At 41.7% G+C, this 49,561-nt stretch carries 53 protein-coding genes (1 of these 53 running past the window's edge); 16 read left to right on the top strand and 37 right to left on the bottom strand.

Going from position 1 to position 49,561, the window contains the following annotated elements:
• Nucleotides 1–129: 129 nt before the first annotated feature.
• From ACI35L_RS10515 to ACI35L_RS10505, 3 genes are all read right to left on the bottom strand, one after another.
• Nucleotides 130–399 carry a UPF0223 family protein gene (locus ACI35L_RS10515; protein ID WP_049671552.1) on the bottom strand — a complete coding sequence of 90 codons (270 nt, stop codon included), beginning with the start codon at nucleotides 397–399 and terminating at the stop codon, nucleotides 130–132.
• A gap of 33 nt (nucleotides 400–432) precedes the next feature.
• The gene (locus ACI35L_RS10510; RefSeq protein ID WP_049671553.1) at nucleotides 433–1,392 is read right to left on the bottom strand and encodes an NAD(P)H-dependent flavin oxidoreductase; all 960 of its coding nucleotides are present in this window, start codon (nucleotides 1,390–1,392) and stop codon (nucleotides 433–435) included.
• A 246-nt stretch (nucleotides 1,393–1,638) separates the two neighbouring features.
• Nucleotides 1,639–1,752 carry a GapA-binding peptide SR1P gene (locus tag ACI35L_RS10505; RefSeq protein WP_082197143.1) on the bottom strand — a complete coding sequence of 38 codons (114 nt, stop codon included), beginning with the start codon at nucleotides 1,750–1,752 and terminating at the stop codon, nucleotides 1,639–1,641.
• A gap of 229 nt (nucleotides 1,753–1,981) precedes the next feature.
• On the opposite strand from ACI35L_RS10505, the gene ACI35L_RS10500 reads away from it, so the two are divergent.
• The gene (locus tag ACI35L_RS10500; RefSeq protein ID WP_049671554.1) at nucleotides 1,982–2,395 is read left to right on the top strand and encodes a DUF1885 family protein; all 414 of its coding nucleotides are present in this window, start codon (nucleotides 1,982–1,984) and stop codon (nucleotides 2,393–2,395) included.
• A 40-nt stretch (nucleotides 2,396–2,435) separates the two neighbouring features.
• Here ACI35L_RS10500 and ACI35L_RS10495 read toward each other — a convergent pair whose 3' ends face one another.
• The 7 genes from ACI35L_RS10495 to ACI35L_RS10465 all read right to left on the bottom strand — a co-directional run bounded on the left by ACI35L_RS10495 (nucleotide 2,436) and on the right by ACI35L_RS10465 (nucleotide 10,274).
• A complete protein-coding gene (locus ACI35L_RS10495) occupies nucleotides 2,436–2,867 on the bottom strand; it encodes a VOC family protein (protein ID WP_049671555.1) in 432 nt (143 codons plus the stop codon).
• A gap of 142 nt (nucleotides 2,868–3,009) precedes the next feature.
• Nucleotides 3,010–3,822 (bottom strand): polysaccharide deacetylase family protein, encoded by an 813-nt coding sequence (locus tag ACI35L_RS10490; RefSeq protein ID WP_331456712.1) that lies wholly within the window; start codon nucleotides 3,820–3,822, stop codon nucleotides 3,010–3,012.
• A 127-nt stretch (nucleotides 3,823–3,949) separates the two neighbouring features.
• Nucleotides 3,950–5,359 (bottom strand): dihydrolipoyl dehydrogenase, encoded by a 1,410-nt coding sequence (gene lpdA / locus ACI35L_RS10485; RefSeq protein WP_049671557.1) that lies wholly within the window; start codon nucleotides 5,357–5,359, stop codon nucleotides 3,950–3,952.
• A gap of 3 nt (nucleotides 5,360–5,362) precedes the next feature.
• Nucleotides 5,363–6,688 carry a dihydrolipoamide acetyltransferase family protein gene (locus ACI35L_RS10480; protein ID WP_049671558.1) on the bottom strand — a complete coding sequence of 442 codons (1,326 nt, stop codon included), beginning with the start codon at nucleotides 6,686–6,688 and terminating at the stop codon, nucleotides 5,363–5,365.
• Between the two features lie 269 nt (nucleotides 6,689–6,957).
• Nucleotides 6,958–7,935, bottom strand: coding sequence for an alpha-ketoacid dehydrogenase subunit beta (locus ACI35L_RS10475; protein WP_049671559.1), 978 nt, complete (start codon nucleotides 7,933–7,935; stop codon nucleotides 6,958–6,960).
• 3 nt (nucleotides 7,936–7,938) lie between these two features.
• Nucleotides 7,939–9,054 carry a pyruvate dehydrogenase (acetyl-transferring) E1 component subunit alpha gene (gene pdhA / locus ACI35L_RS10470; protein WP_439802854.1) on the bottom strand — a complete coding sequence of 372 codons (1,116 nt, stop codon included), beginning with the start codon at nucleotides 9,052–9,054 and terminating at the stop codon, nucleotides 7,939–7,941.
• Nucleotides 9,055–9,605: 551 nt separating this feature from the next.
• On the bottom strand, nucleotides 9,606–10,274 hold the full coding sequence (locus tag ACI35L_RS10465; RefSeq protein WP_439802853.1) for a YkyA family protein: 669 nt from the start codon (nucleotides 10,272–10,274) through the stop codon (nucleotides 9,606–9,608).
• 470 nt (nucleotides 10,275–10,744) lie between these two features.
• On the opposite strand from ACI35L_RS10465, the gene def reads away from it, so the two are divergent.
• On the top strand, nucleotides 10,745–11,299 hold the full coding sequence (gene def / locus ACI35L_RS10460) for a peptide deformylase (RefSeq protein ID WP_049671562.1): 555 nt from the start codon (nucleotides 10,745–10,747) through the stop codon (nucleotides 11,297–11,299).
• Between the two features lie 219 nt (nucleotides 11,300–11,518).
• On the opposite strand, the gene ACI35L_RS10455 is transcribed toward def, so the two are convergent.
• Complete coding sequence (locus ACI35L_RS10455; RefSeq protein WP_049671563.1) at nucleotides 11,519–12,289, bottom strand: Cof-type HAD-IIB family hydrolase; 771 nt, start codon at nucleotides 12,287–12,289, stop codon at nucleotides 11,519–11,521.
• Between the two features lie 578 nt (nucleotides 12,290–12,867).
• Between ACI35L_RS10455 and ACI35L_RS10450 the strand changes: the two genes are divergently transcribed.
• Nucleotides 12,868–13,080, top strand: coding sequence for a DNA-dependent RNA polymerase subunit epsilon (locus tag ACI35L_RS10450; protein WP_049671564.1), 213 nt, complete (start codon nucleotides 12,868–12,870; stop codon nucleotides 13,078–13,080).
• 3 nt (nucleotides 13,081–13,083) lie between these two features.
• Nucleotides 13,084–14,751, top strand: coding sequence for a ribonuclease J1 (rnjA, locus tag ACI35L_RS10445; RefSeq protein ID WP_049671565.1), 1,668 nt, complete (start codon nucleotides 13,084–13,086; stop codon nucleotides 14,749–14,751).
• A 54-nt stretch (nucleotides 14,752–14,805) separates the two neighbouring features.
• Here rnjA and ACI35L_RS10440 read toward each other — a convergent pair whose 3' ends face one another.
• A complete protein-coding gene (locus ACI35L_RS10440) occupies nucleotides 14,806–15,795 on the bottom strand; it encodes a cytochrome d ubiquinol oxidase subunit II (protein ID WP_439802852.1) in 990 nt (329 codons plus the stop codon).
• A 265-nt stretch (nucleotides 15,796–16,060) separates the two neighbouring features.
• Between ACI35L_RS10440 and ACI35L_RS10435 the strand changes: the two genes are divergently transcribed.
• Complete coding sequence (locus ACI35L_RS10435; RefSeq protein ID WP_053103763.1) at nucleotides 16,061–16,924, top strand: mechanosensitive ion channel family protein; 864 nt, start codon at nucleotides 16,061–16,063, stop codon at nucleotides 16,922–16,924.
• Nucleotides 16,925–16,976: 52 nt separating this feature from the next.
• Here the strand turns inward: ACI35L_RS10435 and ACI35L_RS10430 are convergent, their stop codons facing one another.
• The 6 genes from ACI35L_RS10430 to ACI35L_RS10405 all read right to left on the bottom strand — a co-directional run bounded on the left by ACI35L_RS10430 (nucleotide 16,977) and on the right by ACI35L_RS10405 (nucleotide 22,329).
• Nucleotides 16,977–18,095, bottom strand: a complete 1,119-nt coding sequence (locus tag ACI35L_RS10430; RefSeq protein WP_439802851.1) for an N-acetyldiaminopimelate deacetylase — start codon at nucleotides 18,093–18,095, stop codon at nucleotides 16,977–16,979.
• A gap of 69 nt (nucleotides 18,096–18,164) precedes the next feature.
• Nucleotides 18,165–18,875 (bottom strand): 2,3,4,5-tetrahydropyridine-2,6-dicarboxylate N-acetyltransferase, encoded by a 711-nt coding sequence (dapD, locus tag ACI35L_RS10425; RefSeq protein WP_049671568.1) that lies wholly within the window; start codon nucleotides 18,873–18,875, stop codon nucleotides 18,165–18,167.
• Nucleotides 18,876–18,940: 65 nt separating this feature from the next.
• Entirely contained in the window at nucleotides 18,941–19,831 is an 891-nt protein-coding gene (locus tag ACI35L_RS10420; protein ID WP_049671569.1) for a LysR family transcriptional regulator, read from the bottom strand.
• Between the two features lie 78 nt (nucleotides 19,832–19,909).
• Complete coding sequence (locus ACI35L_RS10415) at nucleotides 19,910–21,421, bottom strand: MDR family MFS transporter (protein WP_049671570.1); 1,512 nt, start codon at nucleotides 21,419–21,421, stop codon at nucleotides 19,910–19,912.
• 114 nt (nucleotides 21,422–21,535) lie between these two features.
• The gene (cbpB, locus tag ACI35L_RS10410; protein WP_049671571.1) at nucleotides 21,536–21,982 is read right to left on the bottom strand and encodes a cyclic-di-AMP-binding protein CbpB; all 447 of its coding nucleotides are present in this window, start codon (nucleotides 21,980–21,982) and stop codon (nucleotides 21,536–21,538) included.
• A 107-nt stretch (nucleotides 21,983–22,089) separates the two neighbouring features.
• Entirely contained in the window at nucleotides 22,090–22,329 is a 240-nt protein-coding gene (locus tag ACI35L_RS10405; RefSeq protein ID WP_049671572.1) for a YkuJ family protein, read from the bottom strand.
• A 311-nt stretch (nucleotides 22,330–22,640) separates the two neighbouring features.
• Here ACI35L_RS10405 and ACI35L_RS10400 point away from each other — a divergent pair, with 311 nt between their 5' ends.
• Nucleotides 22,641–22,871, top strand: a complete 231-nt coding sequence (locus ACI35L_RS10400; RefSeq protein ID WP_049671573.1) for a glutaredoxin family protein — start codon at nucleotides 22,641–22,643, stop codon at nucleotides 22,869–22,871.
• Between the two features lie 52 nt (nucleotides 22,872–22,923).
• Here ACI35L_RS10400 and ACI35L_RS10395 read toward each other — a convergent pair whose 3' ends face one another.
• From ACI35L_RS10395 to ACI35L_RS10385, 3 genes are all read right to left on the bottom strand, one after another.
• Nucleotides 22,924–23,568, bottom strand: coding sequence for a DUF3993 domain-containing protein (locus ACI35L_RS10395; RefSeq protein WP_439802850.1), 645 nt, complete (start codon nucleotides 23,566–23,568; stop codon nucleotides 22,924–22,926).
• Nucleotides 23,569–23,682: 114 nt separating this feature from the next.
• Nucleotides 23,683–24,447 carry a 2,4-dienoyl-CoA reductase gene (gene fadH / locus ACI35L_RS10390; RefSeq protein ID WP_439802849.1) on the bottom strand — a complete coding sequence of 255 codons (765 nt, stop codon included), beginning with the start codon at nucleotides 24,445–24,447 and terminating at the stop codon, nucleotides 23,683–23,685.
• 205 nt (nucleotides 24,448–24,652) lie between these two features.
• Nucleotides 24,653–24,868 carry a hypothetical protein gene (locus ACI35L_RS10385; protein ID WP_049671576.1) on the bottom strand — a complete coding sequence of 72 codons (216 nt, stop codon included), beginning with the start codon at nucleotides 24,866–24,868 and terminating at the stop codon, nucleotides 24,653–24,655.
• 314 nt (nucleotides 24,869–25,182) lie between these two features.
• Between ACI35L_RS10385 and ACI35L_RS10380 the strand changes: the two genes are divergently transcribed.
• Nucleotides 25,183–25,977: a metallophosphoesterase gene (locus ACI35L_RS10380; RefSeq protein WP_231589534.1), complete on the top strand. Its 795-nt coding sequence runs from the start codon at nucleotides 25,183–25,185 to the stop codon at nucleotides 25,975–25,977.
• A gap of 30 nt (nucleotides 25,978–26,007) precedes the next feature.
• Here ACI35L_RS10380 and crcB (ACI35L_RS10375) read toward each other — a convergent pair whose 3' ends face one another.
• Nucleotides 26,008–26,364, bottom strand: a complete 357-nt coding sequence (crcB, locus tag ACI35L_RS10375; RefSeq protein WP_439802848.1) for a fluoride efflux transporter CrcB — start codon at nucleotides 26,362–26,364, stop codon at nucleotides 26,008–26,010.
• Nucleotides 26,361–26,744 carry a fluoride efflux transporter CrcB gene (gene crcB / locus ACI35L_RS10370; protein WP_439802855.1) on the bottom strand — a complete coding sequence of 128 codons (384 nt, stop codon included), beginning with the start codon at nucleotides 26,742–26,744 and terminating at the stop codon, nucleotides 26,361–26,363. The genes crcB (ACI35L_RS10375) and crcB (ACI35L_RS10370) overlap by 4 nt, the downstream gene beginning before the upstream one ends.
• A 205-nt stretch (nucleotides 26,745–26,949) precedes the next feature.
• Here crcB (ACI35L_RS10370) and ACI35L_RS10365 point away from each other — a divergent pair, with 205 nt between their 5' ends.
• A complete protein-coding gene (locus ACI35L_RS10365; RefSeq protein ID WP_439802847.1) occupies nucleotides 26,950–27,447 on the top strand; it encodes a YkyB family protein in 498 nt (165 codons plus the stop codon).
• 29 nt (nucleotides 27,448–27,476) lie between these two features.
• Here the strand turns inward: ACI35L_RS10365 and corA are convergent, their stop codons facing one another.
• On the bottom strand, nucleotides 27,477–28,460 hold the full coding sequence (gene corA, locus ACI35L_RS10360) for a magnesium/cobalt transporter CorA (RefSeq protein WP_439802846.1): 984 nt from the start codon (nucleotides 28,458–28,460) through the stop codon (nucleotides 27,477–27,479).
• 153 nt (nucleotides 28,461–28,613) lie between these two features.
• On the opposite strand from corA, the gene ACI35L_RS10355 reads away from it, so the two are divergent.
• The gene (locus tag ACI35L_RS10355; protein WP_439802845.1) at nucleotides 28,614–29,762 is read left to right on the top strand and encodes an aminotransferase A; all 1,149 of its coding nucleotides are present in this window, start codon (nucleotides 28,614–28,616) and stop codon (nucleotides 29,760–29,762) included.
• Between the two features lie 44 nt (nucleotides 29,763–29,806).
• Here the strand turns inward: ACI35L_RS10355 and ACI35L_RS10350 are convergent, their stop codons facing one another.
• From ACI35L_RS10350 to ACI35L_RS10335, 4 genes are all read right to left on the bottom strand, one after another.
• Nucleotides 29,807–30,673 carry an NAD(P)-dependent oxidoreductase gene (locus ACI35L_RS10350; RefSeq protein ID WP_439802844.1) on the bottom strand — a complete coding sequence of 289 codons (867 nt, stop codon included), beginning with the start codon at nucleotides 30,671–30,673 and terminating at the stop codon, nucleotides 29,807–29,809.
• Nucleotides 30,674–30,897: 224 nt separating this feature from the next.
• Nucleotides 30,898–32,619, bottom strand: coding sequence for a phosphoenolpyruvate--protein phosphotransferase (ptsP, locus tag ACI35L_RS10345; protein ID WP_049671583.1), 1,722 nt, complete (start codon nucleotides 32,617–32,619; stop codon nucleotides 30,898–30,900).
• Nucleotides 32,619–32,885: a phosphocarrier protein HPr gene (locus ACI35L_RS10340; RefSeq protein WP_049671584.1), complete on the bottom strand. Its 267-nt coding sequence runs from the start codon at nucleotides 32,883–32,885 to the stop codon at nucleotides 32,619–32,621. Before ACI35L_RS10340 ends, ptsP begins: the two co-directional genes overlap by 1 nt.
• Nucleotides 32,886–33,359: 474 nt before the next feature.
• Complete coding sequence (locus tag ACI35L_RS10335; RefSeq protein ID WP_049672973.1) at nucleotides 33,360–34,100, bottom strand: SDR family NAD(P)-dependent oxidoreductase; 741 nt, start codon at nucleotides 34,098–34,100, stop codon at nucleotides 33,360–33,362.
• Nucleotides 34,101–34,326: 226 nt separating this feature from the next.
• Between ACI35L_RS10335 and ACI35L_RS10330 the strand changes: the two genes are divergently transcribed.
• Nucleotides 34,327–34,824 carry a sigma-70 family RNA polymerase sigma factor gene (locus ACI35L_RS10330; protein WP_049671585.1) on the top strand — a complete coding sequence of 166 codons (498 nt, stop codon included), beginning with the start codon at nucleotides 34,327–34,329 and terminating at the stop codon, nucleotides 34,822–34,824.
• Nucleotides 34,825–34,873: 49 nt separating this feature from the next.
• Here the strand turns inward: ACI35L_RS10330 and ACI35L_RS10325 are convergent, their stop codons facing one another.
• Nucleotides 34,874–35,068: a hypothetical protein gene (locus tag ACI35L_RS10325; RefSeq protein WP_049671586.1), complete on the bottom strand. Its 195-nt coding sequence runs from the start codon at nucleotides 35,066–35,068 to the stop codon at nucleotides 34,874–34,876.
• Between the two features lie 245 nt (nucleotides 35,069–35,313).
• Here ACI35L_RS10325 and ACI35L_RS10320 point away from each other — a divergent pair, with 245 nt between their 5' ends.
• The 3 genes from ACI35L_RS10320 to ACI35L_RS10310 all read left to right on the top strand — a co-directional run bounded on the left by ACI35L_RS10320 (nucleotide 35,314) and on the right by ACI35L_RS10310 (nucleotide 37,082).
• Complete coding sequence (locus ACI35L_RS10320; RefSeq protein ID WP_049671587.1) at nucleotides 35,314–35,496, top strand: YkvS family protein; 183 nt, start codon at nucleotides 35,314–35,316, stop codon at nucleotides 35,494–35,496.
• Between the two features lie 149 nt (nucleotides 35,497–35,645).
• Entirely contained in the window at nucleotides 35,646–36,389 is a 744-nt protein-coding gene (gene map, locus ACI35L_RS10315; RefSeq protein ID WP_439802843.1) for a type I methionyl aminopeptidase, read from the top strand.
• Between the two features lie 78 nt (nucleotides 36,390–36,467).
• Nucleotides 36,468–37,082 (top strand): lysostaphin resistance A-like protein, encoded by a 615-nt coding sequence (locus ACI35L_RS10310; protein ID WP_439802842.1) that lies wholly within the window; start codon nucleotides 36,468–36,470, stop codon nucleotides 37,080–37,082.
• 2 nt (nucleotides 37,083–37,084) lie between these two features.
• Here ACI35L_RS10310 and ACI35L_RS10305 read toward each other — a convergent pair whose 3' ends face one another.
• The 6 genes from ACI35L_RS10305 to ACI35L_RS10280 form a co-directional block, all read right to left on the bottom strand.
• Nucleotides 37,085–38,113 (bottom strand): YkvI family membrane protein, encoded by a 1,029-nt coding sequence (locus ACI35L_RS10305; protein WP_231589535.1) that lies wholly within the window; start codon nucleotides 38,111–38,113, stop codon nucleotides 37,085–37,087.
• A 150-nt stretch (nucleotides 38,114–38,263) separates the two neighbouring features.
• Nucleotides 38,264–38,698: a MarR family winged helix-turn-helix transcriptional regulator gene (locus ACI35L_RS10300; protein WP_049671590.1), complete on the bottom strand. Its 435-nt coding sequence runs from the start codon at nucleotides 38,696–38,698 to the stop codon at nucleotides 38,264–38,266.
• Between the two features lie 233 nt (nucleotides 38,699–38,931).
• Nucleotides 38,932–39,102, bottom strand: a complete 171-nt coding sequence (locus ACI35L_RS10295; protein WP_082197145.1) for an aspartyl-phosphate phosphatase Spo0E family protein — start codon at nucleotides 39,100–39,102, stop codon at nucleotides 38,932–38,934.
• Nucleotides 39,103–39,249: 147 nt separating this feature from the next.
• Entirely contained in the window at nucleotides 39,250–41,427 is a 2,178-nt protein-coding gene (locus ACI35L_RS10290; protein ID WP_049671591.1) for a PAS domain-containing sensor histidine kinase, read from the bottom strand.
• Nucleotides 41,428–41,676: 249 nt separating this feature from the next.
• Nucleotides 41,677–43,977: a thiamine pyrophosphate-dependent enzyme gene (locus ACI35L_RS10285; RefSeq protein ID WP_439802841.1), complete on the bottom strand. Its 2,301-nt coding sequence runs from the start codon at nucleotides 43,975–43,977 to the stop codon at nucleotides 41,677–41,679.
• Complete coding sequence (locus tag ACI35L_RS10280; protein WP_049671593.1) at nucleotides 43,977–44,990, bottom strand: 2-oxoacid:acceptor oxidoreductase family protein; 1,014 nt, start codon at nucleotides 44,988–44,990, stop codon at nucleotides 43,977–43,979. The genes ACI35L_RS10285 and ACI35L_RS10280 overlap by 1 nt, the downstream gene beginning before the upstream one ends.
• Before the next feature lie 247 nt (nucleotides 44,991–45,237).
• Between ACI35L_RS10280 and ACI35L_RS10275 the strand changes: the two genes are divergently transcribed.
• A complete protein-coding gene (locus tag ACI35L_RS10275) occupies nucleotides 45,238–46,293 on the top strand; it encodes an acyltransferase family protein (protein ID WP_439802840.1) in 1,056 nt (351 codons plus the stop codon).
• 422 nt (nucleotides 46,294–46,715) lie between these two features.
• Nucleotides 46,716–48,473, top strand: a complete 1,758-nt coding sequence (locus tag ACI35L_RS10270; protein WP_439802839.1) for a B12-binding domain-containing radical SAM protein — start codon at nucleotides 46,716–46,718, stop codon at nucleotides 48,471–48,473.
• 66 nt (nucleotides 48,474–48,539) lie between these two features.
• Here ACI35L_RS10270 and ACI35L_RS10265 read toward each other — a convergent pair whose 3' ends face one another.
• Nucleotides 48,540–48,713, bottom strand: coding sequence for a hypothetical protein (locus tag ACI35L_RS10265; RefSeq protein ID WP_197089939.1), 174 nt, complete (start codon nucleotides 48,711–48,713; stop codon nucleotides 48,540–48,542).
• Between the two features lie 187 nt (nucleotides 48,714–48,900).
• On the opposite strand from ACI35L_RS10265, the gene ACI35L_RS10260 reads away from it, so the two are divergent.
• Nucleotides 48,901–49,095 carry an alpha/beta-type small acid-soluble spore protein gene (locus tag ACI35L_RS10260; protein ID WP_049671596.1) on the top strand — a complete coding sequence of 65 codons (195 nt, stop codon included), beginning with the start codon at nucleotides 48,901–48,903 and terminating at the stop codon, nucleotides 49,093–49,095.
• Nucleotides 49,096–49,143: 48 nt separating this feature from the next.
• Here the strand turns inward: ACI35L_RS10260 and ACI35L_RS10255 are convergent, their stop codons facing one another.
• On the bottom strand, nucleotides 49,144–49,561 hold the 3' end of the coding sequence (locus ACI35L_RS10255) for an anti-sigma-I factor RsgI family protein (RefSeq protein ID WP_439802838.1). It continues 827 nt past the right edge of the window; the window shows 418 of its 1,245 coding nt (coding positions 828–1,245); its start codon lies beyond the right edge, outside the window; its stop codon occupies nucleotides 49,144–49,146.

Genomic DNA, 49,561 nt, shown 5'->3' with positions numbered 1-49,561 from the left:
TGTGTTTGTACATTTATTACCCCTCTATAATGTCGAATAAACTCAAAAAACATGGAGGGACTGTTTAGAAAAACAGTCCCTCCATGTTTATATTTTCATTTGTGTGCTTCTTTTGAAAGAAGGCGCCATTTACATTCTGACAAGCTCTCCATCCTGGCTTTTCTTGGCTTTCTGCATAGCTCGATAGCTTGAGTAACCGCTCACTTCCTCAAACTCGCCGCACACTTTCTTCTCCTCCGCTATGGAAGGAACAATCTGCTTAAAATCCTTATAAAGCATCATTAACTCTTCACGTGGAATGCCTTTCTCATAGGCTTTTTCAATTCCTTGAAAGTATGAAATTACCTTAACGATTTCATCTGTTTTCCACGTATAATCGATTGGATATTGATAATCCATGCTATACACCTCTTCTGTCATATTCTTCGTTTGTCAGCTGTATTGCCATCGGGTTCGGATTACCTTGGCTTGGCTCAGCATTTGGTCAAACAACTCCTCGACGGTCGGCTCATCAGATATAAGCCCAATCGCCTGTCCAGCCCAGCCAAAGCCTGCCTCATGGTTCCCTTCATAAATAAATTTCTTATTCGTCTCCCCACTAATATAATCCTTCAGATCTTCATATGTACAGCTTTTACTCTCCATTGAAAGAATGGAGGCCGTGTGTGCATTGGAAATAGCTCTGCCAGGAGTTCCAAGGGTTTTCTTGATCACGACAGTGTCCTTCTCTGTCCCGTGGATAATCGCTTCTTTATAGGCAGGATGAGCGTGGACACATTCCTTCACTGCAATAAAACGGGTACCCATTTCAATCCCTTCCGCTCCAAGTGCTAGAGCAGCCATCATTCCCCTTCCATCTGCGATACCTCCTGAAGCAACAACTGGAATCGAAACGGCATCCACCACTTTAGGTACAAGAACCATCGTGCTCAGCTCATCTCTTCCAAGATGTCCCCCGCCCTCATTTCCAACGACCATTACGGCATCTGCCCCAAGCTCCTCTGCTTTGACAGCTTGTCTGACTCCAGCCGTCAAAACAAGCTTCTTCACGGAAGTCCCTTTTAGCATATTTAGAAAGGCAGCTGGATTACCGCCAGTTACGGACATGGCTTCAATACCTTTATCTACAGCAATTTGAACAAACCTTTCATAATGCCTTCCATGTGTCCCAATCGCAAAGTTAACCCCAACCGGCTTATCTGTCAATATCCGTACTTTATCAATCTCCTCAGCCAGCTCCTCTGGACTGCCTAATGATAAGGCCGTAATTTGACCTAGCCCGCCAGCATTTGATACAGCTGCCGCTAAATCAGAATAGGCCAAATAGGCAAGTCCCCCCTGAATGATTGGCAGTTTAATTCCGAGTAAATCCGTTAATCTCGTTTCCCACATACCATTCCCTCCCCGCAATGATTGTATCCCCTTGAAATCCTTCTTGTACACACCTATTATACAATACTTTCCATATCCATTTTCATCCATTATGAACTCAGGACGAAACAAAAAGGGCAGCCTGCAATAAGCAGCGGCTGCCTTAGCTCTTAACATAGATGATTTCTTAGTCAGATTGGTAACTAACTAGATTCATCGTTAAATAAGATTATTTAGCAAGAAATGAACCGGTCCAGCGACAAATGATTACTTTTCGTGGCAATTATGGCAATCAGCGCAATTAGCGTATAATACAGTCACTTTCTCGTCTTCAAAATGATCAATGGTTGTATTACATCCTGTACATACGATTGTACCCATTCATTTCACTCCTTCAATTAATTTAATCGCTTTATAAAGAAAGCGCTTTACTACTATATACACCATAATAATATAACACATTTAAAAAAACAAGCCTAAATTGTATGTAATATTTAAAAATAATATATCCTTTTACCCATAACCCTTTTGTTAAGAATTCCCTTCTGAACCTCTAACTCTCATGGTAAACTATTTTACAAGGATTACCATTCAAATAAAGGAGGCTTATATGTCACTTCGATCCTATATCAGACTGCAAAATCAAACCATCTCAATTGAAGAAGTACAGAAAATGATTGATGACTATCGTCAATCCGTCCAAAAAACTGGTAAGCAATTAGACTATTCCTATGAAGAGAAAGCTTTTCCCTATTCCATCTTCACCCCTGAAAATCAAGGCAGTGGCGAATGTCTCTATCTCTCTTCAAAAGATCCTGACTATCACCTGATTAGAATAGGGATTGGCGAAGAGCCAATACCCGGTATGAAGGGTGATTTATCCCCTTATATCGAAATTAGCCTTGAGAGAAACTCGACATTCGCAGATAAAGGAAAAGCAAATGAACTGGCCAAATATATGGCTAAAAAGAAGCAAGGGGACCTTCAGCTCTTTAACGGCAGAATCATGCACTTCCACAAATAATAAAGGGGACCAGCCCTTTCACGGGCTGGTCCTCTTTAATTTAATCCATATGATGACTTAATGTGTTTAATTGCCAATAAACGCCGTACTGATCAATCAATTGACCATACAAGGAGCTCCAAGGGGTCTCCTGCAAGGGCATGATGATTTTTCCGCTTTCTTTCAACCGATCAAAAAGCCGTCTTGTCTCCTCTGCATCATCTGACTGTATGGCTAACGTAATATGGTTACCTAAATGAAATGGATGACCAGGCTGATTGTCCGACAGCATGAATTCAGCTTCACCAGCCTTAACCAATGCATTCAGGACCAATTTCTTGTTCGCCTCAGGCATTGGATTTTCAGGGTTATCTGGTAAATCGCCAAATGTCTGGAGATTGTGAATCTCCGCCCCTAATGCTTGTTCATAAAATGATAAAACCTCTTGACCATTGCCATTTGTGACTAAATAGGGAGTCAGTGCCTTAATCAACTTAAAACCACCTTTCCTCATATCAGAGTTACAAATCACTTAAAGACAATCACTTCCTTTAGGTAAATTATACCAACAGGAACATAGAATTGTCCATCGCTGATCGTCATACTCTTGGTCTGCTGCCCAGTCAAAGTGTTGATCATGATTTTATTCTATTCGGATCGATAACTTCATATCCTTTATCTTTCAAGCCTTGCACGATTTCAGCAAGGGCCTCACTCGTCCACTTCCGATCATGCATGAGAATATTTGCTCCATCAAATAAGTATTCACTATTCAGCGTTACATCTATAAGGGCATCTTTCGTTTGATACCCTTTCTCCCAATCATAGCCCATCGTCCAGTTCATTAATTGCATATGTTCTTCTTCGACTATATTCTTGGAAAAATCCGTATTCTGACCAAATGGCGCACGGAAGAATCGAGGCTTTGAGCCAGTTATTTCTTCAACCAAACTGTTAACCCGGCGAATTTCTTCTACCTGCTCCTGTTCGGTTAAATCTGGCAAAGAGGCATGGCTATATGTATGGTTGCCAATTTCAAAGCCCATATCTGCAATTTGCTTAAGGATATCCTTCTTATCATCAGACTCTAATAAATGCCCATTAACAAAAAAGACTGCCGATACATTTAATTCCTTTAATGTTTTGGCCATCTCTAAAGCATGTTCATCAGGAGCGTCATCAATCGTGAGCAGCGCGACCTTTTTATTTTCATCACCCACCGGCTCGATCTTCCAATTCGCCGTATTCACTTCATAATCCTGTTTGATTTGCTGCACGGCGACTTCCTGCTCCTCCTTTTCCTCCGGCTTCACTTTTTCTTTCGTTTCTTCTTCATTTTGAATTGGTGCTGTTTCATTTTTCTGCGAATGATCCTCTGCTTGATCCTTTTCAGAGCAGCCAGAAAGAATCAGGAAGGATACAGCTAAGATGGCGGAAATATATTTCACGTAAACCAAGCCTTTCTCTAGTTAGAATGAACAACTAAATTTTACCATTCCAATCCTCGTGATGCGAGCTTTAGACAATAAAAAGCGCTGAAAACCAGCAGGTCTCCAGCGCTTGAATAAAACGAATTTATTTAATGATATGGATTGGGCTTCCTAATGCTACTTCAGCCGCTTCCATAGTGATTTCACCTAATGTAGGGTGAGCATGGATTGTCATAGCAATATCTTCAGCAGTCATACCTGCTTCAATCGCAAGTCCAAGCTCAGCAATCATATCAGAAGCTCCTGGTCCGGCAATTTGCGCACCAATCACAAGGCCGTCTTCTTTACGAGTGATCAACTTCATGAAGCCTTCAGCCGCATTAAGCGCAAGTGCACGACCATTTGCTGCGAATGGGAATTTCGCTGCAACGATATCCAATCCTTCTTCTTTCGCTTGAGCTTCTGTATAACCTACAGTTGCTAGTTCAGGCTCAGAGAATACAACGGCTGGAATACCGAGGTAATCAATTTCAGAAGAATGTCCTGCAATCGCTTCAGCAGCAATTTTGCCTTCATAAGAAGCTTTATGAGCCAATTGCGGTCCAGTGATAATATCACCAATCGCAAAGATATTGCCTACAGATGTACGGCATTGTTTGTCTGTTTTGATGAAGCCTCTTTCATCAAGCTCAACACCAACTTGTTCCAAGCCGATTTCATCTGTATTTGGTTTTCTTCCGACAGTCACTAATAGATACTCAGCTTCAAGTTTTTTCTCTTCGCCTTTTTCTTCATAAGTGACGATGACGCCATTTTCTGTTTCTTCAACGCCTTGAGCTTTCACTTTTGTAAAGATATCAACATTTTTCTTCTTCAAGTTACGCTTAACGATAGAAGACATTTGTTTTTCGAAAGCAGCAAGGATTTCATCCATTCCTTCTAGAATGGTTACTTTTGTACCAAAGTTAGCATATACAGATCCCAACTCAATTCCGATTACACCGCCGCCGATGATGGCCATGCTCTCAGGAATATGGTCAAGATTCAAAGCACCAGTTGAATGAATAACGCGTTTAGAATATTTGAACGCAGGTAATTCAATCGGACGAGAGCCCGTTGCGATAATCGCATTTTTGAATGTGTATGTTTGGGCACTGGTTTCAGTCATAACACGAATATTGTTCGCATCAACGAAATAAGCCTCGCCTTTGACAATTTCAACCTTGTTGCCTTTTAACAGGCCGCCGACACCGCTTGTCAATTTTTCAACAACAGTGCCTTTCCATTTTTGAACCTTTGAGAAATCTACTTTTACGTTTTCCGCAGAAATTCCCAGGTCCGCTGAATTTTTCGCATCATGATAGCGATGTCCAGCTGTAATAAGCGCTTTAGAAGGAATACATCCTACGTTTAAGCAAACGCCGCCTAGTTCCCCTTTTTCTACGATGGTTACTTTTTGTCCAAGCTGTGCAGCACGGATAGCTGCTACATATCCTCCAGGACCGGCACCAATTACTATAGTATCTGTTTCAATCGGAAAATCACCTACAACCATGTCTTACCCCTCCATCAATAGTAGTTCTGGATCATTTAATAAGCGTTTGATATGATTTAATGCATTTTGGCCAGTAGCTCCATCAATCATACGGTGGTCAAAGCTTAAAGATAATGCTAATACCGGAGCTGCAACAATTTCACCATCACGAACGATTGGTTTTTCTGCAATACGGCCAATACCTAAGATAGCTACCTCAGGGTGGTTAATAACAGGTGTGAACCATTGTCCGCCAGCAGAACCGATATTGGAAATTGTGCAAGAAGCACCTTTCATTTCGTTTGGAGCCAATTTGCCATCACGTGCTTTTCCAGCAAGTTCATTAATTTCATTAGAGATTGCGAACATTGATTTACGATCGGCATCCTTCACGACAGGAACGAGCAAGCCTCTTTCTGTATCAGCAGCGATACCGATATTGTAATAATGCTTATGAATAATCTCAGATGTAGCATCATCTAGAGATGTATTAAGTGCAGGATATTCACGAAGAGCACTTGTCAAAGCTTTTACGACATACGGAAGGAATGTAAGCTTGATTCCTTTTTCTGCTGCTACCTCTTTGAATTTCTTTCTGTGAGCAACAAGTTTCGTTACATCCACTTCATCCATCAAGGTTACGTGAGGAGCTGTATGTTTAGAATTAACCATAGCTTTAGAAATGGCTTTACGGATACCGCTCATTTTCTCGCGTGTTTCAGGATATTCACCTGCAGGGATTGGCTGAGGAGCCGCTTTTTGTTCTGCAGCTTTTTCCTCTGTTTGTGCTGGCGCTGCTTCTTGTTGGCTTTCGCCGTTCATGAACGCTTCAATATCTTCTTTCAGCACACGGCCATTTTTGCCTGAGCCAGAAACCTTCTGAATGTTCACGCCGTTCTCTCTAGCAAATTTACGGACAGATGGCATAGCAATGATGCGTTTATCAGATGCGTCATCTACTTGATCTTGAGCACCGGCTCCGGTTTGGGAGTCTTGTTTTTCAGAAGGTGCAGCTTGTTTTTCAACATCTTGGCCGCTTTCAAGTGTTGATTGCACTTGAGCTTCTGTTTTTTCTTCCCCATGCTCCCCTTTAAATTGTACATCTTCATATCCAGGAGCATCAAATGATACGAGTACATCACCTACAACAGCTACTGTACCTTCTTCTACAAAAATCTTTTCAACCGTACCTTCAACCGGTGATGGGATTTCTACAACTGCCTTGTCATTTTGCACTTCACAAAGCACGTCATCCTCTTGTACCTTATCACCTGGTTTGATGAACCACTTAACGATTTCCCCTTCATGTATACCTTCGCCGATGTCCGGAAGTTTAAATTCAAAAGCCACGGCTATCATCCTCCTAAGATCTTATTTCTTTCTATTAGGGAGAGGAAATGCTTGCGCATCTCCCCCCTATCTATCAATAACACCTCGGCGTTTTGCGGCGAAAAGTTGTTCGGGCCCTTGCCCGAAAGCCATTCATTCAACTCAACTTTTCTGCCATCCGCCGAAGGCTTCACTTTATTCAGCAGGAGTTTGCACTCATCAATAAAGTCTATTGTTTAACTTGCATCAATCTCACCAGTTTATTTAAGCGGGAGACTTTTGCAAAAAAGTTAAAACTCTAGAACTTTTTTCGCTGTTTCAAGTACGTCTTTATAGTTTGGAAGCCAGATTGGCTCTGCTTGTGAGAACGCAAATACTGTATCAGGCGCTGTTACGCGAAGAACTGGAGCCTCCAAGCTAAGAATCGCACGGTCATTAATTTCTGCCACTACTTGTGCAGCAATACCAGCTTGTTTTTGTGCTTCTTGAACAACAATTACTCTTCCTGTTTTTTCAACAGAGGCGATGATTGTGTCAATATCAAGCGGGCTGATTGTCCGCAAGTCGATTACTTCAGCAGAAACTCCTTCTTTTTCAAGTTGTTCAGCTGCTTTAATAGATTCCTGCACCATTGCACCGTAAGTGACAATTGTAAGGTCTGTACCTTCTCTTTTCACATCCGCTTTTCCAAGTGGAATCGTGTATTCCTCTTCAGGCACTTCTTGGCGGAATGAACGATATAGTTTCATATGCTCCAAGAAAATGACTGGGTCGTTGTCACGAATAGATGAGATAAGCAACCCTTTCGCATCATATGGAGTAGATGGAATAACGACTTTAACACCAGGTGTTTGAGCCATCAAACCTTCAAGGCTGTCTGCGTGCATTTCTGGTGTATGAACCCCGCCTCCAAATGGTGAGCGAATCGTAACTGGAGAATGATATCTTCCGCCGGAACGATAGCGCATACGCGCCATTTGTCCTGCGATGGAATCCATAACTTCGAATAAGAATCCAAAGAATTGAATTTCAGGAACAGGACGGAAACCTTGCAAGCCGAGTCCAATTGCCAAACCGCCGATTCCGGACTCTGCTAAAGGAGTATCGAATACACGATCTTCACCGAATTCCTTTTGTAATCCTTCAGTTGCACGGAAAACCCCGCCGTTAACCCCGACGTCCTCACCGAATACGAGAACTTTTGGGTCATTGCGCATTTCTGTGCGCAATGCATCTGTGATGGCTTGAATCATTGTCATTTGGGCCATGGCTTACTTCGACTCCTTTTCTGCATAAATTTCGTATTGTTCCTCTAAGTTAGGAGGAAGTGTTTCAAACATGTTTGTGATCAAGTCTGTTACTTTTTGTTTTGGTGTATTGTCAGCCTCTTTAATGGCTTGTTTAATATCTTCTTTTGCTTGTTCAATGATTTCGTTTTCCTTCTCTTCGCTCCATAGTCCTTTACCTTCCAAGAACTTACGGAAACGAACAAGCGGATCTTTTTTCTCCCACTCATTGTCAAGATCAGCTGTACGGTAACGAGTTGGGTCGTCGCCGGCCATTGTATGCGGACCATAACGATAAGTAAGCGTTTCAATTAAAGTAGGACCTTCACCGTTGATTGCTCTTTCACGCGCTTCTTTAACGACAGCGTATACAGCAAGCGGATCCATACCATCAACTTGAACACCCGGGATTCCAGCGGCAACCGCTTTTTGAGCTAGTGTGCGAGAAGCTGATTGAACCTCAACTGGTGTAGAGATGGCAAAACGGTTATTTTGGACGATAAAGATTGCTGGAGCTTTGAAAGCACCCGCAAAGTTAATTCCTTCATAGAAGTCCCCTTGGGACGTACCGCCGTCACCTGTATACGTAACAGCAACCGCTTTCGAATTGTTTTTCTTCATGCCTAGAGCTACTCCGGCACATTGAACGTATTGAGCACCAATGATGATTTGTGGAGAAATTACATTAACGCCCTCTGGAATCTGGTTCCCGGCAAAATGTCCGCGAGAGAATAAAAAGGCTTGGCTTAATGGAAGACCGTGCCAAATCATTTGCGGAACATCACGATAGCCAGGAAGAATGAAATCTTCTTTTTCAAGCGCAAATTGTGATGCAAGCTGAGAAGCCTCTTGACCAGCAGTAGGTGCATAGAAGCCTAATCTTCCTTGTCTATTCAAGGAAATGGAACGTTGGTCCAAAATACGTGTATAAACCATACGTTTCATCAATTCTTGAAGCTGTTCGTCAGTTAGGTCAGGCATCGCTGATTCGTTTACGACTTCCCCCTCTTCATTCAAAATCTGTAACGTTTTGAATTGCTCGTTGACGATGTCCAATTGCTTCTCTGCCTCAAACAGGACTTTTTGTTGTTTAGAAGCCATAAGATTCCACATCTCCCTTTCTCAATATAGTAAATTGTGAAATTATTAAGTATACAACTACTAGTTTTCCACAGGAAAACTAAAAGGTTATTTCTAACAGGTCATCTGTATCAATATTTCCTCTGGCAAAAATAGTACAATTGTATGAACAGTTAAAGTTTACCTAACAACACGAACCTAGTCAACTAATATGTTTTTGTCCGATATTTTCCATCTATATCCTCTATTGCCATTCGCCGCTGTTATATATTATAACGAATTTATACTAGTACAGATTGGATAGAGACTTTTATCCTAAGGGTTTGTCTATCATTATTGTCCCCTATATCAACCTGACCAAAACACCTATAAACGTATAATTTCCGCACAAACATTGGTAATCATTGGTTGTGTTTCCATAAGATTCATTGAAATCGCATTAAAATCCATCGGACATCGAATAAGATTTTTCTCCCTATCATTCATAGAATTACACATCCGCACATGATTATTGACCCTCAAACACCCTAAGATTTACAGACAAAAGAAAACCGCCTGCATTTGTGCGGCGGTCATGGTTGTTCACTATCTACTTCAATTCCTGCAAGATTATAGAAGCTTATTTTTTTATTATTATACTTTTCTGTTTGTTCATTGAATTGAGCATTAGCCTCTGATAGCTCTGTATAGGTCTTATTCACACTCTCAATCTGTGTTTCGAATTGATCCTTCGTTGCCTTCTCATCCTTAAAAAGCTCATAAAGCTTTTTCTCTTCAGCCAGGCTTGCTAGATATAAATCATACAATTGATCATAATCGTCATATCGCTGCTTCATAATCTTTTGCAGCTCGGCAGCCTCTGTTTGAGCCTTCTTATCTGACAGCTCTTCGATAAGACCATCAAAATCTCCAAATCGCTCACGAGATTCGTTGATGCTTTCTTTCTCTTTCTTCATTAATTCTTCTCTTTCCTCTATTCCGGTGATTGCCTCGTCAGAAAGAGTCTTAATCTCATCCATCTCTTTCATGCCCAATTCAATGATTTGAGCATAAATCTCATTGTCTTCTGCTTCAAGCTTTTGAAGCGGCTCATGCTGTTCTTCATACCCCTGTTCAATGGAGGCCAGCTCCTCAAGAAGATCATAACTCTCCTCTTCCGGAGTCTTGCTGCTGCAGCCGGCAATAGCAACTGCAAGCACACTTCCGAGCAGGACAATCCGTAACTTTTTTAATCCTGTCATTGTTCTACACTCCTATCACTATTACTATATCTAACCAGTCATATTTTGACAACTTATATCATATATACCAATAAGCAGATCTTTATCATAAAGTGAAACTTCCTTCAGCGGAGTGTTCCTCCTCTCCACTGATGGTTAGTTGAACCAATCGGGCTTTTATGGACAATTGACCTCCCACCTATACTTCTCGACTTTCTTACATTCTTTTAGGCGGGAGTCTTACTGTCCGTTAATGCGGGATTAAGTGAAACTTCCAACAGCGGAGTGTCCCTCCTCTCCGCTGATAGTTAGTTGAACCAATCGGGCTTTTATGGACAGTTGTTCACACGCCTATTCATCTTGGTTTCTCATGTTCTTTTAGACGGGATGCTTCCTGTCCGTTAAAGCTAAATTAACAAGCTAATTAACATTTATCAATTGATTTGATACACTAGAAGGTATTAATGCAGATGTTCATGAGGTGAAACACAATGATTACAATGGCAGATATCATCAAGGAAGGCCATCCGACACTGCGTCAAAGGGCCGCAGAAGTGACAATTCCTCCAACAGAGGAGGACAAAGCAACACTGAAAAGTATGCTTGAGTACTTAAAGAACAGCCAGAATCCAGAGATAGCAGGCAAATTCGGGCTTAGAGCCGGAGTTGGATTAGCCGCTCCGCAAATCAATGTTTCAAAACGGATGCTTGCCATTTATGGAACTGATGAGAAGGATAAGCTTCATTCCTATACCCTGTTCAATCCAAAGATTGTCAGTCATTCAGTCCAAAAAGCTTATTTATCCTCAGGGGAAGGCTGCTTATCAGTCGACCGCCCTGTTCCGGGATATGTACCTCGTTATCATAAAGTAAAGGTTCAGGCCTTCAATATGGATGGCGAGCCGATTACCATCCGTTTAACGGGATTAATGGCCATCATTATCCAACACGAAATCGACCATTTAAATGGCGTCATGTTCTATGATCATATCAATGCAGAACAACCATTTGCCGAAGTAGACAATGCCGTGATCATCGAACGGTAATCAAACAAAAAATCCCTGCATTCCTCTCTAGAAATGATAGGAATGCAGGGATTTTAACTTTGGCTCTGTTTGTTGATTGCAGCGGAAGGTGTGGTTGACTCCTGCGGAATCAGCGGATAGGAAGACACCAACTGATGCGCCCAAACACTCGAATAGGCACACCGACCGCCCTTGGTTTCACCGCCCGCAATCAACACTTAAGATTAACAAAGCTTATCTTTAAATAAGCTTCAATTGTTTTAAGGCATAATAGATTCCATCATCATCCACGCTCTTTGTAACAAAATCAGCATGCTCCTTCACCTGCTGTACACCATTGCCCATGACAACTCCGCATCCAGCTGCTTGGATCATCTCCATATCATTCAGAGCATCCCCAAAGGCATACACATCATCCATCGTGAAGCCCTTGCGCTTAATAACCTGTTCAATCCCCTTCGCCTTTGAACCTCCTAATGGAACGACATCCATTGAATAAGGATGCCAGCGAATGAATTGAATATCTGGATATTTACCCTCATAAAGCGCGGTTTCATGCTCCTCACAGAAAAGAAGCCCTTGATAGATATCCTGCTCCTTATAATAAACCGGGTCCAGTTCCGGATGAGGGAAGTGCAGGGTTCCCAAACTTTCTTCAATATACGGGTCATGCTTGACATTTGCTTTCATCGTCACATCATTCATAAATACCATTGAATGGCCATGCTGCCCGCTGTCCATTTCAAGTCTTGTTAATTGTTCTCTAGATAAAGGATTTCTATAAATCACTTCACCTTCAAAGACAACATATTGCCCATTAAAGGACACATATGAATCAATCTCCAGCTCCTTCAATAAGCCCTTGATCATAAATGGCGCTCTGCCAGTTGCAATGGCAATATAAGTACCATTTTTCTTTAATAAACGCAAAGCTTCCTTTGTCGACTGTGGAATCTTCTTCTCTGAATCCAGCAGTGTACCATCAATATCAAAAAAACAAATCTTTCCCATGACCTTCCTCCAGCCTGCATGTAAATACGTTTGATTTTTCCCATCTTCATACTATCACTAATATAATGACCCTTCCACTCCGTCACTTAAACATGACCATCCATAAAACACTGTCAATATATAACAAACTAAACAGCACCTGCCCGACATATACTATGAATATTCAAACGAGATAAGAAATTAATGAAAAGCATGCATATAAATCTGCAGATGTATTTACTTTCATTAAATAACCATTAAAATAAGAAGTAAAGGAGATGGTCAACCATGTTAAAAAAGCTCAGAAAAAAGCTTCTTAAACAATGGAAGGACCTGATGGGCAGGAAATCAATTGCATAATTTTTTGAAAAGCCCTTCAAATATCCTTGCGGAGGGCTTATTCTTTCGGTAAAGTAGATAACAGTCCACGCATTAATGGTTTAAACATGCAATGGTTAGGATATTTTCTTATAATAGTGACTAAAGGAACAAACCAAAAAAGGAAAACACTTTGAATAGATAAGGTGGCCTGGTTGTTGCTCCATGCCGCCTCTTTATTTATAAATTTTATTAGAGTTTAGTTAGGAGAGATTTTTATTATGATTTTTAAAGTTTTTTTTCAGGAAAATGCCGCTGAGGTACCTGTACGCGAAAAAACAAAAACTGCTTATGTTGAAGGAACATCTGAACGTGATGTTCGTCAAAAGTTAAAAAGCCTTCCTTTTAACATTGAATTTGTACAAGTACTTGATGCGGAATACTTGGAGTTTGAAAAGCAAAACCCAGATTTCCGCATCATGGAGATTGAGTAATATATGAAGTTCGTTAAAAATGACCAAACAGCTGTTTTCGCCCTTGGAGGGCTTGGCGAAATCGGCAAAAATACGTATGCGGTACAATTCCAAGATGAAATCGTCTTGATTGATGCCGGCATCAAATTCCCTGAGGATGAATTATTGGGTATCGATTATGTGATTCCTGACTATTCCTATCTTGTCAAAAACGTTGATAAGATTAAAGGACTATTCATCACACATGGCCATGAAGATCATATCGGCGGGATCCCTTATTTGCTCAAACAAATCAATATCCCTATATACGGCGGTAAGCTTGCCATCGGCCTGGTTAAGAAAAAGTTAGAAGAGCACGGACTGCTACGTCAAGCAACAATCCACGAAATTAAAGAGGATGACATTATCAAGTTCCGTAAAACTTCTGTTACTTTCTATCGGACAACCCATAGTATCCCTGATTCCTACGGGATTGTCGTAAAGACACCTCAAGGAAACATCGTTCATACAGGGGACTTCAAATTCGACTTCACACCGGTAGGAGAGCCTGCAAACTTAACAAAGATGGCTGAAATCGGAAAAGAAGGCGTCCTATGCCTTTTGTCTGACAGCACGAACAGTGAAATTCCTAATTTCACCATGTCTGAGCGTAAAGTGGGCGAAAGCATCCAGGATATCTTCCGTAAAGTGGATGGGCGGATTATTTTTGCAACATTTGCCTCTAATATTCATCGCCTGCAGCAAGTAACAGAAGCAGCCGTTGAAAACGGACGCAAGATTGCCGTATTTGGCCGCAGCATGGAAAATGCCATTGAAATTGGTCTTGAACTCGGATACATCAATGCACCGAAGGAAACATTCATTGATACCCAGACATTGAATCGGACACCAGCAAATGAAGTAACCATTCTTTGTACTGGATCACAGGGTGAGCCAATGGCAGCGTTATCAAGGATTGCCAACGGAACACATAGACAAATTCAAATCATCCCAGGAGATACGGTTGTCTTTTCTTCTTCCCCTATCCCTGGAAACACCATCAGCGTTTCACGGACAATCAACATGCTGTACCGCGCAGGAGCTGACGTTATTCACGGGCCGCTCAGCAATATTCACACATCCGGTCACGGCGGACAAGAAGAACAAAAGCTTATGCTTCGCTTAATGAAGCCGAAATTCTTCATGCCGATTCACGGGGAATACCGCATGCAGCGCACACATGTCCAGCTTGCTGTTGATTGTGGTGTAAAGGAAGAGAATTGCTTCATCATGGATAATGGCGAAGTACTCGCTCTTACACAGGACAGCGCATCCGTAGCCGGAAAGGTACCTTCTGGAAATGTCTATATTGACGGAAGCGGTATAGGTGATATCGGGAATATTGTGCTGCGTGACCGACGCATCCTTTCAGAGGAAGGATTGGTAATCGTTGTTGTAAGCATCAATATGAAGGAATTCAAGATTGCAGCCGGACCAGATATCATCTCAAGAGGCTTTGTCTACATGAGAGAATCCGGTGACTTAATCAATGATGCTCAAAACTTGATTACCCAGCATTTGAACAAAACGATGGCCAAGAAAACAACTCAATGGTCTGAAATTAAGAATCAAGTAACTGATACACTAGGACCATTCTTATATGAGCGGACAAAGCGCCGCCCAATGATCCTTCCAATTATCATGGAAGTATAATCGACAACGCAAAAGCGCAAGGCCCTTTCTAAAGGTGCCTTGCGCTTTTTATTATTATTCTTTTTTATCATCAAGCAGTTTCCTGACCATTCGTCCAAAAGGGACAATCAAGAGCACTCCGATTATTAACAGTGCCGCAAGCGCCGCCCAGCCTCTCTCCCCCTTAAAAGACTGAATCGTAATAAACGGGTCCAAAATAAAGGGAAGATGTGAAATTCCATATCCAAAAAAGGCCGTCAAGAATTGCAATAGAACAAACAGGAAGGCCAGACCCTGCCTCTTCCTCGTATAAATCAGATAAACAGCCCCAAAGTAAAAGATAAGAGATAGGGCGAACAGCCACCATACATCCAGACCGCTCTCAAAATGGCGAATATTATGCCCTCTCAGCGAGACAATAACCAGGATAGAGGCAAAGATAGCCGGCACGCTCCAAAACAAAGCATACCCCCTTGTCGTCTCACTGGCGGCTATGTCTCCCATTCTTTGTTTATAGAAATACAAAAATGATGCGCTGATAAACAAAACACTCACAACCGCAAGGAAAACAACACTCCATGAATAAGGACTTAAAAACAGCTTCCAGCTTAAAAGCTCCACCACTTCGTTCTCTCTGCGGATAAAACCTCCCTCAGAGATGGTCAGGCCGATAGAAAGGGCCGCCGGAATCAATAAGCCGGTTGAACCATATACGAAGAGAAACCAGCCTGTGTTCTTTTCTTTCTTATATAGCAGGTGGGCTAAAAAACGAATCAAAATCAAGATGACGACAACTATACCGGGAATGATCAAAGCCCTCCCATAATATTCGAGCGTATCTGGAAAAAAGCCAATCAACCCTACTACAAATAGAACAAAGAAGATAATCGTTATATGCCATAGGCGTGGATCATAAGCGTTCTCAAGTTTATGTACACTTGGTTTTTTGCTGACAAATCTGCCATAATAGGCGAAAAAACCGATTCCAAATTCAATGGAGGCAATGATGATATAAATATATAAGTAGCACCATAGTATCCCCATTGTGACTAATTCAACACTCATGACTCTTAGCCTCTTCTTTCCGTTATGTTTTCTCCATTTGACCATTATAATGTTTTTAAGCCAATGATTCATATGGATAAATTGTGACAAAATAGCCTACTTTAAATAATACCGAAGAAAATTTATCATGCACAGCAGAAAAGTTAAAAATACCATCTTTTACATTAAATAGTAGCAGATATCATAGAGAAATTTCATTTATTATTATAGGAAACTATTGTTTTTCAATCAATTTTTCCTTTATTCTATTAGAGGAGATGTTTTATTGGAGAAAGAGAAAGGAAATGGTCACATGAATTTATACATGTCGGCTGCATTCAATTGGGCTAATATCCAATGGGAGCAACTGCTTATTGACATAGGAGAGGTATTATTAAGGGTCCTTTTCTTCTATGTCATCTACAAATTAATCAAGATTTTCACAAACAAGGTCGTTGAAACGATCTTTGCCCGTCTGCAAGCGAAAAGCAAAGGAACAGATAACCGCACAAAAACACTTGAATCATTGACGAAAAATATTATCAGCTATATTTATTCATTCATATTAATCGTCACTATTCTGGAATTATTCGATATTAAGGTAACTGCCATCCTTGCCGGTGCTGGAATTGTCGGCCTTGCTGTCGGTTTCGGGGCACAAGGCCTTGTCAGTGATGTCGTTACAGGTTTCTTCATCCTTCTTGAAAGACAAATTGATGTCGGTGATGAGGTGACAATCGGACTTATAAAGGGAACCGTTGAAGTTGTCGGTCTTAAGACCCTTCAAATAAGGGATTATGACGGAAGCCTTCATTTTATCCCCAATAGACAGATTGCCACAGTAAGCAATCATTCACGAGGCACAATGAGAGCGATGGTTGAGATCAAGTTAAGCGAGAATGACCATTTCGATCTCATTACCATGGTCATTCAGGATATTTGCAGAAAAATGGCGGAGGAAAATGACGATATCGTCCTTGGTCCAGACATTCTCGGTATTCAAGAGCTTGGCATTTCGGATTTCACGATTCGGATTGTTGCAAGAACAACCAATGGGCAGCAGGCATATGTTGAGCGTGTACTGCGCCAGCAAATCAAGCTTGCCATTGATGAGATTAGAAAACAAGAAGCAGCAAAAGCGGCAGAATAGGACAGAGAATAGGCCAGGTCCATATAACGGACCTGGCCCTTTTTTCTCAAGATTATGCCTTATGCAGGTAATCGCTGATAAGATTAACGGCAAATTCAATTGCTGCTTCATCAGGGTTCATTTTCGCATGATGAAGACCATACGGGGAATTAACACCAAGCCAGAACATAAAGCCTGGGATATCCTTGATCATATACCCAAAGTCCTCCCCTGTCATGGCCTCCTTGCACTGGGTCAAGGAAGCTTCTTTATGCTCATGTACAAATGACATGAACTCCTTCGTGACGTTTTCTTCATTATAGACTTGATAATAAGATGCCCCAAAATCTATTTTGACCTGGCAATTGAAGGTAACCTCAGCACCCTTCGCCATTTGCTTAATCCTATCCCTGACTAATACCATCGCATCCTCTGACAAGGTTCGGATTGTTCCCTCAATACGGGAGGTTTCTGCAATGATATTCTGGACCGTTCCTCCCGTAATCTTCCCAATGGTTACAACAGCCGAATCCATCGGATTAATGTTTCGAGAGACAATCGTTTGAAGCTGATTAACAAACTGACAAGAAGCTACTACCATATCATTCGTCAAATGCGGATAAGCGGCATGACCGCCTTTACCGATAAAATCAAGATATAATTCTGATGTATTGGCAAAAAGCAGCCCAGGCTTCGTCGCGATTGTCCCAACTGGATATTCAGGCGCCACATGAAGCCCAAAGATCATCTCAGGCTTCCATCGTTTGAAGATATCCGTCTGAATCATTTCCTGCGCACCGCCAGGTCCTTCTTCAGCTGGCTGGAACATAAAAAGGACATGATCATTAATAGGATTTTTTACAAGTTGGGTTAACACTCCTAGAGCAATGGTCATATGGAAATCGTGCCCGCAAGCATGCATCCTTCCTTCATGAAGAGAGGTGCAGGACAGACCTGTTTCCTCTTTAATCGGCAGCCCGTCTATGTCTGCTCGATAACCAATTGTCCTTTTCGGGCTAAGTCCCTTGACGCGAACAAAGATACCTGTTTTCCACGTTTCCCATTCGACACTTTCCTGCGGAAGGCTTTTTATGTAATCCAGTAAATAGGCCTGTGTTTTGAATTCCTGGAAGCCAAGTTCAGGTATTTGATGCAGGTCCCTCCGGATTTTAATCAGCTTATCCTTATCCACTCTTTCTCCACCTCGACTTTCATCTGAAAACAGGCGCGGAAAGTCATTTCCGCGCCCTCTCATTCAGGATTAGAGCTGTCGAAGCTCGTCCTTGATTTCAATTTTTGATTTTTCAACATCGTTGATATGTTTGATGACTTTCGCAGGAACACCTGCTACCACCGTATGGGCAGGTACATCCTCTACAACGATTGCACCAGCTGCGACAACGGCTCCTTCGCCAACTCGAACACCTTCTAGAATGACAGCATTTGCCCCAACGAGAACATTATCCTCAATCACAACTGGGTTCGCAGAAGGCGGCTCGATTACACCAGCTAAGACAGAGCCTGCACCAATATGACAGTTCTTCCCTACTGTTGCACGTCCTCCAAGCACAGCGTTCATATCAATCATCGTTTTTTCGCCAATGCTGGCTCCGATATTGATGGAGGCACCCATCATGATAACAGCATTATCACCGATATGCACTTGGTCACGGATAATAGCACCAGGTTCAATACGGGCATTGATTCCTTTAAGATCTAAAAGAGGAATAGCAGAGTTGCGTCGGTCGTTCTCTACAACATAATCTTCAATCTTCTCTTTATTCTCTTCAAGTACTGGCTGGATTACAGACCATTCTCCGAAGACAACTCCAGTACTGCCGTTAATAAAGGCAGAAGCTTCGGGACCGAAATCAAGTCCTTCCAGCTGTCCTTTTATGTATACTTTCACCGGGGTTTTCTTCACACTATTTCCGATAAAAGAAATAATCTCATTAGCGTCCATCATTTTCATGCTGATTCCTCATCTCCCACTACATAATTTTCTTAACTTTAACAAACAAAAAAATGAAATTCAAGTCAATCCTTACATTTTGATTCAGCGGTCATCATCTGAAGCGCAAGGTCAACAAATGCCTTTACCTGTCTAAGTTCTAATGACGCTTCACTGCAGACAATCCATGTTTTCCGGTCAACCGCCTGCCCGTCTTTATCAAACAAAGGAAGCTTATAATAGGAAGCATCCTCTTCCCTTAAGGAGATTCCCGGCAAGATGGCATATCCAATTCCATTCATCACCATCTGTTTACAGGTTTCGATTTGGTCGACTAAGATTGTCCGCGTCGGCGGAATACTATAATGACGAATCCACCAATTCTGGATTTCCCTATAATAGTTTGAATCACTCTTAAATAGAATAAAAGGTTTCTCCGTATCCATCGCGTCTGAAAGCTGGCTCAATTCTGTATCAACCAAAAATAAAGGATCATTAAATAACAGCTTCTTATATCCGCTCCAGTCTGGGCTCCCTCGCAAAATACCAATATGAGCATTCCCATTGTATAAATTCTCGATCATTTCGCTGCTCCAACCGGTTACAAGCGAGATTTTAACATTGGGATAGGCTGCTACATATTTCTTCAAAACCGAGGGAAGCCAGTACTGACCGGCGATAGAAGCGCTCGCAATCTTTAAGGTCCCTTGAACATCATGTGTAAGGGCATCCACTCTTTCGCGCGCCTTACTCTTTAACTTCAATGAATCCCGCGCATATTGAACGACAATCTCTCCCGCCTCTGTCAGCATCATTCCCTTTGGAGAACGGATAAAAAGAGCGGTACCCCACTCTCTTTCAATCGATTGAAGGCGCTGAGACAAAGCCGGCTGGGAGACAAACATTCTTTCAGCCGTCCTTCTCAAATTCAATTCTTCTGCCAATGTGTCCAATAGTTCAAAATCGGTTATCATCATTCGGTTCCCTCACTGCTCTATATCCTTTAATCGAACGCACAGTTTATTGTACCTTCTAACCTCAGGTAACCGCAAACATTAACCACGTGATTCTTCGACTTCTTTTCTTGGCATGAAAAGGATAAGAATGAGCGCACAAAGCGCAAGGATAAAGACTCCTGTATAAACGTATCCCAAGGCATGCGTCAGTCCGCTTTGCAGCTGGCTCAATTTTTCCGGAGCCAATGTACTGCGTACTTCAGCACTTAACAATTCATTTACGGAATTGAGATCAAGCTTCTCACCCGAATAATCGTGACTTAGAAAATATGCCTGAAGGCGATTGTTAAGAATTCCTCCCAGCACGGCCGCTCCAACAGTATTACCAAGATTCCTCATAAACATATTGGCCGCTGTTGCCGCACCGCGGCTCTCCCATTCCACCGTGGACTGAATGGAAACGATGAAGGCTGTACTTGTCAAGCCCATTCCAGCGCCAGTCAAGAACGATCCAAATGCTGCTAAGAAAGGATTTGGAAGAGAGGGAAGAAGCATAAATATCGTTCCTCCAAACACAAGAAAGACACCGCCAAGGATACACGTTTTTCTGTACCCAATCTTTAAAAGCAGGTAACCAGATGCCGTAGAGGCAATTGGCCATCCGATTGACATGACTGTCAATGTAAACCCTGCAATCGTGGGTGAAAGCCCCATTACACCTTGAACAAAGGCAGGCAGATAGCTTGAGATTCCGATTAAAATCATCCCAGTCAAAAGAGAGGTTAAATTAGCAATGAGAATGGGACGGATTCTCCAAACAGCAAACGGCATCACCGGCTCCTCAAATCGATTCTCATGTCTAACGAACAAATAAAACAACAGAGCGATAATCCCTATGTACAGAAAACTTTGCGAAGACAGCCAGTCAAAGCGGATGCCACCTTCCACAAACACATACATAGAAAGCGTAATAGAGCCTGTAATCAGCGCTGCACCCAAATAATCAATTTTATGCTTTTTCCGCTTTACTTCCTCATGGAAGAAGAAGACTAAACCGCATACGGCCAGAAGTCCAAGGGGAATATTGATCCAGAAAATCCAGCTCCAAGAGGAATACTGAACAAAAAAGCCACCAAGGGCAGGTCCTAGAATCGCGGAGATTCCCCATACGCTTGATAAATATCCTTGAATCTTTGCCCGCTCTTCTCGCGAGTAAATATCACCTACCACTGTCATGGCAATGGGCGTAACCGCTCCAGCTCCAAACCCTTGAATGAGCCTGAAGAAAATCAGACTTTGCATTGACCAGGCAAAACCGGCAAAGAGAGACCCAATCATAAAGACAGAGATTCCAAACAACAATACAGGCTTACGGCCAAATAAGTCAGCCAGTTTTCCATAGATGAGCACTGTTACCGTATTCATGAGCAGATAGGCTGAAAATACCCAGCTGTATAGTGAAAATCCCCCTAGCTCGCCGACAATCTCCGGTAAGGCCGTTGAAACGATTGTTCCCTCAACAGCACTCATAAAGGTTGCCAGAATAATGGAAATAAGAACGAGCGGGCGGTTCGTTTTTCTTTTCTTACTATTCGTTTTTTTCGTCTCCAAAACAGAACCCCCTTAAAAACCATTGTATCCAAAACGAGGAATCCAAGAAAGTCCCTTCCCTGTATATTCCTTCAGAAAGATAAGAAAAAGCCTCCTAACGATGGAGGCTCTTCATTAATTGTATTTCATTTTCTTCACCAATCGGTTTACTTGCTTTAAAATCTGTCTTCGCGTTAGAATTCCTGCAAATGTCCCTTTATTCTCCACCACACATATAAACGGATGATCGATTAACAATTCCAATGCTTCCTCAATGGCATCGTTCACATCAAGACATGGAATGTCACCGTTCATCACATCCTCAACCTTAATCTGGTCAAGCTTCTCAAACTCAATTCGCTCAAGTCCCATTATGACATCCATAATTTTGGGTGTACTAATCAAGCCCTGAAGCTTAAATGTATGGTCGAGAACAGGTATGGCCGTATACCCGCTTCTTGTCAGGACAAGAAGGGCATGTTCGAGATTATTACCCTTTTGGACATGTGCCACACGTTCAGACGATATCATCAAATCTTTGACAGCCAGTTCAAACCCATCTAATTTTTGTATTTCCAACATGGAAAAGAACCCCTTTATCTAGTCATCCATCATTAGCAGATGCTATTCTTGGCGGTGTTTTTTATGATTTTAGTGGCAGCATCCTTTTATGATGTTCATCGATCTAATTAGCTGTAGATTAACTCAAAAATCTCAATAGCGATCATATCAATATTATCAAATTGATATTTCAAAGTCTTCCCTTTGTCTTGGAAAATTTCCAACTCAAATGTTTCTGTTTTATCAAAGAAAGTGACTTGGCATTTCACCTGGCCTTCAACTTCAAACACACGTTGTGCTGTATCAGATACTTTCGCTTGCTCTTGCAAATTTTTTAATCGTGTAAGAATTCCTTGTAAACGTGACATATTTAATATATGCTCCTTTCGTGACTACCAACAAATAGTTTCTCTTAGGTATCCATCATTTATAGGATAGTGGAATAAGCCTTAATTGTACACCAAAAGTCTTTACTTATTCTTTGCCATTTATGTCAATGTGTTACCCAATTTAAGAGACTTACCCATTTTAACATAAAAACAATGGGATAAAAATTCCACTCACCTATTTTTTCATCCGGAATTTTTTGGTCAGATTCTTTCATATACCCCAAAGCCCTCTTTTCCATGTTACGATAAGCAAAGAGTAAAACGATGATTATAGAAAGGGGTTGAGCGTAGTGGAACCCATCCTATTCTTTACACAGCCCGGATGCCCGCCATGCGCCTTTGCAAAAAATTATTTTGATGAACACGGCATTGCCTATACATTACTTGATATCAAGAAGGATGCCAAAGCTCGAAAGACATTAATGAATCAATATGATTCCTATTCGACGCCTACCTTCGTCATTAATGGAGAAGTCATCATCGGCTTCGATCAAGAGCGGATTACCAAGGCGCTCGGTTAATTGGAAAAGCCACTCTGATCTTAGAGTGGCTTTCATGGTCATACCTTAGCAATTATTCGACTGATATCCATCCTAAGGAAGCAAATGGTGTAATGGATGCGTATTTGATGAATCCAAGCACGGTTCCCCAGATTCCGTCATCAGATTTAGTAACTTCTGATTGGTCGTTTTCACTCTTTTCAACCGTAGGATTATCACTTAATCCCTCGGGATCAAAGCTGATTTGATAGTCATCAATGGCCCATTCATTGTCTTCAAACGTCAGCCCAACGGCCTCATAATGTCCATCATAGCTTACAGGTCCTTCACTTGATTCTTCAAACCATTCATACACATACCATTTATCCCGCTCTATGTCATAGCCAAGCTTTGTGTTTTCATCATATGTAAAGAAAGGGATATAATAAAGGGCAAAATCAGTCCCGTAGGCAAGATATCCTTCCCCATCCATATTCTCCTTCACATTCATCTCAATAAAATCCTTTGTGTATTCCTTCGTAAAGTAACGCCCAAGGGATTCTTCTATCTCTTCCATGCTTCTTGGGTTTTCAGTTATGGCTAATTGGGCATCAAAAGCTTCCTGCAGGAAACGAAAGGCTTCCTCCTCACTTAATGGCCTGTCCGCTTTTACATTCAAAAGAGGAAAGACGATGAATATGGCTAAAGACGCAAGAAACGTTCGCAAAAGATGCTTCATTCTTCATCCTCCTATAGTGTAGGAATTTGTTCGTATAATTAGGCTATTCCCCATTTATGAAGGCCTTACACTTTTCATTAGAAAAAGATAGAGAACCCTTTCCTGCACCCTAAATCAGAAAGTATATTGCCGCAAATGTGATCCCCCATCCATCGAAATGCACTCTCCATTTATATATTGCGCCTGGTCCATAAAAAGGAAACAGGCAAGTTCAGCAATCTCTTCAGGTGTTCCAAGACGGCCAAGCGGGACATGCTCAATCGTCCTTTTTTCCGCCTCTTCAGATTGAAACAGTTTCCCCGCTCCTCCTGTACGCTCGATCGGACCCGGTGCAATGGCGTTAACTCTTATACCATATTTCCGCCCCCATTCTACAGCCAGTGTTCTTGTCATAGCGAGTACACCTGCTTTAGCCGAAGCAGAATGAACGACATGCGGTGCTGCATCCCAAGCATAAGTCGCAATCATATTCGTGATAGATCCTTTTATCTGATGGTCAATCCAGTATCTTCCGACAGCACTGCTGCAATAAAAGGTCCCATTTAACACAATATCAATAACAGCCTTCCACCCATTAGGAGATAAATCCTCTGATGGACAGATAAAATTCCCCGCTGCGTTATTGATCAGGAAATCCACAGTCCCAAAGGTACGCACGGTCTCTTCTACCATTTCGTTTACATCCTCCACCAGGCGGACGTCCATTTGAATGGTCAAGAGTTCTCCTTCTTTAGCGGCGATTTCTGCCTTTGCTGACTCCAGTCTTTCACGGTTTCTTCCCGTGATGACCACCTTCGCCCCTTCCGAGATGAATTTCTTTGCCATGGCTAAACCCATCCCGCTTGAACCACCGGTAATGATAACTACCTTCCCCTTCATCCTATCCCTCCATTATTGAGAATATTCAATTAATTTTACCACATTTTCATCCAAAAAATGTAAGTTAATAAAATCCTAAATTCCGGCATAGATGAGCAATAGCTCTATTTATCTATTGACCTTCAAGGAAACAAAAAAACAGACGAATAACCAAATGGTCATCCGTCTGTTGGACTAATCGTATTTAAGGGAATTTCCCAATCACCTAAGAAGCTTTAATCATCTCATTAAATTTTGATAATGTGCTGATCAATGTCTGCTTCTTATGAATCCCTTTCCCGTTAACCTTTATACCATTTAACACAATAAATACTCGGCCTGTCTTGCCGTTCTGTTTAAAACCATAAATGTATACTTTAATCATCCCGAATTTTGAAGGAATATACAACATTTCATATTGCTTGCTTTTGCTTTTATTCATTTTCAACATCCTCATCTTTTAGACTTCGGGAAATGTACGTTGATGGTTAGCCTTCCACATGAAAAGCATAAGGGTTATTATTATAGTTTACCTTAAACCATCCTAATTTACCATAGATTGAGAGAAAGTCCTTCCTGCATTCGAATTACTTAACAAACCAAAGCCCTGCATGATAGGATGGGAAAGAATATAAAAAGCAAAATTGCGAAGAAAAGGGAAATGCCATGAAAACACTTTCAAGACGTTCTTTTCTAAAAAAAGGGGCGCTATATGGAGTTACCCTGCTCACTTCATTAGCGGGGGGAAGATACTATATGAAGGAAGTAGAACCTGATTGGGTTGAAATCAACCAGTATACATATTCGCATCTTCTGATTCCTCCTTCATTTAACCAAACCCGTATCGTCCAATTTAATGACACCCACATCGGATTTCAATATGACTTGACTGATCTAAAAAAGACCGTTCAAACTATTAACGATTTCAAGCCAGATTTAATTTGCTTTGCAGGGGATTTACTTGACAATCCGGATGAATATAGTGTCCCCTCAGAATTATATAGCCTTCTAAACTCTTTGAAAGCTCCTCTCGGAAAATACGCTGTCTACGGGAATCATGACCATGGAGGTTATGGAACAGAGCTTTATGAACAAACGATGGACAAATGCGGCTTTAAAGTACTAAAGAATGCTTCTGATATCGTTCAAAAGAACGGGGAAAGCATGCTGATTGCCGGTGTAGACGATTCTAGTCTTGGTGCACCAGATATCGCCCAAGCACTCTCTGGGAAACCAAGAAACCTGTTTACCCTTCTTTTATCCCATGCCCCAGATTATGCGAACGAAGCCGCTCGCTACCCCGTTCATTTGCAATTGAGCGGTCACAGCCACGGGGGACAAGTACAGATTCCCTTGGTAGGTCCATTGATTACACCGCCGCACGCTAAGGAATACAATGAAGGATTATACGAATTAAGCGATTCCTTCTCCCTCTATGTTAACCGAGGGTTAGGAACTACCAGGATTCCTTACCGTCTGCTATGCAGGCCTGAGATTACTGTCTTTGACCTTTATCATGGCGAAGCCGGCATGCAGCCCTCCGAAACATGAAACAGCAGGCGTTTCTAAAACGCCTGCCTATTATTTGAATGCTTGGCCCAGCCAATAGGCGGTCAAACACAGCATCACCGACCCTAGCAAGGACAAGAGAAGATAAACAGTAAGCGTGCTTAGCCTCTTCTCCTTCCAAAGCTGAACTGTTTCCACACTAAAGGTTGAGAAGGTTGTGAATGCACCTAAACATCCGGTAAAGATCAATCTGCCTTCTGGAGATGCTGCATTCAACCCAATCCCGGCCATGAGTCCAATTAAGAAGGAACCGGCTAAATTAATGAACAGCACTGCTGAAGGAAAGATAGAGGTTCTCCCTTTCATCCCTTCTGTTATTGCATATCGTATGAACGTGCCAATGAATCCTCCTAACATAACTGAAATCATTTGACTCCCCCCCTGCCTTTACGAAGTAAGGCAGCCGCCGCCAGCCCGCATAAGGCCATGCCGACCCCAATGAATAAGGTTAGCATCATATATAGAAGTGCAGCTGCAGGATCTGTATCCAAAAGTCTGACCGTCTCCAGGGCATATGTACTCATTGTGGTGAATCCGCCGCATAATCCGGTTCCCAGGAAAAGTTTTAAATTCGAAAATCTCTCGTCCCTAAATAAGGAAAAGGTCAAAAAGGCTAAAATAAAAGAGCCGATACTATTAATCAGAAATGTCGCCAAGGGGAAAACTGTATAAGGGATGATCTCATTCATTCCGTACCGAAGGCATGCGCCTATCGCTCCGCCCAGAGACGCTAGTAGACCATTCTTCATCATTTTATTCACTCACTTATGTATAAGATATGCATTTAGAATACTCATCCCTCATCAAAAAAGCAATAACCCTTCATTCATTAAGCAATTGGTGATAACTCGAGCGATGTTTTCCCTTTCATCCATTTGCTAGACACGGTATAATTATTAGTATCAAACTTAGTATTCACCGCTAAAATACACGAAAGAATAGAAAGGACAATTTATGAAAGAAACGAGAGGGAACAACCGAAATCAAAAATCCTACTCGGCAGATGATTTGGCCGAAGCCATTTATTCTGTAAACAGGCATGCTAAAACAGCCTCAAATCCAAAATTTCTTTATCACTTAAAAAAGTGTTCATTAACCAAAATGCTGGAAGAAGGAAAAGCGAAGAAGCTTGGGCTTCAATTCTCCGATCACCCTCATCTCAGTTTCCAGCAGTCTGATGTGCTGATTGAATGCGGAAAGTATACCTTTCATATCCCCCCATGCAAAGGGGACTTTACGAATTTGCCACATTTAGGCCATCTATCAAAAAACATTCGTAATCCATCCTCAAAAATTCCTCTCTCTAAAGCCAAGCAGCGATTGATGATTTACACTGGCATTAAAGAGGAAAGCGAAGATACTGGAAGAAAACAGCACTCACCGCGTAAATACTATAAACCAACATTTGCACGGCTTGGAGAAAGCTATCCTTATACAGAGTGGAAAAAATAAGAACTGCTGATTTAATTGTTTCAGCAGTTCTATCCACCATGCTCTTTATTCCTTCCTCTCTTATATACTCTTGCCCGGAAAACCCACCCTTTCGCCTTAAAGAAAACCACCATTACAACAGCACTAATTCCCATTACGAGCATCACATACCAAAAACCGTGTTTCCATCCGGCCATTGGCATAAAAGAGAAATTCATACCGTATAGACCAGCGATAAAGCTGAGCGGCATAAAGATCGTCGTAATGATGGTGAGCGCCATGATTGTTTCATTCATATTATTGGAATTTACACTCATGTAATTATCGCGCAGGTCTGCTGAAAAATCCCGGTATCCCTCAATCATCTCCCGTAATTTCAAAAGATGGTCATACACATCATTAAAATAATATTGTTTCTCAGAAACAAGGGTCATTTTTTCCGTATGTGTAATGCGGTAAAGTAAATCATTCATTGGAAGTATGACCCTTCTAATTCTGAAAATAATCATCCTAAGATCATATAAATGATTCATCAATTCCTTAATGGAGAGCAAATCTGCATTTTCCTCCAGAGCATTCAGCCTTTCCTCGATATCATAGGCCTTTGGAAAATATTCATCGACTACCCTGTCTATCAATTGGTGCAGGATATCAATCGGGGTATCCAGCGATTGACCGAGAGCCGTTTCCCACACCTCATGTATTGCGTTAATTGTCATTTGATGATAGGTAATAATAAATTGCTCACTAACAAACAAATCTAGCTCGGCCATTAAATAATCCTCTTTAAGTGCATAGATGACAAGAAACATATAATCCTCAAAAAAATCGACTTTAGGCCGTTGATTGATAGCATCTAAGCAATCCTCCACTGCCAAGGGATGAAACTGATATTGGCTAAACAGTCTTGCTGCTTCCTCTTTTGTCGGAGACGAAAGATCCACCCAAACCCATTCATATTCGCCTAATTTCGAAAGGGAATAATCTGCCTCCTCGACCTTGCCGGATGGTGTCTTCCCCAGCATGCGATACATCTTAATTCCTCCAGACATCATCTGTTAGTTACTAGCGTCCCCAATCAAGCTGGATTTATTTTCATATAGAATCATGAATCAAATTCTGGATGGTGTACACGTAAATGAAGCAAATATATAATAGAAGGATACATACTAGAGAGGAGAACCAAAATGGAACACCTGATCAATCCAAAAGTTAAACAAATCGAAATTTCGGGCATCCGGAAGTTTTATAATCTTGTCTCAGAGATAGACGGGGTTCTGTCTTTCACGATTGGATTGCCGGATTTTCCTACCCCTTTGCATATTAAAGAGCAAGCGATAGAGGCAATCGAGAATGACATGACTACCTACACACATAACGCAGGCATGCTCGCACTACGCGAGGCTGCTGCTGCCTTTATGTCTGAGAAATATTCATTGGCCTATAATCCAAACAATGAGATTATCGTGACCGTAGGAGCAAGCCAGGCGATTGATATTGCTTTTCGCACCATTTTGAAAGAAGGGGATGAGGTCATCCTTCCAGGCCCTGTCTATCCTGGATATGAGCCGCTTATTAAGCTTGCAGGCGCAGTACCTGTTTATGCCGACACAACGGGTACATCCTTTAAAATGACCAAAGACGTAATTGCCCCTCTCTTAACAGAGAAGACAAAATGCGTTGTTCTCCCCTACCCTTCTAACCCGACCGGTGTTTCCTTGACCAAGGAAGAATTAACTGAAATTGCCGACCTGCTGAGAGGCCGGAATACCTTTGTTCTTGCAGATGAGATCTACAGCGAGCTTACTCTTGACCGAAAGCATATATCCATTGGTACAATCTTGAGAGAACAAACGATTATCATTAATGGGGTTTCCAAATCACATGCCATGACAGGCTGGAGAATTGGCTTTTTAATGGCTCCCGAAAGTATCGCCAAGCATATGCTTAAGGTTCATCAATACAACGTATCATGCGCTTCTTCCATATCACAAATGGCCGCACTTGAGGCGATGAAAAACGGCAAGAATGATGCTGTCATGATGAAAGAAGAATATCGAAATAGACGGGATTATGTTTATGGTCGCTTGGAGAAGATGGGATTAAGAACCGTCATGCCTGACGGAGCGTTCTACTTCTTTGTAGAGATCCCAGATGGTTTCAGCACCTCTCTTGATTTTGCGCTGGAATTAGTCCGCAAGAAGAAGGTTGCCGTTGTCCCAGGATCAGCTTTTTCTGAATATGGCGAGGGTTATTTCCGTTTTTCCTACGCTGTATCCATGGAGTCCCTTATAATAGGACTGGACCGGCTGGAACTATTTCTTGAAGGAAAATGAAAAAGGGGAGGAGCGTCTAAACGCTCCTCCCTTTCCTTATTCCTTTACTTCCAGTATTTATATAGAGCCTGTGTCCCTTTTTCTCCCAGACCTTCTTCTGCCAGCTCCTCATACAAGGATTTAGCGAGTGACACGCCTGGAAAATCAAGACCAAGCGCTTCACTTTCATCTAGGACAATCTTTAAATCTTTTATAAAATGCTTTATGTAAAATCCAGGCTCAAAATCGCCCTTTAAGATGCGCGGAGCAAGATTCGTCAACGAAAAGCTTCCTGCGGCACCCCCAGAAATACTCTTCAGCACTGTCTCAGGGTCCAAACCTGCCCTTTTAGCATAGACAAGTGATTCGCATACGCCAATCATCGTACCTGCAATGGCCATTTGGTTGCAAAGCTTTGTATGCTGGCCTGAGCCCGCAGACCCTTGATACTCAATATTCGTTCCCATTGTACGGAACAAAGGCGTAATCATGTCGAAATCTTTCTTCTCCCCTCCAACCATAATGGCGAGAGCACCATTTCTTGCACCGATATCTCCTCCAGATACAGGAGCATCAAGCACATGAATCCCCTTCTCCTTCCCGGCCGCAAATAGCTTCTTGGCAAGCTGTGGAGCAGAGGTAGTCATATCAATTAAATATGTACCAGCCTTAGCCTGATTAATTAATCCGTGTTCACCTAAATAGACTTCTTCCACATCTTTTGGGAACCCGACCATTGTGAGGATGATCTCTGCATTAACAGCCACATCTTGAACCGTATCTGCCCATCTCATTCCCTCTGTAATTAAATCTGCGCACTTTTCTTTTGTTCGTGAATAACCAATCAACGGGTAGCCAGCCTTCATAATATTCCTGGCCATGCTTTTGCCCATTACACCCAAACCTATAAAGCCAATTGTTTGTTTCTGCATCAATAAGCCCTCCAAAAGTACATCATCTTTCTTCTTCATTCTATCATATAGGGATAGAAATCAGCCGGCAAATAACCTTTATCCTTTAGGAAAACAAAAAAAATCAACTGGTTTCCCAGTTGATTAAGAAAGGGGGGTCACTAAAAGCATGTTGCTGTTGTGTCCATACTTAAGTTACCCCTATTTTTCTTTTATCAAACACAAAAAGATCTTTTTACTAAAAATTATTTTTGTGCTGTTGCTTCCTTAACTAGTTCTACAGCTTGGGAAGCTGTTTGCATTTGTAAAGCTTTTGCTGCTAATTCTTGCATGTCTGTTAATGACAATGTTTTGATTTGAGAACGAGCACGAAGAATAGAAGTAGCACTCATTGAGAACTCATCTAATCCTAAGCCGACAAGAAGTGGAATCGCAAGCTCATCGCCCGCCATTTCTCCACACATGCCTGCCCATTTACCTTCTTTGTGTGCTGCATCAATAACCATCTTAACAAGACGAAGGATTGCAGGGTTATAAGGCTGGTATAAGTAAGAAACGCGTTCGTTCATACGGTCTGCAGCCATTGTGTATTGAATCAAGTCATTTGTTCCAATGCTGAAGAAGTCAACTTCTTTAGCGAATTGATCAGCGATAACAGCTGTGGAAGGAATTTCAACCATAATTCCAAGTTGGATGGAATCAGATACTTGAACACCTTCTTGAATCAATTTTGCTTTTTCTTCTTCAAGGAGTGCTTTCGCTTCACGGAATTCATCCAATGTAGCGATCATTGGGAACATGATACGCAAGTTTCCGTATACAGAGGCTCTCAAAAGCGCTCTCAATTGCGTTCTGAAAATACCTTTTTCTTCAAGGCATAGACGAATCGCACGGAAACCAAGGAATGGATTCATTTCTTTCGGAAGATCCAAGTATGGAAGCTCCTTATCGCCGCCGATGTCAAGTGTACGAACGACAACAGGTTTGCCCTCCATGCCTTCTAGAACAGCTTTGTAAGATTCAAATTGTTCGTCTTCAGAAGGAAGGTTTTCACGGCCCATGTATAAGAACTCAGTTCTGTATAAGCCTACAGCTTCCCCGCCGTTTGAGATAACGCCGGATAAATCATTCGGTGTACCGATGTTAGCTGCAAGCTCAACATGATGGCCATCAGCTGTAACAGTTTTCTCATTGACAAGTTTAGCCCATTCAAGCTTTTGCTGAGCATATGCATCAGCAGCTTTCTTGTATTCTTCAATCAATTCAGGCGTCGGATTGATGTGAACCTCACCTTTCAGACCATCAAGGATGATCATATCGCCATTTTGAATAGATTCAGTCGCTTGTTTTGTTCCAACAACCGCTGGAATTTCAAGGGAACGAGCCATGATAGCAGAGTGAGAAGTACGTCCGCCGATATCAGTTGTAAACCCTTTTACGAAATCTCTGTTAAGTTGAGCTGTATCAGAAGGTGTTAAATCCTCTGCCACAACGATTACTTCTTCAGAAATCATGCTTGGGTTAGGGATTTGAACGCCTAATAAGTGGCTGATTACACGCTTCGTAACGTCACGGATATCAGCTGCTCTTTCTTTCATATATTCATTATCCATTTGTTCGAACATCATAATGAACATGTCTGCCATTTCGCGCATCGCAAATTCAGCATTGATTTTTTCTGATTTTACTTTTTCTTTAACAGCACCAAGCAATTCAGGGTCATTTAAAACAAGGATGTGAGCGTCAAAGATAGCTGCTTTGTCTGCACCTTGTTCTACTTTTACCTTCTCGCGAATTGATTCCAATTCAGATTGGGCTTTATTTACAGCGCTATCAAGACGCTCCATTTCAGCCTTCTCATCTGTGATGGATTTCTTGCTAACAGTTAAATCAGGTTCAATTAAACGATAAGCTTTTGCTATGACAATCCCATTTGATGCCGCTATTCCGTTTAACATCGTTGTCATTACTTAGCCAAACCTTCTTTAACTAAAGTTTCTTCGATTGCGTTTAATGCATCTTGCTCATCGCTGCCTTCTGCAGAGATTGTGATGTCAGCGCCAGCGCCGATACCTAGAGACATAACACCCATGATAGACTTCAAGTTAACTTTCTTTTCTTTATATTCTAAGTTAATGTCAGAGTTGAATTTACCTGCAGTTTGAACAAGCAAAGTTGCTGGACGTGCATGAATTCCTGTTTCGTCGATTACGTGAAAAGATTTTTGTACCAAAATAATCAAGCTCCTTTATTAATTAATTTCATTTCAGGCCAATATAATTTCTAGCTGCTACATCTTTATGTGATTTTACCCAAATTCTACGGGTTCTATGTACAAAGCGTCTAGCAGTCGAAAATTTCGTCCCTTTTATGTGATAGGAGAGGTTGTATCCCATCACATAAAATGTACCGAAAATCGACAAAGAGTTCAACGCTTTTATTTATGGAGGAAAAAATTTCTTCCACCATGCTGCTTATCATTGGGATTGAGTTTTCTATCGATGTTCATAATCGGAGACATACATAAAACATCCAATTAAGCATGTCACACGTTTCCCGCGAAATGGTATGTCATTCATATTTATAGCGAACAAGGAAATCAGTCACATGGCAAGTAGCCGTGCGGCCTTTTTAATTTTACACTAGATGAACAGAATAAAACAACTAGGAGAAATGCACTTTTAATCCTATTTGCGCAAAAATCCACTTATCGTTCATAAATCATTTTCTTTGTCATCCCGCCGTCAACGATTATATTTTCTCCATTAATGAAATCATTGCTGGAATCACTTAGAAATAGACATAATCTGGCTATATCTTCAGGTTTCCCGACCCTTTTAGAGAAATGCTGTTCATGATCGATGTCTCGTAAATGATCATACTCCTTTGTCTCTATCCAGCCTGGACTAATAGAATTAACCCGGATTTGTCTTTCGGCCAAGGAGGCGCTTAAAGCATGCGTCAAGGCAATGATTCCTCCTTTCGTTGCCGCATAGGCTTCTGAATCAGGTTCAGATTGGAACGCTCTTGTCGATGCAATGTTGATTATGCATCCTTTCTCGTTCATCAATTTTGCCCCCTCCCGTGCGAACAAAAATACAGACCGCAAATTAGACTGAATGATTCGGTCCCACTGCTCCGTTGTCATTTCAAGCAAGGGAACAAATGTGGATACACCTGCATTATTAATTAGCACATCCAGCCGTCCGTACTGCTTCCGAATATATTCCATTACCTCAAGCACCGTATCCTCTTCACCAACATCCCCGGCAATGAAATGCGCATCCAAATGAGCCTCCTTCATTGAGTCAATTGCTGCTTCACCGCCTTTTTGGTCACGATCCACCAAAACGACACTCGCTCCAGTTCTACCATACTGAATCGCAATCTCTCTTCCGATTCCATTGGCCGCTCCTGTAACCAATACAACTACATCTTTATTCTCCATTTCTTCACCTCTGAACAATAATTGTTTCAATTTCTCCAATAATTCATATTTGAAGGCCTTTTTGCGCATAAACAACTTATTTATCTGTTTAAATGATTCAATTTCATCAATAACGCTGTCTTATTTCATCATTTCCCCTTTTTACACGTATTCAAATCCTCTGTACCTTAATAGATACCCGGGAATAAATCGAGGTCGCTCCTCAGGACAGGCTGGTTTTCTAATAATGGAGGAATTCGAAAAAATTGCAGAGCAGTACACCCCGCTCATCCATCACATGATTAAACGGTTAAATATCTATAGAGATAAAGATGAATTTATACAAATAGGATTGATTGCTCTATGGGAGGCAAGTAAGGCCTATGATTCCGCAAAAGGGCAATTCATGTCCTACGCATTCATGACCATAAAGGGAAGAATGCTGTCTCATATGCAAAAATCAAACAAAATTCAAATGCGCGAACAGTTGAAGGAAGCTGGAATGGATCATCTTATTCAAGACGAAGAAATGATGCACATGCTCGATTGGCTCATTCCTAAGGCCTTTCTCGAGACCTTAACATCAAATCAAAGCTGCTGGCTTATCCATCACATTCAATATGGTAAAACTACCCGTGAAATCGCAGCAGACTGTCAAACGACAACCGCCTCCGTCAAATCATGGAAACGAATAACCATCAAAAAGTTACAAGCCTACTATAGGCAGCATCCTGAGGCATTTTAACCCGCAAAAATGGCCAATGATGATTCCTTTCATCATTGGCCTGTTGCTGCTAGCTCCTCGGTTCCTCCAAATATTCATACGTAACACTGCCCCCAAGATGAGCAATCCCTCGAAAATGCTTAAAATCATTCCGTTTCACCAAGACCGATCGAAAGGCAAGAAAATCCTCCTTGCTTACATCCAACTGGGTTAATTCCCCACTCTTCAATTGCTCGAAAAGACGTTCAATTTCTTCTTGATTCATTCCTCTGACAACTCCTTTTATGTGATTCCATCATACATTTTTTTAAATAGGGGGTTCAAGTTGTTTTAACTTTTGAATAATTATCAAAAAATTCCTTTTAATGACTTACAATTTTTGAATTTTATACTATAATGACAATAATAATCCGCTTAACGGTAAAAACAAGCATATAAAGTAAAGAAATGACGGATTAGACTTCATGCTTTAATGATTTCCATATAAACTCTAGAAAAGGTGTGAATAGAATGAATAAAGCCAATGTAGGAAATATCATTGAATTCCGTGATGGCTTGCGCGGAATTGTCGAAAAAGTGAATGAAAATTCCGTTATTGTCGATTTAACCTTAATGGAGAACTACCGGGACCTTGAGCTTGAAGAAAAAACGGTCGTTAACCATAAAAACTATACGATTGTAAACGAGCTGTAAAACGGGACGTTATGTCTCGTTTTTTTCGTACATGCCGCTCTCTTTCTATTTAAAGAAAACTTCGCTATAATTAAAACCGATTCCTTTTTGGAACCTTTCAATAAGCTCCTCCTCTGGCAGAGAGCAGAACAGAAAGCAGGTTTAGTATTATGATAGTAAAAAGTGATAAAGATTTAGAAGGCCTAAAGGCAATCGGTGCGATTGTATCCCGCGTCAGGGAAACAATGAAAAGCGCAACCGTACCTGGCATAACGACCCTTGAACTGGATCAGCTCGCCAAACAATTATTTGATGAAACCGGGGCTATTTCCGCTCCTAAAAACGAGTATGACTTCCCCGGCTATACATGCATCAGCGTAAATGAGGAAGTTGCCCATGGAATACCTGGAAAGCGCGTCATTAATGAAGGCGACTTAGTCAATATTGACGTATCAGCCGTCTTAGATGGATACTACGCGGATACAGGCATCTCGTTCATGGTAGGTCAATCTGATGAACAGATTGACAAACTATGCCAATGTGCCGTTGAAGCTTTTAACAACGGAATCTCAAAGGCAAAAGCAGGCTCTAAGAAAAATCTGATAGGCAAGGCCGTTTTCAACACCGCTCGTGCCAATGGCTTCAATGTCATTAAAAACCTGACTGGCCATGGCATCGGCAGAAGCTTGCATGAAAGCCCTGATCATATCCTTAACTATTTTGATCCTTGGGACAGCGAATTGCTGCATGAGGGGACAGTCCTTGCGGTAGAACCCTTCATCTCCACGAAAGCATCCATGGTAACAGAGCTTGGAGATGGATGGACCTATGTCACAAAGGATAAAAGCTTGGTCGCACAATGCGAGCACACCATTGTTGTCACGAAAAACGAACCAATCATCCTAACTTTATAATAAACAGCGAAAAGAGAAGGAATTCCTTCTCTTTTCTTTCTGTCATATAATCATGATTCAATGAACAGGAGGAAAAGCATGAAGAATGCAGCCAAGGACCATCCACTTCTGCTTTGCTTATGTCTTGCTTATTTGCTTTTATTCATTTCTTATCTAGATTTATCGAAATTCTGGTTTACCTATACGGCAGCCATGACCCTGTTAATGACACTTTCCTTCCTTATCGAACACCCGGACAGTCAAAAGCAGCCCTTAAGAAATAGCCTTCTATACGGCAGCCTTTCTGGCGCTCTTATGTATGGCATTACATGGACAGCAAGTAAATGGCTCCCGTTGCTCTATCCTCCGCTTCAGATTCAGCTGGAGGATTTATATCGCCTTCTTTCTCCGGCTTCAGCATGGCAATACGCTGTCTTGATTTTGCTGATTATTCCGGGTGAGGAGATTTTCTGGAGAGGGTTTGTCCAGAGGAAGATTCACGGTCATATAACGACCATCCCTTCTGTCCTGCTCGCCGCCCTTCTTTATACATTGCCTCTTGCTTTCTCAGGCAATCTGCTCCTCGTACTCGCCGGCATTGGCGGCGGATTATTATGGGGTACCCTGTATGCCTGGAAGAAGAACCTCCAAATGGTCATTATCTCTCACCTACTATTTGACCTGCTTCTTCTAGCTGTCTTTCCGCTTCAATAATCTCATTCCTTCTTTACCGTCAACAGAACTAAGAAGGATAAACTTATATAACCAAACAATGGATATAGGTAAGAAATTAACGGGCCATAATCGAATTGGCCAATCAGGAGGCAGAAACTTAATACGAAGACATAAAGTGACCATGAGGGCAGCCCGGTCACTTTCTTTAATTGCCGCTCAAGCCCAAAGGCATTGCCAATAAGCGAGGTAAAGATCTCACCGAAGATAATGAACAAATATAATCCGTACAAATAGGGGGCAATGGACTTCATGACATAGGCCGTGGGGATATTAATCTCTCCAATCCCACTGACAGATGATAAGGAAATATGACAGCTTAGAAGAACGAGCGCTAACAGGACTCCCCCTAGATTGGCCCCTCTTCTAATCAGTTTCTCATCCCCAATCTCTGTCGCCAACGGAACAAGTACAGCTTGTGTCAAAGCAAGATTGAAGGCCGTATAGGAAAACGGGGACAAGAAAGCCTTCATGCTCACAAAGTCAGGGATATGCACTAAATGGGCAGCCCCCTTTAATGTAAAAAGGGAAACCACCATCAAAATGATATTAAACATGACCATAGCCGGCACAACAAATGTATTAATGGAGAGGAGTCCATGTACACCCCAGCTCATAACAACCACTGCCAAAAAGGCTGTAAACACCATTCCGCCCATTTTGGAGAACCCAAGCTGTTCCTCAAAAAGGCCTCCCGCTCCAGCCATCATGACTCCTGTCACCCCAATGAGCATAAACATAACAATTACATTAATAAAAAGGGCCAAACGTTTCCCGAATAGCCACGCATTGAATTCCATATAATTTTTCAAATCATACTTGAGGGCAATCACCATCATCTTTCTGCCCAGACTGATAAATATATATCCAGCTAAAATAATGCCAAGCAGCCCGTAAGATCCGTATTTCGTAAAGAATTCATAAATTTCCTTACCGGTGGCAAAGCCTGCCCCTATTACCGTCCCAACATATACGGCAGCTACCTGGAATACGCTCATCCATTGTTTTTTCAAACTTGTCCCTCCTCTGCCTATAGACACTTTATGCTGGAGAAGGACTGTTATGTATAGAACTGGAAAATAATCAATCATACCCCTGAGAGCTAAGCTATTAGATGAAAAAAAGGACTGAATCTTTTCCATTCAATCCTTTTTCGTGAACGATTATTTAGCTGGTGCAGCTTGGCCAATTTTTTTCATGCACTCAATGGCAATCGCTTTTTCTTCATCTGATAAGACGCTCATAATCTCTTCAATCCGCTCTTGATGAGCTGGGAAGATTCCTTCGAGGAATTCCGTCCCCTCTTCAGTGATTTGTGCATAGGTCACCCTTCTGTCATTAGGGCAGGCAACCCTTTTCAGAAGTCCCTTCTTCTCCAGCTTATCGACCACATAGGTGATGCTGCCGCTTGCCAGGAGAATTTTATCCCCGATGTGCTGTAAGGGCTGCTCACCTTTATGATAGAGAAGCTCAAGTACAGCAAATTCAGTTGGGTTGACCCCTTCTTTTTGAATATATTTATTCGTGTAATCATTAATCGCTCTGTAGGCTTTAGACATCACCACAAAGAGTTTTAGTGATTGATTTGGTTCGACCATTTCCTCTTACCCTCCGAATTCGTTTTTCTTCAAGAATCTCGATTTGCGTTATTATACTTCTAAACTAAACAAAAGTAAATTATTTATCGGTAAAAAGGATGAGGAAAGTAAATGCGGCCCACCTGTCACGTTTATGACGGCCAGCCTGTTTTGAGGTTCATTTCGAGGCGGAATGCCTTAACGCAAAAGCCGATTAGCAGTCAGGTCCAGCAAAGTATGGACTCAAGGCTGCATTACGTACGCTTATATTTCATTCTTGTATATTGATTGATTAACTGGTCAAGCTGTCTGCTTAATTGGATTGTCCCTTGATCTAAATACCCATATTCAGAAGCATAGCTGATCATCTTCTCTCTCGCGATGTTAATATCTGCTTCTAGAGTAACAAAGTTCGCTTGTTTCACGACGTTTCCTCCTATGCAATCTTTCTGTATGGATTATGCCAAAATTCCAAATAAATGTAAATCAATAACCATGATAATTCATTAAATTGTAATTTCTTAAGATAAAGGACATGAAATGAACCTCCTTGTCGAAAGAAGGTTCTCACGTTATTCATGGAAGATTGGAAGATAGATTTGAAAGAGGGTCCCCTCCCCTTCCTTACTCGTCACTTCTATCCAGCCTTCGTGCTCTTCAATAATTTTATAGGTAACCATTAACCCAAGGCCGGTTCCTTTTTCCTTCGTCGTATAAAAGGGTTCGCCCAGTTTCTTTAAGACTGACTTCGGTATGCCGATGCCATGATCCTGGATGGATATTAAGATATGGTTATCAAAAAAAGGTTCTGTGGAAACATCAATCGTTCCACCGCCAGGCATCGCTTCGATAGCATTTTTCAGGAGATTAATAAAGACCTGCTTCAATTGATTGGCTTCACAATGCACCAGTGGCAGCTCACCATAGTTCGTCTGAAACTGGATATTCAGCATCGCTGCCTGAGCACTCAATAATTCAAGTGTTTCGCTTAATACGGTATTTACTTGTTTAATTTGATAGGATACAGCTTGAGGCTTAGCTAATATCAGAAAATCGGTAATAATGGTTTCAATCCGCTGTAATTCAGATGTGATAACCTGAAAATAACTGGCATAATCGCCCTTCAAACTGCCCTCAAGCAATTGAATAAAGCCCTTCAGCGCTGTCATTGGGTTTCTAATTTCATGAGCAATCCCTGCGGCTAGCTCTCCCACTACATTTAATGTATCAGATTTCTTTAATTGTTCCTCCATCTTAAGCTTATCCGTTATATCACGAAAAACGGTCAAATGCATTCCCTTCATAATATCCGGGCGGGAGAGAAAATCCAATTGCTTCGTCTGACCATCCTTACAGGTCAACTCACAAACAAAATTATGCTGTGTATTCTTAGCCATTAAAGAAAGATGACGCTGCAGATGCTTCTTCTGATTTGAATCAAGGTCAAAAATCTCTTGAAAGGTTTGGCCAATCATCCCCTCTGACGGCAGCCCGATAATATCAGATGCCGGAGCATTCACGTCAATAATCCGGCCGTCCTCCCGCCAAATAAGGAGTCCATCAAATGTCCCATCAAAGATTCTGCGAAACTTTTGGTGGAACAAAAAGCCGTCATCTTCATATGGATAGATTCCATGCGGCATCTTGCAAAGTAACAGATTGTACTCAGAATCCTTGATGGGCTTGTTCGTAATTTCAATAAGCTTTGCCTTTCCATCAGGCCATCTGCAGTACGTTTCAAATGACCAATTCTCAGCTGTATTTTGCAGCATTTCATCTAGCTCCCCAGCTTGCAGTACAAGATCCCGTATATGAAGTTTCATCATTTCTGACCTTGGATAACCGAATAGCATGCTGGCCTGTTCATTGACACGGATAATCTGACCATCCCTTTGAACAATTAAGACAGCTCCATCAACCTGTGTAGATATTTCTTCTATTAAATGGATAACCGAATGCGTAATTGCCGGCTTTTGAGCCTCAGCAAACACCGTATAATATAATCCGCTATGCAAATTATAGCTTGCCATATACTCATACCTTGTGGATACTCCCCTAATTTCCACATAAAAAAAACCTTTGCATTCCTTGCTTGTTCTTAAATTCCCTAAGTTATCCAGGAAGGATTGGGCACTCTCTTCCTTCATAAGTCTAAGAAAACTATTCCCGAGCAATTCATACCGTTCCTTTTCCAGCAAGGCTGCAAATGCCTCATTCGCATCTACTATAGTGCCTTTGCCATTATGAATGACAATATTATGGCTAAGACCGTTGATTAAGTCAGCATACAAATTATGATTGCCGATTGTTGAAGGAAGAAGATTATTGTCGCTGACCATCAACATGTAAATAAATTTTTCAGGGTTTCCAAGCTCTTCCTTGCCGTCTGCCGCAGCAAAAATTTCAATCTCAAGAGGGTGTGAGGCATGCAGAAAGGTTGTCCATTTATCAAAGGAATAACCATGCTGGTTTAGTTTCTTCACTTGAAATTTCACCAATTCACTGGAAACATCATGAAAGAAATCTTTTAAATTCCGCGGCCGGTCGACTTGGCCTAATTGCTGATACAGCTTGCTCGCCCTTGTATTTAAAGAAAGGATATTTAATTCCTTATCCGTCATAATTATGGCTTCTGAATGGAATTGGTAAAAGTTCTCCCATAATTGAATCTCTGTTTTTAGCCTTTGATTATCCTCTTTGATTTGGTGGTTCAACCCCTCATCTAGATTCATCATTTGACCATCACTCAAGACAATCCTCCTTTTCGCTTCCGACATTCATCCCTTTATAATTCTACAAAATCCTGACAATTCCTTTTCTTTTTGAAAACATTGTGACAAACGGTCAAAATTTCCCATATCCTTTAGAAATAAGAGATGTTCTGACGCCTTTACCTAAAGCGGGTCTATTGAACTTCGAACAGAGCGATTGAATGCCGATAAAACATTCCCTATAAAAAGAAGACTGTCCGCTAAGGGACAGCCTTCTAACTGCTTTCATTATAAAGCTGGATTTTCATGTCTTGCTTGCAGCTTCATCCAGCGTTTATTCACTTCTTCTTCAAACTCATGGAGTAAGTGCGCATTCTCTTCTTTAAGAAGATGCTTCGTCTTGCCCATATATTTGAGCCATTCGGCTAATTCAATCCGTTTCTTTCTTGCTTCTGGATTGTAGGTGATGCTTGTTTCTCCTCTTTCGACTTCATATAGAGGGAAGAAACAGGAATTGACGGCAGCCTCCATGATATTCGTACCGTCTCTCTCATTAGATTTCCAGTTTAACGGACAAGTAATGAGAATCTTTCCATATACGGTTCCAACATTCTGAGCATACCATTGGGCTTTGGCTGCTTTCTTAATTAAATCCTGCGGGAAGGCCTCTGATCCGGTAAATACATATGGAATACCTGTCGCTGCCATGATTTGCGGTGTATCCTTATGGTGGAATGCCTTACCTTGCTGCCCTTTCCCAACACCTGTTGTGCTTGTCATATTGCCAATTGGGGTCGAATAGGACATTTGAGATCCTGTATTCATATATCCTTCATTATCATATTCAAGCATAATCAGCTTATGGTTGCGAAGGGCCGTACCAATGGCAGATCCCATCCCGATATCCATTCCGCCGTCACCGGTGATCATCACAAAGGTTGCGTCATCGCTGATGTCTATCTCACCTCTGCGTTTCTTCTCCAGGAATGCTTCCAATGTTCCAGATAAGGTTGCCGGACCATTTTGGAATAGATTGTGAATCATCGTTTGCTTATGAGAGCTATGCGGGTAAGCCGTGGTAACGACATAGGCACAGCCCGTCTGGTACAAGGCAACAATATCTCCTTCTATTCCTTTGAAGAATAATTCCAGTGCCGGGAAGATTCCGCAGCCGGGACATGCTCCATGGCCTGGTGCTAACCGTTTAGGCTTCTCCATAAGAGCACGAATAGGAGGGATTCGGACTTTCAGTTTCCCCGTCTCTTCATCAGGGGTAACTTGAATTAACCCTGTCTTATAAACGTCGCCTGTTTGCGGTGTGATGATTGGTTCCAGTTTATTCTCTTCCTGTCCCTTGTGAACACCGTAATAATCAAACGCTTTTTCGATCTCTCCTGTTTGCAGTACATGTAAGGTTTCGTCAAAGAATGCCTGTGCATCCTCTGGATAGAAATCTTTACCGCCAAGACCAAATACACGGCTCAGCACAAGGGTTTCATTGTCCTTATCTTCTTGAAGGGCTGATTTCACTTCATGTGTAAGGTTCGGTCCATTAGCCCCATAGGAATCGGCTCTTTCACCGACAAGAAGAACCTTGACATTCTTAAGGGCTGCTTTAATTTCCTCTTTCGGGAATGGACGGATAATATTCGGGCTGATTACACCGGCCTTTATCCCCTGCTGACGCAAGCTGTCGACAATATCCTTTGCCGTTTCTGCGGCAGAGTTTAAGAGGAATAGAGCAACCTCTGCATCCTCCATCTGATAAAGATCAAGGGTATCATAATGGCGGCCGGATAATTCGCCATACTCCTTCGCCACTTCCTTGAAAATCTCACCGGCGCGGTACATCGCATTTGATTGCTGATAATGGTTATTGGTCAAGTCATCCCCATTCATATGAGCGCCGATAGTAATCGGATTATTCACATCAACATGAGGGAATTCCGTTGGGCACTCGCCGACAAACGCTTGTACAGCTGTACGGTCGCTGAAATATTGCACCTTCCGCTTTTGATGGGAAGTAAAGAATCCATCATAGGCAACAATTACCGGCAGACGCACATCCGCATGCTCGGAAATCTTCAATGCCATAATATTCATATCATAAACAGCCTGTGGACTGCGTGCAGTCAAGATCACCCAGCCTGTATTCAATGCATAGTATAAGTCAGAATGGTCGCCGCGGATATCAAGCGGACCGCTGATAGCACGAGTTACGAGATTCATGACCATCGGGAAACGCGTACCCGCTTGAACAGGAAGCTGCTCGAGCATATACATCAAGCCATTGGCGCTCGTTGCGTTAAAGACACGGGCACCCGTCGTCGCTGCTCCGTAACAAATTCCCGCAGAGCCGTGCTCGCCATCAGCTGGAATCAGCTTGATATCATGCTCTCCTCTAGTCTTCATCATGTCCAAGTATTGTGCAATCTCGGTTGATGGAGTAATAGGGAAATACCCCATTATATGATAATTAATTTGAGCTGCTGCCATGGCAGCCATCTCATTGCCTGATTCAAAGGTCGTTATTTGATTAGGTTTCATGGTTTCATTCATTTCTTTTACTTCCAGTTCATTCACTGCCATTATTCAACACTCCCTGCTATTAAAGGGTGGTTATGCTTTACACTATGTTCCTCGGCAAACCCAAGCATTTCTCGCATATCGGCCAAAGCACTTGTCGGACAAGCCTCCACACATTTCAGACAGCCCTTGCAATATTGATAGTCAATACCGGTAAGGAACATTTGCTTACGGCCGCGTTTATCCTCCCCTTCCTTCCATACGAAACAGAGGTCGGGGCAAACGACATCACAGGCAGCGCAGTGAATACATTTCTCTTGTTCCCAGCTTGGCAGGAACCCTTGTCTGGACCCGCTTAAGTCTTTCAGCAGGCTATTGCCTTGTGCAATGATGGTACCGCCTATCAGTTGAGTTTCATAACCAAGCAGGGGAGCTGGCTTCGTAAAGCTTTTCCCTTCAGCATCAGCCGGTACCTCATATTCTTTAAAGCGGACTTCTTGATATCCCCGTTCAAACGTGCGAATATTCGGCTCGACTAAGTGCGGGTATTTCTTTTCGAAGGTCCTTCTAATAACATCTTTCATCGATTCAGCATCAAGAAAGCTGCAAATTCTAAAGAGCGCTCCAAGCATGGCTGTATTAACCTTCGTTTTCTCCTCCACCGCTATTCCTAGCGCATCAACGATGGCAAGCGTTCCATAAGAAAGCTTCAAATCATCTTTTATTTCATCAAAGTCCCTCGTTGAATTAACGAGTACGATCCCATCTGGCTGTAAGCCGCTTACGACATCAACCATTTTATATAAAGCCTCATGGAAGATTCCGATAACATGCGGTTCTTCAATCGGGCTATGATCCCTGATTTCCGTATCAGCATCCGCAAAGCGGATAAAACTTTTCACAGGTGACCCTTTTTTCTCCGAGCCATAAGAAGCAAAGTTCGAGCCATTAAATCCCGAGCCAAGCACACCTGATTCTGCGAGCATTTTACCCGCCAGATTGGCCCCTAATCCTCCAATGGATTCCAACCTGATTTCATAGAAGCCTTTATCATTCTTTTTTGGCAGAATGGCCATATTCTTTCCTCCTCTATTTCACCTATGCATTCCATAAAGAATGGAATTACGTAACTTCACATCTATATATTTAATCAAACATGGATTGTTTGATTTTCTTGAAGACATATGACGATAACCAGTACAATTATAATATGATTGTGATTTCATTCACATAGTTAAATTTGGTACATAAGGATTGTTTTAGGGGACGACCAAATGGGAAAACTAACTAAAAGGTTTTAAGATGGACTTACAGGAGGATATCATGAAAGAAAGAACATGCTACTTTGATAATGCAAAGTTTATCTTAATGGTTTTCGTTGTTTTTGGACACATCATCAGGACCTATATTAATGAGAATGAACTGATTTATGCCATATACAGCACCATCTATACTTTCCATATGCCAGCCTTTATTCTCGTTTCCGGTTTCTTTGCTAAAGGCTTCAATAAACCAGGCTATATAAAGAAACTGACAAAAAAATTGATACTGCCTTATTTAATATTTCAGGTTGTCTATACAATTTACTACTATTATTTATTCGACCGTTCAACCTTTCAAATTGAGCCGTTCAACCCCAATTGGGCCCTATGGTTTCTACTAAGCTTATTCTTCTGGAACCTAATGCTGTTCCTTTATGCGAAGTTTAAACCGGCAACCGGGCTGTTGATTGCCGTCATAGTCGCCTTGGGTATTGGCTATGTGGATTCCATTTCCAATTTCTTGAGCCTCTCCCGAACATTTGTCTTTTTCCCGTTCTTCCTTGCAGGATATCATATGAAGAAGGAATTCTTTGAACGACTGACATCCTTTAGGAGCCGGATTATTGCTTTAGTACCGTTCATCATTCTGTTTATTTGCTTTTACTATTTCATCACTGTTGACAGTCAATGGATGCTTGGGTCAAAGCCTTACTCAGAAATTGAACAAACAGCTTCCCTTATCTCCATGTTCAAAAGACTCGGGATGTTTGGCCTAAACGCTGTAATGATCATCAGCTTTATGGCTTTAGTACCAAAGGGAAAATACTTTTTTACAAGATGGGGAACTCAAACCCTCTATGTCTATTTATTACATGGATTCTTTGTCCGAACCTTCCGCTTCACAGGCTTAAAGGAATATTTCACAACAGTTGAAAGCTACTTACTGCTTGCCGGCATTGCACTCTTGCTGACCATGATTCTATCCAGTCAATTCGTCACTTCCGTCACACAGCCATTTATCGAGCTGAAGTGGAAGAACACAAAGAGAATGCTCGGAGAATGGAAATGGTATGCCTATTTCTATAAAGAAAAATTCACGAAAATCGTTAATGATTAAAACAAAGAGGCTGGGACATAAGTCTTTCAGCTAATGATAAACCCGAATAATTAGACGGTAAATGAATGAATCTATCGTCTAATTATTCGGGTCTTTATTGGTTGTTTTCGATGCATTCGTTGATTGTGGCTTTCTATTATTCGTGACTAGTGGAATGGAGCGCCATGCACTCGACTCCTGCGGGAAGCAGAGGAAAGCGAGTGCATGGCGCAAAATGGAACGGACTTGTATTTCCAACTGCTATTGAGTAGGAAGAATAAGTTCCAATCATTCGTTTCTGAGGATCCTTTATTTCGTTCTGTCCTAGCCTCTTCGTCTGTCTTCAAAAACAAAAAGGGAATTCCGTCCATTCCTGTTACTCATATACATAAATATGTTAAGATTAGTGCTAGAATCATGCTGAAAGGACGTATTGCACGAACATGAAAATTATTGGAACAACGCTTAACGCCAAGTACATTCATACGAATTTGGCCCTGCGCTACTTAAAGGCTTATGCTGCACCTGAATACAATGTTGAAATAGTTGAATACACGATTAAAGATCCGGTCATGAACATAGTCACTGACCTATATAAGCGAAACCCTGATGTAATTGGATTTAGCTGCTACATTTGGAATATGGAAGAGATTAAAAAGGTTGTTACAATCTTAAAAAAGGTCCTTCCTAATGTTCATATTATTCTCGGGGGACCCGAGGTCACTTATGACCCTTTCTTTTGGCTGAGAGAAATACCAGGTGTTGATTTTATTGTCATTGGTGAAGGGGAAGCCACCTTCAAGAACCTGCTTGCTGAAATAGATGGAAAGAAAGACTTCCGCCAAGTCCATGGGATTGCCTTTCTAGAAGGGGACAAACCGGTCATCACGCCGCCCGCTGCCAAAGTTGACTTAAAAACCTTGCCCTCTCCCTTCCGATTTGAAGAGGATATTCCGAATCTTTCAAAACGGATTACGTATATAGAAACAAGCAGAGGCTGCCCCTTCAATTGCCAGTTCTGTTTAAGTTCAATTGAAACCGGTGTGCGCTTTTTTGATCGGGAACGAATCAAGGATGACATTCGCTTCCTCATGAAAAATGGTGCTAAAACCATTAAGTTCATGGACCGCACCTTTAATATCAGCCGCAGCTATGCTCTTGATATTTTTGACTTTTTAATTCGCGAGCATGAACCCGGCTGTGTATTCCAATTTGAAATTACCGCTGATATTATGAAGCCTGAGGTCATCGAGTATTTGAACAAGGAAGCTCCAAAGGGGCTGTTCCGTTTTGAAATTGGGGTTCAATCAACGAATGATTATACAAACGAGCTTGTAAAACGGAAACAAAATTTCGAGAAGCTTAAACGTACCGTCACCATGATTAAGGATGGCGCTAAGGTGGATCAGCATTTGGATTTAATTGCTGGTCTTCCAGAGGAGAATTATGATTCCTTCCGTAAAACCTTTAATGATGTTTTCGAAATGCGGCCAGAGGAGCTTCAGCTTGGATTCTTGAAGATGCTGCGCGGCACGGGCCTTCGCAGTCAGGCAAAGCAATGGAATTATGAATACATGGACCAAGCACCATATGAAATTGTAAGCAATAATGTCATGCCATTTACGGATATTATCCGTATCAAACAAGTGGAAGATGTTCTAGAGAAGTACTGGAATGACCATCGCATGGACCATGGCGTAGAATATCTCGTCAGCATGGTATATCCATCTCCGTTTGATTTCTTCCAGGAATTCGGTTCCTATTGGGAGGACAAGAACTGGTCAAGAATCGGCCATCAGCCGGAGGATCTATTTAAGCGCCTTGTAGAATTTAATCAACAGGCCTATCCAGAAAACCAGGATATGCTTGTATCCCTTCTAAAAGTTGATTATCTAGAGAACCTTTCCTTCAAGCCGCGCAAACCTTGGTGGGATACAACCATGACCAAGCAGGAAAAGTCGCCATATTATCAAGCAGCTATTCAAGAGCCTGAACGAATAAGCGCCGACTTCGCTTCGCTTAAGCTAAATGAAAAGGATATGTACAAGCATGTCTTAATCGAAGAAATAGATATTGATTATTCACATTATCAACAAACAGGTGAGTACCGCTCCAAGAAAAATCTTGTACTAGCCTATTTCAATCCAAAAGAGGGCTGCAGCAAGCTCTTCTTTACTGAACCAGAAACCCTTTTATCTTAAACCAAATGGAAGCATACTCGGGATACCGCCTTTTACGGTGCCAAGTATGCTTCTTTTATTTTCACTTCATTTCCCTTTTCGTCCATGCTTAGAGTTGCGGTTAAAGCCTTTCATCGCATCCTCTCCTCCAGAAAACTCTGCAGAAAACTCAGTCTCATGTTCATTAGTCTCTCTTAAATTTCTTCTAGGTGTTTTGCTTGTTTTCTCTGCGGCATCAAATTGTGCTTTTCTCTTCATCATGATCGTCCTTTCTTCCTAAAGCTCACCATTACTATTTGTCCAAATCACTCTATTCATGCATGGTGCGGAAAGGGAAACGATACCTCCTCATCCATCGTTTAAACCGAATGAAGAGGCCGTTTGACAAGCATATTATGAAGGCGGAATATCAGATTCCAGCAATAATGAAAGATAGAGGTGCATAAGAATGGCAAGCCGAAATAAATTGCTTGTTCCAGGTGTCCAAGAGATGCTTGACCAATATAAATATGAGATTGCGGCGGAATTTGGAGTGACTTTAGGTTCAGATACCGTAGCTCGTGCAAATGGTTCTGTTGGCGGAGAAATCACTAAACAGCTTGTGAAACTGGCTCAGTCCCAAATGTCAGGTAAAACTGAATAATGATGGCATAGAAATGCCCGGATAGCTGTATCCGGGCATTTCTTTTATTTATCGATGACCATGATGACCTCTGTCATCTTCCTGCTTTTTTTCTTTGCCATTAGTTCCCTTAGGATTTTCTTTATTGCCATTCCCCCTGAATTTTTCATTTTTTTGGTCGGAATGGCTTGGTTTATTCCAGTCATTTCTTTGATTGTTTGACCGATTATCATTGTTCTTCTTTAATTCTCGCTCTTTGGATTCCTTTTTATTTGAATCCCGCTGCTGCACACGTTTATCAGGCTGTCCTTGCTTTGTTTCATGCACACTTCGATGTTTTTGCGGTTCTTGCCTTTTGGTTTCCTTTTTCTCTTTTGCTTGAACGCTGTTGGAGGAACTTTTCACTGGACCTTGCGATTGATTTTTCTTTTCCTTTACAGGTGCAGACGAGCTTTCATTTCTTGATTTTTCTTTTTTCTGCACAGGC

Source organism: Pradoshia sp. (assembly GCF_051873915.1).
In the GTDB taxonomy this organism is placed as follows: Bacteria; Bacillota; Bacilli; order Bacillales; family Pradoshiaceae; genus Pradoshia.
The sequence above is the reverse complement of the archived record's forward strand: the minus strand, read 5'-3'. Positions and strand labels throughout refer to the sequence as shown.

What these genes read in the sequence shown, in the direction of transcription:
- ACI35L_RS10280 (WP_049671593.1), bottom strand. Translation starts at nt 44,990, where the DNA reads ATGGCCATTCTGCCAAAAAAGAATGATAAAGGCTTCTATGAAATCAGG.
- ACI35L_RS10320 (WP_049671587.1), top strand. Translation starts at nt 35,314, where the DNA reads ATGAATAAAGCCAATGTAGGAAATATCATTGAATTCCGTGATGGCTTG.
- pdhA (WP_439802854.1), bottom strand. Translation starts at nt 9,054, where the DNA reads ATGGCTTCTAAACAACAAAAAGTCCTGTTTGAGGCAGAGAAGCAATTG.
- ACI35L_RS10395 (WP_439802850.1), bottom strand. Translation starts at nt 23,568, where the DNA reads ATGAAGCATCTTTTGCGAACGTTTCTTGCGTCTTTAGCCATATTCATC.
- ACI35L_RS10475 (WP_049671559.1), bottom strand. Translation starts at nt 7,935, where the DNA reads ATGGCCCAAATGACAATGATTCAAGCCATCACAGATGCATTGCGCACA.
- ACI35L_RS10465 (WP_439802853.1), bottom strand. Translation starts at nt 10,274, where the DNA reads ATGACAGGATTAAAAAAGTTACGGATTGTCCTGCTCGGAAGTGTGCTT.
- ACI35L_RS10285 (WP_439802841.1), bottom strand. Translation starts at nt 43,977, where the DNA reads ATGGCAGTGAATGAACTGGAAGTAAAAGAAATGAATGAAACCATGAAA.
- rnjA (WP_049671565.1), top strand. Translation starts at nt 13,084, where the DNA reads ATGAAGTTCGTTAAAAATGACCAAACAGCTGTTTTCGCCCTTGGAGGG.
- ACI35L_RS10450 (WP_049671564.1), top strand. Translation starts at nt 12,868, where the DNA reads ATGATTTTTAAAGTTTTTTTTCAGGAAAATGCCGCTGAGGTACCTGTA.
- ACI35L_RS10300 (WP_049671590.1), bottom strand. Translation starts at nt 38,698, where the DNA reads ATGGTCGAACCAAATCAATCACTAAAACTCTTTGTGGTGATGTCTAAA.
- ACI35L_RS10420 (WP_049671569.1), bottom strand. Translation starts at nt 19,831, where the DNA reads ATGATGATAACCGATTTTGAACTATTGGACACATTGGCAGAAGAATTG.
- ACI35L_RS10500 (WP_049671554.1), top strand. Translation starts at nt 1,982, where the DNA reads ATGTCACTTCGATCCTATATCAGACTGCAAAATCAAACCATCTCAATT.
- fadH (WP_439802849.1), bottom strand. Translation starts at nt 24,447, where the DNA reads ATGAAGGGGAAGGTAGTTATCATTACCGGTGGTTCAAGCGGGATGGGT.
- ACI35L_RS10355 (WP_439802845.1), top strand. Translation starts at nt 28,614, where the DNA reads ATGGAACACCTGATCAATCCAAAAGTTAAACAAATCGAAATTTCGGGC.
- map (WP_439802843.1), top strand. Translation starts at nt 35,646, where the DNA reads ATGATAGTAAAAAGTGATAAAGATTTAGAAGGCCTAAAGGCAATCGGT.
- dapD (WP_049671568.1), bottom strand. Translation starts at nt 18,875, where the DNA reads ATGAAAATGATGGACGCTAATGAGATTATTTCTTTTATCGGAAATAGT.
- ACI35L_RS10330 (WP_049671585.1), top strand. Translation starts at nt 34,327, where the DNA reads ATGGAGGAATTCGAAAAAATTGCAGAGCAGTACACCCCGCTCATCCAT.
- ACI35L_RS10260 (WP_049671596.1), top strand. Translation starts at nt 48,901, where the DNA reads ATGGCAAGCCGAAATAAATTGCTTGTTCCAGGTGTCCAAGAGATGCTT.
- ACI35L_RS10350 (WP_439802844.1), bottom strand. Translation starts at nt 30,673, where the DNA reads ATGCAGAAACAAACAATTGGCTTTATAGGTTTGGGTGTAATGGGCAAA.
- ACI35L_RS10405 (WP_049671572.1), bottom strand. Translation starts at nt 22,329, where the DNA reads ATGTCACGTTTACAAGGAATTCTTACACGATTAAAAAATTTGCAAGAG.
- ACI35L_RS10510 (WP_049671553.1), bottom strand. Translation starts at nt 1,392, where the DNA reads ATGTGGGAAACGAGATTAACGGATTTACTCGGAATTAAACTGCCAATC.
- ACI35L_RS10365 (WP_439802847.1), top strand. Translation starts at nt 26,950, where the DNA reads ATGAAAGAAACGAGAGGGAACAACCGAAATCAAAAATCCTACTCGGCA.
- ACI35L_RS10385 (WP_049671576.1), bottom strand. Translation starts at nt 24,868, where the DNA reads ATGAATAAAAGCAAAAGCAAGCAATATGAAATGTTGTATATTCCTTCA.
- ACI35L_RS10335 (WP_049672973.1), bottom strand. Translation starts at nt 34,100, where the DNA reads ATGGAGAATAAAGATGTAGTTGTATTGGTTACAGGAGCGGCCAATGGA.
- ACI35L_RS10440 (WP_439802852.1), bottom strand. Translation starts at nt 15,795, where the DNA reads ATGAGTGTTGAATTAGTCACAATGGGGATACTATGGTGCTACTTATAT.
- ACI35L_RS10380 (WP_231589534.1), top strand. Translation starts at nt 25,183, where the DNA reads ATGAAGGAAGTAGAACCTGATTGGGTTGAAATCAACCAGTATACATAT.
- ACI35L_RS10325 (WP_049671586.1), bottom strand. Translation starts at nt 35,068, where the DNA reads ATGAATCAAGAAGAAATTGAACGTCTTTTCGAGCAATTGAAGAGTGGG.
- ACI35L_RS10310 (WP_439802842.1), top strand. Translation starts at nt 36,468, where the DNA reads ATGAAGAATGCAGCCAAGGACCATCCACTTCTGCTTTGCTTATGTCTT.
- ptsP (WP_049671583.1), bottom strand. Translation starts at nt 32,619, where the DNA reads ATGACAACGATGTTAAACGGAATAGCGGCATCAAATGGGATTGTCATA.
- ACI35L_RS10265 (WP_197089939.1), bottom strand. Translation starts at nt 48,713, where the DNA reads ATGATGAAGAGAAAAGCACAATTTGATGCCGCAGAGAAAACAAGCAAA.
- lpdA (WP_049671557.1), bottom strand. Translation starts at nt 5,359, where the DNA reads ATGGTTGTAGGTGATTTTCCGATTGAAACAGATACTATAGTAATTGGT.
- corA (WP_439802846.1), bottom strand. Translation starts at nt 28,460, where the DNA reads ATGTATCGCATGCTGGGGAAGACACCATCCGGCAAGGTCGAGGAGGCA.
- crcB (WP_439802848.1), bottom strand. Translation starts at nt 26,364, where the DNA reads ATGATTTCAGTTATGTTAGGAGGATTCATTGGCACGTTCATACGATAT.
- crcB (WP_439802855.1), bottom strand. Translation starts at nt 26,744, where the DNA reads ATGAAGAATGGTCTACTAGCGTCTCTGGGCGGAGCGATAGGCGCATGC.
- ACI35L_RS10455 (WP_049671563.1), bottom strand. Translation starts at nt 12,289, where the DNA reads ATGGGAAAGATTTGTTTTTTTGATATTGATGGTACACTGCTGGATTCA.
- ACI35L_RS10505 (WP_082197143.1), bottom strand. Translation starts at nt 1,752, where the DNA reads ATGGGTACAATCGTATGTACAGGATGTAATACAACCATTGATCATTTT.
- def (WP_049671562.1), top strand. Translation starts at nt 10,745, where the DNA reads ATGATTACAATGGCAGATATCATCAAGGAAGGCCATCCGACACTGCGT.
- ACI35L_RS10270 (WP_439802839.1), top strand. Translation starts at nt 46,716, where the DNA reads ATGAAAATTATTGGAACAACGCTTAACGCCAAGTACATTCATACGAAT.
- ACI35L_RS10275 (WP_439802840.1), top strand. Translation starts at nt 45,238, where the DNA reads ATGAAAGAAAGAACATGCTACTTTGATAATGCAAAGTTTATCTTAATG.
- cbpB (WP_049671571.1), bottom strand. Translation starts at nt 21,982, where the DNA reads ATGTTGGAAATACAAAAATTAGATGGGTTTGAACTGGCTGTCAAAGAT.
- ACI35L_RS10515 (WP_049671552.1), bottom strand. Translation starts at nt 399, where the DNA reads ATGGATTATCAATATCCAATCGATTATACGTGGAAAACAGATGAAATC.